Below are 57,671 nucleotides of genomic sequence, written 5' to 3' on the forward strand. Positions count from 1 at the left end.
GCCACCGGCGGCGTCTCGTACCAGGCCGCCGGCGTGGATGTCGCGGCCGGCGAGCGGGCCGTCGAGGCGATGCGCGGTCATGTGGCGCGGGCGAGCCGGCCTGAGGTGGTCGGCTCGCTCGGCGGTTTCGCCGGGCTGTTCGCCCTCGACACCAGCCGTTACCGCAAGCCGCTGCTCGCCTCGTCGACCGACGGCGTGGGCACCAAGATCGCCATCGCCCGGGCGCTGGACGTCCACGACACGGTCGGCATCGACCTGGTCGCGATGGTGGTCGACGACCTGGTGGTCTGCGGCGCCGAACCGCTGTTCCTGCTCGACTACATCGCCTGCGGCTCGCTCGACCCCCGTCGGGTGGCCCTGCTGGTCTCCGGTGTCGCGACCGGCTGCGAGCAGGCCGGTTGCGCGCTCGTCGGCGGGGAGACCGCGGAGCACCCCGGCCTGATGGGCCCGGATGACTATGACCTGGCCGCGACCGGCATCGGCGTCGTCGAGGCGGACGAGGTTCTCGGGCCCGAGCGGGTCCTGCCGGGGGACGCGCTGATCGCGATGGCGTCGTCCGGGGTGCATTCGAACGGGTTCTCGTTGGTGCGTCATCTGCTGTTCGGTCAGGCTGAGGCGGGCTTTCCCGGCGGGATCGGCCCGGACGGCCTGGCGGCGCTGCGGCGTGAGGAGCCAGCGCTCGGCACCACCCTCGGCGCCGCCCTCCTCACCCCGACCCGGATCTACGCGAAGGACTGCCTGGCACTCGCCGCCCAGACCGCGGTCCATGCGTTCGCGCACATCACCGGCGGCGGGCTGGCCGCGAACCTCGCCAGGGTGATCCCGGCGGGCCTCATGGCCACGCTCGACCGTGCCAGCTGGACACCCCCGCCGATCTTCGCGCTGCTCGCGGAGCGCGGCCCGGTGGCGCGGGAGGAGATGGAACGCACCTTCAACCAGGGCATCGGCATGGTCGCGGTCGTCGCCCCGGCGGCGGTCGACGACGCCCTGACGTTGCTCGCGGCCCGTGGCGTCCCTGCCTGGCTCGCGGGCCACGTCACCGAGGCGTCGGCCAACGGCAAGGGCACCGAAGTCGCCGAGGACCGCCTGACCGCCCGGCTCACCGCAGACCACCCGTAGACGGGCGTAGACCTACCTCGCACCGTCCAAGCGTGACGCACCCGTGCGGCGCGGAGGCGCGCCTCCGCGGAAGCCCGGCCACGAGCGAAGCGATGTGCCCCCGCGAACGTGGTCGTCTTCGGTTTGGTGACGTCACAGCGGCGGGCAACCGTGCTGGGCGCGGAGGCGCGCCTCCGCGGAGGCCTGCCTACGAGCGAAGCGACGTGGGCGGGCCGCAGCGGAGGTCGCCGTAGCGCACGTGAGCGGAGGAGGACGGCGCGCGGAGGTCCCGTGGGAGCGAAGCGAGTACGGGGCCGGAGCGCGCCGCCCGGACGGAGCGAACCAGAGACTCAGCGGTCCTGATCGTCTTCGTCCTCGTCGAGGTACGCACTGTAGTCGTAGTCGTCATCCGTGTTCGGATCGTCGTCCTCGGTGGGGTCCCGAGTGGTCGATCCAGAGCCGCCCAGATCCGCCTTGAGTCGGTCGAGATCCATCGTTGGCGAGCTGTACTTGAGCTCGCGGGCGACTTTCGTCTGCTTGGCCTTTGCTCGGCCGCGCCCCATGGCTCGACCCCCTCGAACATGACGACGGGGACCCGCCCCGGTGCTCTAACTGTCTCGTGCCTACCGAGACTACAGGGATCGCGGGCCGGTCGGCACGCCAACCCGACAGTTGACTGCGGCTGCCACGCGAAGACGCGCTGAGGGCGCCGCTCGCGCCTCGCCCGCGGCGGTCGCTAGGAGGCGCGCGGGGCGCGCCGCTCGCGCCTCGCCTGTCGGACGCTCCGCACCCGACCTGCCTGATTCCGGCTTAACGTGCTCTGCCGGGCCCGGTCTTCGCGGGGCCCGAAGTGCTGGTTGGGTGTCGCTCGCGGGTCACTTGGCGGGCCACTCGTGCCTCGTATCGGTTGGACCCCGACTGCCTGGTTTCGGCTCAATAGCGTGACTCACATAACATCGGAGCGGGCGGTCGAACGTGGCCCGACGAATATCGGACGGGCGGTTGCGGCGATCGGCCGCGCGGCTAGGGAAGCAGGATGCGCCGTAGGCGGCCAATCCCCGCGATCCGGCGCTCGGCGAGGGTCACGGCGGCGGCGCCCGGGGTCTGTCCCTCTGCGTCGGCCAGCTCAAAGACGTCCTGAGTCGTCGTGAAGATCCGGGATGCGGCCGCCTTGGCCCGATCGACCCGGTAGCCCCCGATCTCGTCGGCGACCTGGATTAGGCCGCCAGCGTTCACGACGAAGTCCGGCGCATAGAGGATGCCGGCCTCGGCGAGCAGCTTGTCGATGCCAGGGTGGGCCAGCTGGTTGTTGGCCCCGCCACAGACCACCCGGGCACGTAGCCACCCGACGGCCGCCTCGGTGAGCACGCCGCCGAGCGCGCACGGCGAGTAGATATCGGCTGGCGCCCCGATCAGCGCATCCGGATCGCCCACGATCTCGACCTCGGGATGCACATCGTGCAGGTGCACCAGCGCGGCCGGGTTGACGTCGGCCACGAGCACCTTCGCCCCGTCCTCCAGTAGATGCCCGACGAGCCGGGCGCCTACCTTGCCGACGCCGCTGACCGCGACCGTCCGGCCCTCGAGGCTGGGGCTGCCCCACAGACGCGCGGCACAGGCCCGCATTCCCTCGAAGACGCCGTAGGCCGTCATCACTCCAGAGTCCCCGGACCCGCCGTGCGCCGGCGAGCGGCCGACGACCCACCTGGCCTCACGGGCCACGATGTCCATGTCGGTCGGGTAGGTGCCGACGTCGCAGGCGGTGATGTACCGGCCGCCTAGCGAGGCGACGAACCGTCCGTAGGCGCGCAGCAGCGCCTCGGAGGAGTCTCTGGCCGGGTCGCCGATGATGACCGCCTTGCCGCCGCCGAGGTCGAGGCCGGCACAGGCGGCCTTGTAGGCCATCGCCCTGGACAGCGCCAGGGCGTCGGCGAGCGCCGCGGACTCGTCCGGATAGGTGTGGAACCTGGTGCCGCCGAGTGCGGGGCCCAGCGCGGTCGAGTAGATGGCGATGATGGCGCGCAGCCCGGAGGTGGGGTCGGAGCAGAAGACCACCTGCTCGTGCTCGGCGCCGGCGTCGAAGACCGAGGAGGTGACCCCCGTCCCCTTGACCAGGTTCGACCCGGACGCAGACACCTGTGTCATGGCCGAACCCTACGGCGCGCCCCAACCGTCGGCGCCGTGACGCGGGATCGACCTCCCCAGCCCTCGCCGATCGCCGATCGCAGGAATCGGCCGTCTACTGCATGTCCTCATGGTGTAACCATTAGCAACTGGCAATCTGCGCAAACTGGACAGGGGCCGCGCGACTAGCAAGCGCACCCTGGCTGCGGCAAGCGACAGCGTCTTTAGCGCAATATCGACACAACCAGGTCCCCCGGGTCGGCCCCACGCCAGCCACGGCTATACGCCTGTAGCCGGCCCCACCCTCGGAGGGCGCGAAGCGTCCGACCCGGGGCGAGCGCGTTCAGCGCCTCGCCGCCTTCGCGCCCTCGTCTGACGGGATAGCCTCGCCTCGGCGGATTGGCCGGGAGGGGGGTTGGAGCGGTGCCTATCGTCTCTCCAGCGGCATACCTGCGCGTCTATGAGCCGCTCGCCGCTTTCTCGCCGGCCGAGCGGCTGCGCTGGCAGCGGTACGCGGCCACGGCTCCGCCGTCGCGCCGCGCGGGTGCCCGCAGGGAGCGCATGGTCGCTCTGGTCGCGATCGTGCGCCCGACGTTGGACGTCGCCGGCGAGTCCGCGTTCGTGCAGATGGTCGACGGTCTGATGTTCGTCTGCCCGTGGTCGACGCAGCTGCGGGTGTGGCAGGCGGCGATGGAGTTCCGTGGCGGGATGCCCGAGCGGATCGCCGAGGTCTTCCTGCCGCGCCGGATCGTCGACCCGGCGGAGATCGAGCTGGACCGCTGGCGCGCCCGCCGCCCGGAGCTGAAGGTCCATATCCAGACCTCGACCTGGTCGGTGCCCACGTCCTGGTTTCTGCTCTTCGACTCGGCCGAGCGAATGCTGGTCACCGGCGACACGGCCGAGCGCTCCATGGTCTACCGGACCGAGATCGGGCTCGCCCGGCGGCGGATCGCCGAGGCGGTCGAGACGCTGGCGGCGATGCGCGACACCATGCCGGATGCTTCCGCCGTCGAGGGCGTGACGGAGCTGGCCCGATGGCTGGAGATCTTCCACCCGCGCAGCAGGGTCGAGCTGGACTACGACGGCCTGGTCGAATTGCTCGATGACGAGGTGCTGCGCGGCGACAACTCCGTCGAAGACCTCACCGAGGCGGTCCGGGCGTTACGCCAAGGGCGAACAGACCGCGCGGCAGAGGCGTACGAGCGCGTGCTGGTCAGGTGGCGGCCCTTGCAGACAAGGGAATCCGCGAGCTGATCGACGCGGTTGCTAACGCTGAGTCGCCACTCGCTTCGGACGAGCTGTGACTAGTCAGCAGATGGTCCCGACGTGCCATGTCCGAAATGCCCCCGAAGGATGCACGATCTGTATGGGACGGAGCGACGCTCTGTGACGGGAGGCCAACGCAATGACGACGAGAACGCCGGACGCCGAGCCCCTGCTGACTCCGGCCGAGGTGGCGACGATGTTTCGGGTTGATCCGAAGACTGTCACCCGGTGGGCCAAGGCTGGGAAGCTGACGTCGATCCGCACCCTTGGTGGCCACAGGCGCTACCGGGAGGCGGAGGTTCGGGCCTTGCTGAAGGGGGTCCCCAGTATGGGTGGTGACCTCTAGGCATCGACCAGTTCGGTACATGGTTTCCTGTTTGCCATCTTTCGGGTGGCTTCCCGCTAGCCCGCGTGACAACGGGCGCGCCATGTACCGACGGGGTGGGTGTCCGGTACGGCACGCCGACCTGCCAGCACCGACGACCCCGGTCGAAGGGCGGGGCCGTCGGGCTATCCGGCGTGCTTTACCGGCAATGTGCTCGCCCGTCCCACCGATTCGCCAGACCTCGCCAGGGTTGTCCGGCCAGGTCGACGCTGCCGCTCCAGGCAGACGGATCGGCGGGACCCCGGGGCGCCTGGCAGGCGCCCCGGTGGCCTGCGAATCTCCAGGCGTTCGAGGGGTGCCCGGCCCGGCCTTGACCGGCTGCCGGGCACCCAGCTCCCCCGCTCCTGTCCCTGCTTCTGATCGAAGCGGTCTGACCCACGCGACCCGCCGGGCCGATCATCGGCCCAGTACGGCGGGCGCGTGCCGGTCAGCTGTTCAGCAAGGCACCACATGGACGACGGGCGGCGCGCCCCAGGCGCGCCGCCCGATCTCGTCTCCGGGCCGTTCTCGGCAGCTGCCCCCGCGGCTATGCGAGTGCTATGGCTCTGGGTTGGTGACCTGACGCCGCGGGTGACCGTGCGGCGCGGAGGCGCGCCTCCGCGGAGGCCCGGCCACGAGCGAAGCGACGTGGTTGGGCCGCAGCGGAGGTCGCCGTAGCGCCCGTGAGCGGAGGAGGACGGCGCGCGGAGGTCCCGTGGGAGCGAAGCGAGTACGGGGCCGTAGCGCGCCGCCCGCACGGAGCGAACCAAAGACAGAGAGGTGGCCAACCCGGGCATCGGGGGAATGCTGCTTTGGGGGTGAGCCGTGCCCAGGGAGCGGAGCTGGACGTTCGGGCCGATTCTCGATGTCCCGGTGCCAGACCGCACCATCGCCGACCTGCTGGAGGCAGTCCGGCTCCGGCTGCGGATGGACGTCGCCTGGCTCGCTCGTGCCGAGGAGGACCTGCTGGTCATCGAGGCGCTCGACGGCGACGGCGAGTCGTTCGGCATCATCCCCGGGGCGACCCTCCGCGGCGCCGCCAGCTACTTCGCGTTGGTGCTGGCGGGCGAATGCCCCGACATCATCCGCGACGCCCACGCGCATATGCCCGCCGAGACGCTGCCGGCCAGCGGCGAGCTGAGGGCCGGCGCGTACGCGGCGGTGCCCGTGTTCGAGCGTGACGGGTCGATCTACGGCGTGCTCGCGGCGCTGTCCCATACCCCGCGCCCCGACCTTCAGGTACGCGACGGGCGGTTCCTCCGCCTGGTCGCGGAGGTGGTCACCGACTCCGTCTCGGATCTGCACCGAGTCTGGGAGCGGCGCACCGCGTTCTGGGACCGGGTCAGCGAGCTCATCGACAGTGGCGGCCCCACCATGGTCTTCCAGCCGATCGCGGACCTTGGGGCCGGCGGCCGGATCGTGGGCGTGGAGGCGCTGGCGCGCTTCCCGTCCGACGTGACAGAGACCGCCGGCACTGACGAGGCCGGCGCGCGGGCCGACGCGTCCGCCCGCAAGGGCTCCCGGGCGGACGCGGAGGTGCCGGCGGACGTCTTGGCAGCGGCGCGAGCGACCGCCGCGACGGTCTGGGACTGCTCGACCGGCCGGCACGAACCCGGTGAGGTCGGCGCCAGTGAGCCGGAGCAGTGGTTCGCCGGCGCGGCGGCGGTCGGGCTCGGTACTGAGCTGGAACTGGCCGCCGTGCGTGCCGCGCTCGCCAACCTGCCGCGCCTGCCGCCGGACGTGTTCATGTCGGTCAACGTCTCTCCAAGCACGGTTGGACCGGAGCTGGTCGAGCTGATCCGGGACGTCGAGCCGCGCCGGTTGCTGCTGGAAATCACCGAGCACACCCGGATCAAGGAGGATTCAGAGGTGTTCCGCACGCTCGCGGAGCTGCGCGCGCGTGGGGTGAGGATCGGTGCAGACGATGTCGGCTCCGGCTATGCGGGCCTTTCCCGGTTCCTGGCGTTACGCCCCGATCTGGTGAAGATGGACCACTACCTCACCCACGGGATCGACGCCGATCCGGCGCGCCGAGCCGTCGCCAGCGCTCTCATTCAGGTCGCGGACGAGATCGGCGCCAGCGTGCTCGCGGAGGGCATCGAGACCGAGGCGGAGCTGGCCACCCTGCGCGCGACCCGCGTCCAGCTCGGTCAGGGCAACCACATCGCGCGGCCGGCGGCGCTGCCCATGGACCTGCGGCGGGCGCCAAGGCACCCCTGACCTCCCAGCAGACCTCCCAGATCGCTGACCTCCCAGATCGGCTCCGCCGATCCGGCAGGGACCCTGTCGCCGATCCGGCAGGGACCCCGGCTCCGAGATCCGGCAGGGACCCGGTCGGGCGCTGAGCCCGCCGATCCGGCAGCGACCCTGCTCCGCACGTGGTTCCGGGCCCGAGGCAGAGGTCGGTGTCGCTCAGACGCCTATCGGCTGGTAGTCGGCCACCCGGACGGTGCTCAGGGCGAGGCCGCCCACCCCCAGGTGAATGCCGTCCAGGGCGATCCAGCCGCCGTCCGTCTCGGCGAACGCCGCCCAGGCCGGGCCGTGCTGGCGGACCCGGAACGGCAGCTCCACGTCATCGACCGGGAGGGAGACCGTGATCCAGTCTTCGGCGTCCAGGTTGCCCGACAACCAGCCAGCCAGCTCCAGTTGGTAACGCCACCATTCCTGCCGGTCCGGTGAGTCGGCAGGGAAGTCCGGGGCCACCGCGTGCAGCATGCTCTGCTGCGCCCAGCCGATAGCGTCATCGGCCACCGTCGGAGCATGGCGAACCTCGCCGAACCGCATCGCGGGCAGCCGGGGCACCGTTGTCACGATCACCCGCGGCCCCAGGTGGGTCGCGTCACCATGGCCGAGGCAGACCCGCCACACCTGCTCCGAGTGAGGCCGTCGGGTATCCCACAGCTCCAACCAACGTGGCTCGAGAAGACCGGGCAGTAGACCGAAAACGGGGAAACCGGCGGATAGGGGCAGCAGCAGTCCCGGCATCGCAACAGTGTGCAGCCTGGCAGCCCCACGCCGGGAGCCTGTCCCGACCACATTCAGGCCAATCCGTCCCTGGATGTCCATCCCGTCCTCGGTGTATGCGCGCCGACGCGTGCGTTACTGGCCCCAGGCCAGGACGGCGGGACCGACGCCGGCCAGGTTGCGGGCGGCGAGAGTGATGCGGAAGTAAGGGTCGGCTGGGCCGGGCGCGGTCCGGGTGTAGCTGTGCCCGGTCACGCTGACCGTCTCCGAGGTGACACCGGACGGGCCGGTCCGGTAGATCGTCAGGTCGTAGGTCAGCGAGATCTGGTTCCCACCCACGTTGGCCGGCGTATCCCAGTTGATGATGAGATGGCCGTGGCCGTCCGGGATGGACAGCAGTCCCCGAGGCTCGCTGGGCGGCACACAGCCACGGGCCTTCATCGGCGACGACGTCGGGGAGGAACCGCCCGGGCCGACCGCCTGCACGGTCACGCTGACCTCGGAACATCCGTCGACCGAGATCTGGAAAATACCCGGCTTGGTCAGGCTGCGCACTCCGCCGGGGCTCGACGTCACCCGGTAGGACGTCACCGAGCCGCCGTCGAACGGTGCGATGACCGTGACGGTCACACCGGCGGGCACCGACTGCAGCCACAGCCCCGGCACCCCCGGCCGTGCCTTCGCGTCGGGGGGCGCCGCTCCGGCCGGGCTGGTGGCGGCTGCCGGCGGCTGTCCGGCGGAGGCCGCCGGCGACGGAGAGGGGGTGCCGGCGGCGACTGTGCCGCTCGCGCCCGGCGCGCCGACAGCCGGCGCCGCGGAGGAGGCGGGTGATGCCGGTGCCGCGTCGGCGGTGTCGACAGTCGCGGCGCCACCGGTCGAACGCAGGGCAAGCGGCACCAGCGTGGCCAGCAGCGCGACGACGGCGGCGACGACGATCGTGGTGATCCGCCGCCGGCGGGCGCCGCGACGAGCGGCCCGCGCGCGTGCCCGCGCGCCGGGAGACCGGGCGGGTGCGTCGGCCGTCTCCGTGGTGTCGACCTTCGCGTCGTCCATCTCGTCCGGCGCCGTATCGGCCGACGAACCAGCGGCGATGGCCAGCGGAGCCGGCTCGAACGTCCCGCGATTGGGAGCGGCTGTCGCGGCGGCCAAGGGGGCCAGCGCCGTCGAGGACTCCGGCACGGCCGGCACCGCCGGCGAGGACGCCGTCAGTCCGCCAGCCGGCTTCCGGACCTGCTCGATCAGCTTCGCCGATCGAGCAGGAACCCCGGACCCGGAGGCGATCCCGGGGCCGACCAGGGAGGTGCCCGGCCTCACGGCCAGGGCGGTCTCGGTGGTCTCGTTGGGTTCGTCCGCCGGGTCGAGATCGACCTCGCCGTCCCAGAGCGTGTGCAGCTCGGCGATCCTGATGGGCTGGAGCGCCGCTTCGGACCGGCCGCCGGTCTCCTGTATCCAGCCCGGCCCCACGTCGATCACGCCGTCGCCGTCGATCTCCGTCGCCGCGGCGCGGGCGGCGAGGACGTCGGGAGGCAGCAGCTCCGTGATGGCCGCCACCGGGTCGAAGCGCGGCGCGAGCACCAGTTCGGCTCCCGTGGCGGCGGGGCTGCCGAGGTCGGGGGCGGCCGCCTCCGTCTGGGCCTCGAGCTCCTCGTCGTCGGCGAGCGCCGCCTCGTCAACGACCGGGTCGTTCGCGAACGGGCCGTCGTCCGGCGCGTCGTCCTCGACCGCCGCCGGCTGAGCGGTGGGATCGGTGATCTCGGCGACGGTGATCTCGGCCGCTGTGACCTCGGCGACGGTGATCTCAGCCGCTGTGACCTCAGCGACGGTGATCTCAGCGACGCCCGGGACGTCATCGAGGTCCTCGATGGCGATGTCGACGTCCGCGAGCGGCTCGGCGATGACGAACACGTCCCGCGCCGGTGGAGCCGTCGGCACCACGTCCACCAGATCGTCCGCGGCCGGCCTGGTCACCTCGGTCACGGCCGGGAGCGGTTCCGCCACGTCGCCGGGCCCCAGCGGGTCCGTCGGTGACGAGGTCAGCGCGTCGTCCGTGGGCCGCCCGGCGGACGGAACATCCCTGGCGGTGACCGTGGTCCTCGGCATGGGGATGTCGAGGACGGCTGGCGCGACCAGGTCCTCCATGGCCGGCTCGGCGGCCGGCGGCACGTCCGGGAGGGGTTCCGCGCGGTCCCCGAGTCCCAGCGGGTTCATCGGCGAAAGGTCTGGGAGGTCCTCGGGACCGGGACCTGGACCGGCAGGCGGCAGGTCGAGGACGGAGTAACTGGCCGCCGCCGACGCGGGGATGTCGAGGACGGCCGGCGCGACCAGGTCGTCCATGGCCGGCTCGGCGGCCGGCGGCGCGTCCGAGGAGATCTCAAGGAGTTCCCCAAGTCCCAACGGGTCCGTCGGCGAGATATCCAGCGGGTCGTCGACATCCGGCCCGATGGGCGCTATGTCGACGACCGGGTACTCGGCCGCCGGCATGGGGATGTCGAGGACCGCGGGCACCACGAGGCCGTCCGCGGGCGGTTCCGCCGTGGTGTGGAGGCTCGGCGGGACAGCCCGCGCCGTGTCGACCGCATCGCCCGGGGCCGGTTCAGCGACCGGTTCAGCGGCCGGCGCCGCCTCGACGACGGCGGCCAGGACGGCGTCAGGACCCGGCGGAGTCGCCGGTGCGGCGTCCGCCTGACCCGGCGGAGTCGCCGGTGCGGCGTCCGCCTGGTCGTCTGTCGCCGGCCCGGCCGGTGTGAGCACGTCGAGCGCTGGCTCCGCGGTGACACCCGGCCCGTGCGCGGGCGCGCCGGGTGCGGTGTCGACGACCGACTCCACCGAGATCGGTCCGACCTCGGCCGGTGCGATGGAACTCGATGCCACGACGGACGTCGCGTCCGCGGAAACCACCTGAACCAGGTCGGGCGTCGCCGGCGGATCCACCGCCGACCGATCCACCGCCGACGGGTCCACCGGGTCTGCCGGCGGTACCGGAGCACCGGCCAGCGCTTCCGCGGCCACGAGTCCGGTCGGCTCGGACATCCAGGCGGGGACATCCGGCGCCGAGACCAGGAACCCCGGACCGGAGATCGACGGGGCCGGCAGGTTCGCGGGTGCCCCCGGGAGCGAAGGCGTCATGGGCGTTTCGAGGTCGGCGACCGGGATTTCCACCGCGGGCGGGACCGCCACGGCGTCCTCGGGACCGGCGGCGGCCGCGCCGTCCGTCACGGAGATCGGCCCTCGGGCCGCCGGATCCGGGTGCCTGTCCGACGAGTCGCCCGCGGCCGGCAGCGCGAGTGGTATCTCCGCGAGCGGTGGCAGAGCTAGCGGTGGCAGAGCTAGCGGTGGCAGAGCTAGCGGCGGCAGAGGAAGCGGCGGCAGAGGAAGCGGCGGCAAGGGGAGCGAAGGCGGGACCGGCCGAGCGCGCGCGGGTGGTGGCGTTACCGCGGCAGGCGGCGCGCTCGAAGCGCGCGCCGCGGGTGCGGAGGCTGACGGGCCAGCCGGGCCAGCCGGGCCGATGGCCTTGCGCCGCTCGGCGGCCCGGGGGGCGGGCGAGCGCTGCTCCGCCGACTTCTCTCCCATCAACGTGAGGAGAAGATCGGCGGCAGAGGGGCGGTCCTGGGGGTCCTTGCTGAACGCCTTGCGTACCAGCGGGACCAGGTCAGAAGGCAGCGAGCTCAGGTCCGGGTTGTCACGGGCGACCCGGCGCAGCAACTCCTCCGGTGCACCGTCGCCGAACGGCGGCGCCCCGCTCGCGGCGAAGGTCATGACGGCTGCCCAGGCGAACACATCCGCCGCGGGTCCGACCTCCTCGCCCTGCGCCTGCTCCGGCGCCATATAACCGGGGGTACCGATCTGGGCCGCGTCGTGGGCATGCCCGCGCCCCCGGCCGCGCCCCCGGCCGCGGCCGGGGGCGCGGCCGTTGTGGCCGGCTGCCGGGCCGGCGAAGCCGTTGGCGATGCCGAAGTCGATGACCCTTGGACCAGACGGCCCGAGCAGGACATTGCCCGGCTTGAGGTCATGGTGGGCGATCCCGGCGGCGTGGATGGCTGTCAGCGCGGCGGCCATCCCGACTGCCAGGCGTGCGAGGTCGTCGGCCTCCAGCGGGCCTCCGGCCGTTACGGCGGCGCGCAGCGTCGGCCCGGGGACGAACTCCGTGACCAGGTACGGCAACGCGGCGTCCGGGTCGGCGTCGAGCACCTCGGCCGTGTAGAACTCCGAGACCTGGCGAGCATGCGCGGTCTCGGCGCGGAACCGTTCGCGGAACTCGGGGTCCCGGGCGTACTCGGACTGGATGACCTTCACCGCTACTCGCCGGCCGTCGACCGCCTCGCCCAGGTAGACGGTTCCCATGCCGCCCTCACCGAGCAGGCGAAGGATTCGGTAGGAGCCGACGAAGGCGGGGTCGCGGGGGCGCAGCGGCAGGCCAGGCTGCGGCTCGACGATCGCGATCGTCGAGCCCTCGTCCGGCATGGTGCCTCGGGTGGCGGGCCGCGAGGAGCCGAGCCGGGTCAGCAGACCCACGAGGCCATCCGGTAGTTGGCCTGCGACACCCAGCCGCGGGCGGAGCCGGTGCGGTCGGCAAGAACGCCGATGTCGCGATCCCGACGTCGCATAGGTTCCTCCCCAACAAGGCGCGGAACCGGCGGTCGCACTCGACCGCGCCGCCGGTCCACCCCGCAAGTCGGAGTGGACGCCGCACGCCTCGAATGACCCGATTTTGCAGCAGAGCGATGCGGACCCGGATAGCCCGCCTCGCTATCGTGGCAGCAGCACCCGGCAATGCCAGCAATGTTGTGATGGTGGAGTTTCGTTCACCTTGATGGACGTGCTGGTGATGTGTGTCAGGTGGGATGTCGGCGTCAGGTGGGAACCCAGGTATCCGAATCCCCCACGCGCAGGGCGGAACACCGACCGCCGTGGTGCTGCCCGCTGATCTCGGCGGCCCCCACCGGATCGGGCGGTCTGGGACCGCGAACCCGGCCGGCTGGCGCCGAGGAACCCGGCCTACGCCGCCTGGCGCCAGGCTTCGGCCAGCGCGGTGAAGCTGGCCCGGCGACGGGCCCGGTCCAGGCTCGGGGTGACCACGACGATCTCGTCGACCTGAGCTTCCTGCTTCATTTCCAGCAGTCGTTCGGCGACGGCCTTCGGCGCGCCGGTCACCATCCGGCTGTCGTCGCGACGGGCGGCGCGGAACTGCTCCGACCGGGCGAATCCGTGGATGTCCTCCGGCCGCAGCGGCTCGCGTATCCCGCGGCTGATGTTCTGGATCGTCAGGGTCCACGCCGCTTCGAAGTCGAGAGTCGACTCCTCGTCATCGCTGGCGAAGGCCAACACGGACATCGCGGAGTACGGCGTCGCGCCCTCGGCCCGGGGGGTGAACTCGCGCCTGTAGGCCCGCAGCGCGCTGATCGCCAGATCTGGGCTCATGTGATGCGCGAACACCGCGCTCAGGCCGTTGACGGCGGCGAATCGGGGCCCGTACGGACTCGACCCCAGGACGAACAGCTCGGGCCGCTCGTCGAGCACCGGCGCGGCCACCAGCCGTGCATAGGGATGGTCGGCCGGGAACCCGTCGCCGAGGAACGCCAACAGCTCGCCGACCTGCCCGGGGAACTCCGCGCCCGCGTCGGCGGACAACCCTCGGCGCAGCACGTGCGCGGTCAACGGATCGGTCCCCGGCGCCCGACCGAGCGCGAGGTCGATCCGTCCGGGGTACATCGCCAGCAGCGTCCGGAACGTCTCGGCGACCTTGAGCGACGTGTGGTTGGGCAGCATGATCCCGGCCGCGCCGACCCGGATCCGGGACGTGTGCGCGCCGACGTGCGCGGTCAGCAGCTCCGGAGCGCTGCACGCCAAGCTGGTCATGTTGTGGTGCTCGGAGACCCAGTACCGCCGGTACCCGGCTGCTTCGACGGCCTGGGCGATGGTCACGGCGCCGGCGATCGCCGCGCTTGGACTCTCGCCGTGCTCGACCCCGACGAAGTCAAGCACTGCCAGCGGAAGCGCACCCTCGACGTCACTCACGTGCAGGTCAATGCCACCCAGGCCGGGCTCATTCCCCGTACCTTGTCGCCCGCCGCGGGAGCGGGCACATTGCCCGTTGATCAGACTGGCCCGGCGGTCTGGGGTCTCGGGGCGAAGCCCGCTGCGGGCATGGCGTTGGGGCGATGACCGCCAACTCGGGCGGGTCGTCCGCACATGACCTTGGTCGGACACACAACTCGACATCAACAAGGGTGTAAAGTCGGCTTTCGATCATGTCTGGCCGAATCGCGAGAAATCCGAGTCGGCGACGGATTGGCCTTCGTAACCGGCGCCATGCCCATCCTGTTCGAGCACCACCTTCGCCGTGGGAATATCGAGCGCCGTGACGATGGTGTCAATCCTCAGTCGGATCTCGGGGGGCGGCCCGGCGTAGCCGGTGCTCACGCTGCCGGGGTCGGCGTCGGTGCTGGGTGTGGTGAGACTTCCGACAAGAACTCCGCGCGTCTCCCGCTGCCCGCCGTGGTTGGCGTAGTAACGCAGGTCCTCGACGGCGGCGGCGAGCACGTGGCCGTTCTGTTCGGCCAGCGAGCGGGTCAGCTTGTCCAGTGTGTGTGCCACAGAGGGGAGAGCTGGGTCGACCTGTTCCCACGCTTGCTCGGGCAGCGACCAGTTGGCCGCGGAACGAAGAATGAGGACTGCCGCCACGCGCGCGGCCAAGAATGTCTGGTCGGCCGCGGATTCGCCGCCCGTCATCTTTCCTCCTCGCTCCTTGTCGAATCGTTCATCGCCGCAGGCCCGCCGGCCAGACAGTGGTCACTTGTTTTCCCCGGATATTGGCGTAACTGACGACGTCTGCCGTGCCGCCCAACCCGCGAGCCGGCAGGCTGTCCCAGACGACGAGAATTTCGTCGGCCTCCTCGACGACCGCGCGACCGGCCGCAAAGAACGCTTCCTCGGAAGGCGAATCGAAGTCCAGCACCCGCGTTTCCGAGGACTGGCGCAGAAGCTCGTGGAAGCCGGCAAGGTCAGCGTTGCTCTGGAAGGTGGTCATATAGTGATCACTGGGAATCACGACGCGTAGCGAACCTCCCAGTCTGAGCACGAGTCGGGCGAAAAGCTGGTCGGCTCCCGCGGCGAGCGAGGCCAGCCCGACCAGCGGCGTCGGCACGGCGCGGAGGTGGTTGGTCAGCTCGCTGGTGATGTAGTCGATACCTGCGATTGGCAGGTTCTGGTGCCCGGAGAATCCGACGGTGGTCATAGCCGGTCGTTTTCGACTAGCTGCCAGTAGTGCTGGCCGATCTTGGTGAGTCTGCAGGCCTTCGAGTTGATCGCCGCGTAGTACATGTGCAGTTCACCGACTGGTTCGACGAGCTTCACCGCTCGGGCCGCCTGCAGAATCCCGAAGTCCTCCTCGTGTCTCTGGTTATGGGGCTCCACGTCGGGTTCATAGGACGGGCCGAGCGGCAGCTCGTAGGTCGGCGTCGGGAACAATGTGACGAGCGCTCGCAGCTGTTTTGGCGTGAAGTCTGGGCTGGTCTGGCGGAGCTCGTGCGGCCGGTCGATGTTCGCCTTGAACGTGGGTCGCTGGTCCCACGGACCGAACATGTCGGAGAGATAGGCGTAGACGCCCGCGACGGTGACTTTTCCCAGCAGGTCCGCCGCGCCGCCTCGCAAGGCGTCCTCCAGGTATGTCGCGAACAAGCCACGTCCGGCGGCCTCCACCGCCATCTGGTCCGCCCGCGCCGCTGTGATGATGGACAGCCCAGACCGGATGGTCGCGGCTGAGGATCCGAGTTGGGGAACGCCGCCGGCAGCTCCGGAGAAACAGCAGTCCAGGAGGACGATGACCTCGGGAACGGGCGATTGCTCAACCATCGAGAGAACCATGGAAAGCGACACGCCCGGAGAGGTGGTGGTGCCGTCGGCGGTGCACAGCACGACATCGTTCGGCACTGGTTGCCCGTGGCCGGCGAAGTACAGCAACGCCATGTCCGTGGCCGGAGCGAACAACCGCTCGAGGTCACGCAGTAGCGCGTCTCGAGTTATGAACGAAAGATCGCTCGTTCTGGTCTCGCAGTAGAAGTTTCGGTTCTCGTCTTCGTTTCGCCTCAACAGGGGGGCGATAGCCTTCACGTCGTTGCAGCAGCCAGCCAGCGGGCGGAAGTTGTGGTAGCTGTCCATGCCTACCAGCAGGGCTCGCTTCACCGGAGCCGACCCAAATGATCTGCACGCAAGGTTATACCCCCGTAGTCACCTGCGCTGTTGGTTCGATCATACCCTGTCGGAGAAGGTGTCGGCGGGATCGACGACGGTCACTTCTTCGTGGCTACTCGGCTGGTGAGGTGATCTCTGGCGCGCGGTGGTCCTTCCCCGAGGAACCCGCGGGTTGTTCGGCACGCCGTAGCGTGACGCAAGGTCCAGGAGCTGGCCGTTGTGGCAGTAGTCCGTCAAAGCGGCGCTCAGCAGGTCGCGGAAGGGGGATGCCAGGATCCCGCTCTCCAGTTCCCTGAAGACCTCGCCCCACCAGGTGCGGGGATTGAGTCCGCTTGCGACCGGCAGACGCCCGCGGGGCACCTCTAGGCCCTCGACGAGGTGATAGGCCTTGAGTGGGTCGGCGTATAGCTCGGAGAGCTCGTCGAGGAATGCTAGTCGGTCCTCGCCCGCGATCGTCGGGTCGCCGATCGGCGCGCCGACTTCCGCGGCCAGGCCTGCCTGCTCGGTTGCGTGCACCGCTGCCCGCGCCCGGGCGCCTGCTGACGCCAGGAACGCGCCACCGTCGCCGAGCAGATCCAACAGGTGTCGCGCGCACCGCTGGTCTTCCTCAAACGGGTCGGCCAACCCGGTCGGGATCACCGTTGACATGGTCAACGCCTGCATGTTCGCCGCGGCTATCCGAACATTGCGTTCGACGTCGAGGAGGGACGTGCGGGCTGAAATCTCATGGAAGACATCGGACCTGACCTGGGCCAGTCGCTCCGCCAACGCCGCGACCGACACCGCCGTGGACGCCTCCGCGCCGGCACCGAGCAAGCCCGCCTCGGCGAGGCCGCCGCCGAGCCGCCGGGCGCCCTCGTCGAGCCTGTGGCGCAGTTGCTCCACCGCCGGCGCGCCCGCGGTCCAGACCCGGCCCTGCAGGCGCATCTTCGCGGCTTCCGCGAGGTACAGCTGCAACGGTGGCGGGGCCGCGCCGCCGGATGACCAGGTCCACGCGCCCAGCGCCGCCTCCCGCGCCGCCGTCGTGGTGATCATAAGTCGACGTAGCGGCCGGTAGTCGCCACCGGCCGCGGGCTCCCAGATGGCGAACCCGGCGATGGTCGTGACGCCACGGCGCTCCCATCCAGCGACCCGGTCGAAGTCCGGCAGTTCCGCGGCGCATCCCCCGGCCAGCTCGGCGGTGGCCGAGTGTGGATAGTGCGCGAAGACGTCGAAGCTGGGAAGCAGCCCCTGGTAGATGCGGGCCTGGTCGATGAGTTCTGACCGCGACGCGCTGCTCACGTCGTCCCACTTGGCGTCGAGTTCCGGCCAGCCGATCCCATCTGCGGGGAAGGGCGCGAGTATCGCGGAAAGGCACAGCAAACCCCGCTGGCGGCGCAGCACAGTCTGGAAGACCCCCGAGCCGGGGGGTGCCTGCTGGCTGGCGATGATTCCATCACCCGTCCGCTGACCGAGCCCAGCCAGGTCCGCGGGAGACTCGGGCAGGTCGGCCGGAACGCCGAGGCCAGGAGCCTCCGACGTGACGCCCAGGACCTCGCGGCTGGCATACCAGACTCGACGCACCTGTCCGTAGCCGCGCTCGGCCACCCGGTTGTCACCGGCGGGGGCGAACAGATGGACCACGAGCTCGGCCGCCAGCAAGAGACCTCCCCTGGACCTGACCGGCTCACTGGCCGGCCATTCACGTTGGACCGCGGACCCGCCCCGGGACAGGGATCGTCCCGGGCACGTCAATTGGCGTCGAGGGGCTGGGCTGGCAGCAGCGGGGTGAGGTCGAGTACCCCGGCCGGCCGGGAGATCCTGAACATCCGACCGTAGTCGGAGAAGTCGTAGGTGGCCTGGGTGGCATCGTGGCGCTCGAGCCGCAGCGGGTAGGGATCTCCGGTGCCGCTGACGTAGAGCAGGGAGCCGTTGGCGCCGGTCACGATCAGCGCGATGCGACCGCCGAGGCGCGTCGGGCGGACGCGTCCGGCCCGTAGGGCCGGATCCGCGACGGTGGACTCGGCGAATCCGGCCAGGGTCAGCTGGTCCGGGCCGGACAGGCGACTCGTCATCGTCGTTGGCAGTTTCAGCCACCTTCCCTGGACCAAGGCAAGGCTCGCCGGGTCGACCAACCCGACCCCCATCAGGTCCAGCAGTGCCCCCGCGGTCTCCCAGGCGAACGTCTCCGCGCCGACCCGGACGAGCCGAACGTCGCCGTGGGCCAGGACCAGCAGCGAGTCGCAGGCTCCCTGCCGGAACCGGATATCCACATGGGCGTGGCGGCCCCCCTCGTCTGTCGTCCCGATGACGCGTACCCCGGGCGCGTGTGCGAGAGCCGCGACCGCGGCGTCGACGACGACGGACGCAGGTTGGCCGGCCAGACCGTTGGACGGGACAGGCGCCGGTTTCCCTCCGGTGAGCAGCAGGCCGGTCACCACGCCGCCGACGATCACCACGACCGCGACGAGCGCGACCCTTGGCGACGGGCGCAGGGTCCTCCGGATGCCGGTGTCGGTCGCCGCACCGCCGTCGTGGCGTGACCGGAGTCCCCGGAGAAGGGCCACCGGCCGCCCAGCCGAGGGCCACCACGTCGGCCCCCTCATCGGCACGGCGGACGGTAGGGACGGCCGGCGAAGTACCGCTGCCACTCGTCGCGGCTGAGCGGATCGCCCACCCGTGAGCACAGTCCGCTCACCCCATGGGCGAGATCGGTATCCATGAGCCACGTTGTCGCGGCCGCGACGCCAAGCATGCGACTACCGCCTACGAAGCCGAGCCCGTTGATCATGCCAGAGGAACTAGTAAGCGTCGCCGCATGTCGTGCCCGCGAGGGGTCGGCGACGTCCCACAACCTGACAGAGCCGTCCTTGCCTCCGCTGGCGAGGGTTCGGCCATCTGGACTGAAGGTCATGGCGATCACCGAGTCGGTGTGGCCGCGTAGCGTGGCGACGAGCCGGGGTGGGGCCGCCGTGACGTCGAAGAGGTTCACTGCGTGTCCCAGGACGGCAACGGCCAGGGTCCGCCCGTTGGGGCTGAAGGCGACCGCCGCGGTCGCGTCGTCGGCCGCCGCGACCAGCTGGGGCATACCGCGCGGCTGATCGAGATTCCACAGCGCCACGACCGCGGGTCCGGCGGAGGCCAGCGTCCGCCCAGCGGGATCGAACGCCAGGGACCAGGTGGCCTCGGCGTAGCTCGGGAAGGAGAGCTGAGTCATGGTCCGCGGCCGCTCGAGGTCGGCGACATCCCACAGCGTGACCGTGCCGTAGGGATTGCCCGTCGCCAGCAGGGCATTGGCGGCGGAGCCGAACTGAGCCGAGCTCACGTCGGTCGCGGGTAGCGGTCCCCGCGGGACGGGCCGGTCCGGGTCAGAGATGTCCCATAGCCAGGCGCGCGCGCCCGCACACGCCACCAGGACGCGGCTATCGGCGCTCACGCTCAGACAGTCCGCCGGCGCGGGCAGCCCGGTAATCAGACCCCGCGGCCTTGGCGGATCGGTGCCGTCCACCAACCGGACTGTCCGGTCGACGCCGGCGAGCGCGAGGAGGCGGCCGCCGGGTCCGACAGCGAGCGCGGTGGTGTTCCCGCCCTGATTGTCGAGCACCCTGCCGTGGACGGGCCAGAGCCGCACCACACCGTCGACGGCTCCCGTGGCGACAGTGGTGCCGTCCGGGCTGAACGCCACCGAGCTCACAAACCCTGGGTGTGGTTTGGACTTCACGGGCATTCGCCGAGTTATGTCCCAGAGCACCATCGTGTGGTCCGCGGAGCTCCCAGCCAGGGTCTGGCTGTCGGGGCTGAAGGCCAGCCCGGTGAGATCGGCCGACTGAACCACCGGCAGGAGCTGGGGCCGTGGGGTCCGTCCCTCGCTGAGGTCCCACACGGTGGGACCGTCGCCATCGTCGCCGGCGGCGGCCAGTAGCCGGCCGTTCGGGGCGAACGCGAGGGGAGCGGGGCCAGAACGTGACCCCTCTCCGGTGGGCAAGCGGGTCGAGACAGTCAGACGGCCGGTGTCGGCGAGGTCGCACAGTACGACCGTCCCGTCTTCGCCAAGGGCGACGCCGCGTCCGTCTGGGCTGAAAACCAGGGACGACGGTCGGCCGCCGTAGGAGAAGACCGCCCCGGTCACGGGGCGGCGCGAGTCCGTCACCTGCCACAGGTGGACCTCACCCGCTTTGTCCAGGGCGGCGAGCAGGCCGCCCGTCGGGCGAAAGGCGATCGCCGCGATCGGATTCGACCTGGTGGGCAGCGCGGCCTCCCGCGTCGGGTGGCGCGGATCGGTAAGGTCCCAAACCGCGGCGCCGATCCCCCCGACCGCCAGGGTGTGGCTGTCGGGTGAGAACGCGAGGGCGTATACACCGGTCAGGCCGGCTCGGATCACGCTCAACCGAGGGGTCACGCGACCGCGGTCGCGCACGTCCCACAGCCACACCGTGTCGTCCGCGCCGTAGCCCGCCGCCAGCAGCCGGCCGTCCGGGCTGAAGGCCACCGACGTCACCGACGTGGCTGGGCCGGTCAACCGTTGGTCGAGGGAACCGGAGAGGCTGCTGAGCAGGCTGTCGCGAGCCTCCTGCGTCGGAGAGACCTGGTAGGCGGCGAGGCTGAGCTGCGCCGCCAGGGAGGGGTCGGTCTGCCGCAGGGCCGCGGCCTGGACGGCGACCCGCTGGGAGATGGCGGCCGCGGTCTGCCGGCGTGCCTCGTCCCGCTGGGCGAGCGCGAGGTCCGCCAGCCCCGCGGACGTGACAGTCAGCAGCAGGAGCACGAGGATCGTGGCACCGACCAGCCATCGGGTTCGGCGGCGTTGCCGGACGTCCTCGCCGACAAGCTGTTCCTTGGTCACTCCGTGCAGCGGCGCCGCGATCTCCGCTACGGCGTCACGAAACCGGGTGTCGTGCGAGGACTGTGCGCGGTGGGCGGCCCAGCTCAGATCGACCCAGCGAGGCTCGTTGTCATACGCGACCTGTAGCGATGGTGGCAGCGCGTTCCCGACGAAACGGTTCGCGGCCGCGTCCCAGGCCAGCGTGCCTCCGGTGCGGCAGATGATGACCGACTCGAAGGATCGAGACTTCAACCAGTAGCTGACCTCACGTTCCACCCACTTCGACGCCGCCGCCTGCTCGTTGACGAATACGACCAGGAAGCGGGACCGGTCCAGGGCCGCGGTGACGGAGCGCGGGAGATCGGGCTCCGCCGCCATGTCACGGCTGTCGAGGAACACCCACAGCGCCCGCAGCCGGTACCACGGCCGCGCCAGCCGGTGGAGCGTCGTCCTGACGGACGGGGCCAGCTGTCGGTCGGCGGCCTGGTTGTAGGACAGGAAGGCGTCGTACAGGTAGCGCTGGGCCGGCCGAGTAGCGCCGATGTCTCCCTTCGGACCTTTGTCTCCAGCGTCGACCAGCAGAAGCGGTGCCGGTTCGTCCTCGCTCTCGCTACCGGCCGGATTGGCGTCCGACAGCCTCGTCACGCGGCAACCCGCGAATGAACAGACCTGTGCCGGGACGAATGGCTCCCCTGCCCGGTGCCGCCCTGTCGGACAGTGGTTCCGTCCCCGGGCAGCGGGCCTGAATCAGGTAGACGTTCGGACTTTCTCCTAGCAAGAAAGCGGCGCGCGAACATTTCACGTCCCCCGATGAGAAGATCTTCGCTTTCCTGTCGGTCGACGGGCTTCCCGTCCGCCATCCCAACGTCTAGCATCGCCTCTGCCATCACTATGGTACGTCGGTACGGGCCCTGGACGGACGGGGCCGTCAGGAAATCAGCCGCCGGCCCCGCCGAGAGGGTGCCCGCGACGCGCACGCATGGATATCTCGTCGGGGGGCGGGCGGCTCGTGAGATTAGTTTCCGGTTGTTCGCGTCAGCTTCCCGCGCTGCTTGTGGCGGCTCTGGCTGTCGGCGGCGTGGTGTGCATCGCTGTCCTCGGTAGGAGCGACGGACGCCCCGCTCCGATGCCCGTCGCGGACACGGCGTGGCTGGCCAACGCGACAGTTGGCACCGTATCGCGGGTGAATGGTCTTTCCGCGCGTCCAGATGCCCTGGTCGCCGCCATTGGCGGCGCGGGCCGCTCGTTCTCCGTCGTACAGGACGACCAGCAGGTCTACCTCGTCGACTCGGCAAGCGGCTCTGTCGGTCGGGTGGACCCCGTTCTTCTCGATCTCGGTGGCCCCGTGGAGCTGGGCCCGGCTGGCACCTATGTGGTGACGGGCGCTGACACCTACGCGGTGGATCCCGCCAACGGGGTTGTCACCAGGCTGCGTTCGACGACGCTAAAACCTCTTGGCCGCCCCGTGCTCGTGCAGTCCGCGGTCAGCGGCGCCGTGATGTCCGCCGATGGGACTCTCTGGCTCGCGCTGCCAGATCTCGGCGAGGTGCTTCCGGTGCGGGGCGGCGTGGCCGGTGCCGGGGTGGAGGTAGCAAGGCCCGGTGACCACCTGGCCGTCGCCGTGTACGGCGAGGGGATCGTCGCCGTCGATTCGACGGATGGCCTTCTCATACCTGTCTCGGGTGGCCGGGCGCAGCCGTCCCTGCGCCTGCCGACGCTCGCCGGAGACGACATCGGCCTCCTGGTGGGCCAAGCCGCGACCGGGCAGGTGCTGGCCCTCGTGGCACCGACGGCGCGGGCACTTCTGCTCGCCGACCTGCGCAGCGGCCATGTCCGCCGCGTCGATCTGCGCTCCGAGACCCGCACAGGCAGTCTCACGGCACCTGTGGAGCTGGGGACCCGGGTCTATCTCGCCGATCGAGGGTCGGGGGTGCTGATCGAGTACGACGTGGACACCGGGCGTTTCAGCCCGTCGACCGCGGTGACGCCAGGCCCAGCCGACCTGGAGGTCTTCAGCCGGGGTGATCTCGTATGGGCCAACGATCCTGCCGGCCCGGCGGCGGTCGTCGTCGACGACGGCGTCGTCCGTCGCATCGTGAAGTACAAGCCGGCAACCGCCGGCGCTCAGCTAGCCGCAGCCATCCTCCCTTCGGCCGGCACATCGGAGCCCACCCCCGCGATCCGCACCGCGCCACCGCCTGGAACCGCGCTGACACCGACCCTGGCGGCCCAGCAGCCAACCCGGCCACCCACGACGCCGGCGGCCAGCCCGACGGTGTCACCGGGACCCACGCACGTCACCGCCGCACCGGCGCGGCCTACGGGCTCGCCCCCGGTCTCTCCGCCACGCTCGGATAGGTCGCCGGCCGTACAGCCGCCCGAGACGAGAGCCGCGTCGCCGCGGGCCGCCGCCACGCCGGGAGCCGTGCCCGGTCCCGTGGGTGGGTCGCCAGCGCCCACGTCGGGTGAAACAGATGTCTCCCTGGGCGCTTCGCCGCCGGCCGATCAGGCCACGCGGCCAGAGACCGGCGGTCAGTCCAGCTCCGCCCCACCGGCAACCCAGCCGGAGGCACCCGTCGTCGAGAGTCAACCGGCGTCAGGGCCGACCCAGTTCGAACCCCCAACTTCGTCCAGCCAGACGGGGACGCCGGTGCCATCTCCGTCAGCCAGTCCGGCGCCGCCGGTGGTGGTTCCTTCGGCCAGTCCGGCGCCGCCGGTGGTGGTTCCTTCGGCCAGTCCGGCGCCGCCGGTGGTGGTTCCCTCGGCCAGTGAGACGCCACCCGCCTCGGAGACCCCGACGCCGCCTTCCTCGACACCCTCGGCCGCGCCCGACGGACCACCCGGCCCGGTGCAGTCGCTGCGCGCGACCGCGGCCGGCGGTGTCATCACCGTCTCCTGGGCGCCGCCGGCAGATGATTCCGGTCCTCTTGTGTACGTCGTAGCCTGGATCTTCCCAAGCGGTACGGGATACGCCCAGGAAAGCGCCATAGTCACGGTCACCAGCTACCAGGTGACCGGCATCCCGCCCGAAACTGAGGTTCTGATCGGCGTGATCGCTGTGAATGCCGCCGGCGAGGACCTCAGCACCCTACAGACCGTCGAGGTCACCGTTCCAGCGGCTCCATCGGCGCCGAACACCACGCCCGCGACGACGACTCCGGTGGCACCGGGAACCCCGTCCGCGCCTGTCAATCCGGCTAGCCCGGCCGCACTCACCACCCCGACCGCGCCGAGTAGCCCGGCCGACCCCTGACGTTGCCGCCCCATCAAGGCGAGCGGGTCGCGCCGAGTAGCCCGGCCGACCCCTGACGTTGCCGCCCCATCAAGGCGAGCGGGTCGCGGCGGGTCGACGGCGACCGACGAGTTTCCGGACGACACCAATCGGAGTTCTGTGGCACCCACGGGGGAGAAAATGGAGATGAACACTGCGTTCGAGCCACCGCCGGACGCGGCCGAATTCGCAGCCGAATTCGGCGCCCTGGTCGCGAATGTGGAGAAGGTCCTCCGGGGTAAACGGGATGTGGTCACCCTTGCTCTCATCTGCCTGTTCGCCGAGGGCCACCTTCTCCTGGAGGATGTCCCCGGTGTAGGCAAGACCTCGCTCGCTCGCTGCCTAGCCGCCTCGTTGGATCTTTCCTGTCAGCGGATTCAGTTCACGCCCGACCTACTGCCCTCCGACGTCACGGGGGTGACGGTCTACAACCAGCGGACCGGCGAGTTCATCTTTAACGAAGGGCCGGTCTTCACCAACGTCCTCATCGCCGACGAGATAAACCGCGCGTCACCGAGGACGCAGTCGGCCCTGCTGGAGGTCATGGCGGAGAAGCAGGTCACGGTCGACGGCGCACCCCGGCCGGTGCCCCGGCCCTTCTTGGTGGTGGCCACTCAGAATCCACTCGACATGGACGGCACGTACTCCCTCCCCGAGGCACAGCTCGACCGGTTCCTGATCCGGACGCGGGTTGGCTATCCGCCGTACGACGACGAGGTCCAGGTGCTCTTCGACCAGAGCACCGGACATACGGCCGCCGACCTCAGACCTGCCATCTCGGCGGCGAGGTTCCGGGTGCTCGTCAAGTTCGCCCGCTGTGTCCACGTCTCCGCCGAGCTTGCCGGATACCTCGTCCGGCTCGTCGCCGCGAGTCGCGAGTCACCCGATCTCCTGCTGGGGGCGAGCCCTCGGGCCAGCGTGGCGCTGCTGCGCGCGGCCCAGGTACGCGCCGCGGCCCAGAGCCGGGACTATGTCACGCCAGACGACGTGAAGGCGCTCGCCGGCCCGGTCCTCGCCCACCGCCTCCTACTGACCGACGAAGCCGAGATGAACCAAACGACCGCGGAGGCCGTCGTCGCTCGACTGACCGGCACCGTGGCCGTTCCCCGGATGCGTCTGCCCACGCCCCGGCCTGGATCGAAGCCGACATACACCCTGCCTCCCGAGCCGGCCGTCGGCCGCCACGAGAACTGAAACGATGCCTACTACGACAGGCTGGGGGATCAGCGTCGGCGCGCTCGTCCTTGCCACTGCGGGATACCTGCTCGGATACCCGGAACTCGTCGTCCTCGCCGTGGGCTGCCTGCTCGCCGTCGCCGCCGGACTGCTGGTGGTGGCACGCCCGGCCCATGTCTCGGTGTCGCTTGACCTGGCTCCGTCCCGGGTCGCGCGCGGTGGCGACGCCTGGCTCATCGTCTCGCTGCGCAATCGCGGCGCGCGGCCGACGCCGCGACTCGCGCTCGAGGTCACGCTGGACTGGGCGACCGGCACCAACAGCATCGCGAGGTCGATCGGTGCGCTGGCGTCCGGAGACGACTGGACGGTGACCTTCGCCCTACCCACCGCGCGGCGCGGCTTCCTGCGAGCCGGTCCGGCCACCATTCGGGTTCAGGACCCGTTCGGCCTCGCCGAACGCCGCCGGAGCGTGAGCCACGGCGGCGTGACGCTATCGGTCCACCCCGTCACCGTGGCGCTGCCGGCGCCCACCTCCTCCGGCAACCGCGGTCCGGACGGCGCCACCAGCGACGCCGCCCCAGACGGCGCGGTCACCTTCCGGGCGCTGCGCGACTACCGGCCCGGCGACGACCTTCGGCGTGTCCATTGGCGGAGTAGCGCGAAGCTCGGCAACCTACTGGTGAGGGAACATGTCGAGCCCGCGCTGCCGCTCTCGACTGTCCTGCTTGACTGCCGACGCTCGGCATACCGGCAAACCGGCGAGCCAGCCGGCGCCGAGGACGACCTGTTCGAGCTGGCGGGGGACGTCGCCGGGTCGGTGGCGCTCGCGTCGTCCTCACGGCGGTACCCACTTCGCCTGCGAACCAGCGACGGACTGCGGCTGGACACGCACGAGTGGGATGCCGGGGCGGCGCCGGTCCTCGATTTCCTCACGCGGGCGGGCCTGAACGATACGCCGACTCTGAACGTGGCCCTCGCGAGAATCGGCCGGACGGGGCCTTCGGCGGGACGCGGCATGTTGACGCTGGTCACCGGCGAGCGGGCGGCCGGTGAGCTGACTGCGACGAGCCGGGCCGCACGGTTGTTCGACCGGGTCACCGTCATCCAGGTTGTCGGGCGCACCCCACCGCCCGGGACTAGTACCGGGCCGAACGGGTCCGACGGCGGACCTGTGGTGGATCAGAAAGGACGGGTGACGGTGTGCGCGGTATCGGCCCTGGCGGACCTTCCCCAGGTCTGGAACCGGGCGACGTCCACCAGAGGACGGCCCCGATGAATGGGTCGGGTGTTCGGCCAGACGTGGCCGCCAGGTCGTCCACGCGGGTGAAGACGTCCGCCGGGGCCGGCGGTTCGGCCAATCCGGTGCGTGCTCCGTTATCGGTGACACCGGTCCGGCGCCGGCCGGCGCCGAACCGCGGGCGGGTGGCCGGTGAACTGCTTGCGGTCGCGATCGCCGCGGCCGCCGGCGGCGCGGCCTTCCACCGCTCCCTTCCCACGCGGGAGCTGGTCGCTCCCGTACTGCTCGCGGCATTCCTACCGGTCGGCCTGGCCGGGGCGGTCAGGCTGACACGGCCGTCCCGAGGCGTCCCGATGCTGATGTCGAGCATGATTCTGGCGGGAGGCTGGTTGCTGCTGGTATCGGCAACCCTGTTTCACGGGGCAGGGCATGGACTGCCTACGCCGTCCGCCCTTGCTCGGGCCGGATCAGCCCTGACGTCCGGCTGGGCCCATCTGTTGGAGTACGCGCCGCCTGCTCCCCCCAACCCCGACCTGTTGGCGCTGCCTTCCGCCGCGACCTGGTTGGCGGCGGGCGCCGGGGCCGAGCTGGCCCTGCGCACCCGGGCCACGCCCGTACCCCTGTTGCCGGCTGTCGCCATGTTCTGTGCGGGAGTCGTGATGTCCGGGGCGGGACCGGGATCGAACGTGTGGCCGGCCGCGTCGCTGCTAGGCGCTGGGCTTCTCCTCGCGGTACTGCGACATCGCGGACCAGACCCGACCGGTCACATGGAGCCGGCCGTCGGCCGGCATGCATCTGCTCCGTCTCGCCGCGGTTCAGCGCGGCGTCGTTCGACCACGGCGACGGCCGCGCTACTCGCCCTGAGCCTCGTCGCCGCCGCCCTTGCTGGACCCCGGCTACCCGGAGTGGCTGGTCGACATCCCTACGATCTACGGCAACATCGAGAGGTCCCGTACGCGTCGATCGCCACCTACGACCCGCTCAATGCCGTGCCCGCCTGGCTGACGCAACCGGCGGTCCCGCTCTTCAAGGTCCGCTCGCCCGGATCGCCGAACCTCCGCCTGGTAACCCTCGACAGCTTCGACGGGCAGAACTGGACGTCGTCCGGGCGGTTCATGCGGATTGGCACCGTGATCCCGGCCGTGTCCCGGTCTCAGGCACCTCGGATCCGGCAGGACATCGACATCGACCACCTGCCAGGACCGTTCGTGCCCGCGGCGGACCGTCCCGTCCAGGTCGATTCCCCGGGCCTCGCGGCGGACCCGGACAGCGCCACGCTGATGGCAGTGGGCCCGACCGGGACCGAGCCGCACTACACGGTGTTCTCGGCGTCGCCCCTCCAACTGTCCGGACAGGAACTGGCCTCGGTGGTGCCTGCCACCGGGTCTGCCTACGCCCCGGCGCTGTCGCTGCCTGGCGCGTTGCCCCAGCCTCTGGCTAACCTCGCCCACCTGGTCGGCGGCCTCGCAGCCACTCCATTCACGCGTGCCGCCCTCCTCGAACAACTGCTCCGAAGCGGCTACCGGTACAACCCACAGGCCGATTCCGGACACACCTACGGGCACCTCATCAGCTTTCTGACGGTGTCCCGCCAAGGAACGTCGGAGCAGTTCGCCGCGACGTTCGCACTGGTCGCCCGTGCGCTCGGACTCCCTACCCGGCTGGTCGTCGGCTTCGAGCCCGGCCAGCGCGAGGCTGGATCGGATGTCCGCGTCGTGCACGGCCGCGACGCGCTCGTCTGGCCCGAGGTGGCGTTTCGCGGCGCCGGCTGGCTCGCCTTCTACCCAACTCCCAGCGCCACCGACGAACCAGGCCGCGCTGGGGGGACGGCGCTTGGCGAGACCGCCCAGCGGGCAGCCGCCGTCCGCGCCGCCGAGGCGGCCGCCGCTTCGGCGCGGCCCGCCGGCCGGCCGGCCTTGCTCGCGCCGGCCCCATCTCCCTGGCCCGCCGACCGAGAGACCACTCGTCGCGGCGCATCCCACTGGTGGCTGGTCGTCACCATCCTCCTGCTGGTGGGCGTGGCAGCCTGGGCAGGAGTCATCCTTGCCGTCCCGTGGGCGCGTCGGCGACGCAGCCAGACGGTCGGCTCGCCCGGCGACCGGGTCAGCAGTGCTTGGCGGGATACCGTCGGCCTACTTCGCGCGGCCCACCATCCGGTGCCGGCGGCGGCGACCGGGGCGGAGATCGCTCACTCGGCGCAGGCATGGCTGGCCACACCAGCGGTCACACAGCTGCGAGAACTAGGCAAGGAGACCGACCGCGCCCTGTTCACGGCCGAAGCCGTGACGGATCAGGACGCGAACCTGGCGTGGCGGCGTCACGCGGCCGTGCGCGACGCGTTGCGGCGGGCGACTCCTCGACGACGACGGTGGCTCCAACTGCTGGCCCCGGCCAACCTCTACCGGGAACCCGACCGGTCCAGGCTTTCGCGGCGAAGAAGTGTCGACGTGGAGGGGCGGGCTGCCATGCTCGCCAGGCGCATTGGCGTCGAGAGGTCGCAATCCTGAGGGCCGGGACACACGGGTGCGAGGGTGGCCCCAGGTCGGGTTGTCCGGGCGAGACGGTCACCAGCGTTCGCAGCTCCTGGTCGATCGAGGGGCGGCACGACCGTCGGAACTCCCGCCGAGCCCGGCAACCTGCGCCGCGGCTGGAAGCCGCGGAGAGGTCTCTCACCTCCACTCGAACCACAGCACCTCACGGCGCACCCACGGCCTTCGGCACGCCTCCGTCTCGCTGCTGCTCGACCTCGGCGTGCCGCCGCACATCGTCCGGGACATCGCGGGCCACTCGGCGATCGAACTCACGATGACGATCTACGCGCACGCCGCGTTGGAGGAGAAGCGGAACGCGCTGCGGAAGCTCGACGACCAACTCCGCTGAGGGACGTTGCCGTCAGGCTTGCCGTCAAATGAAAGAAAACCCCCGGTCGAGCGAAGCTCGACATCGGGGGTCCCGGGGGACACCCCCCGGGCGTGGGGTCCGGGGCTCGACCCCGGGGCAATATCGCGGCTGGCGGGAAGCTGCCCAAAGGGCAGCGAACAGGATCAGCCAGCTCGTGGGCAGGGGCGGGGTCGAACCGCCGACCTTCCGCTTTTCAGGCCGAACCGACCGTCATGTCAGTGTCCGTGGACGTGTGTTTTCGGCCGTCGAAGGCCGCCAATGTTCGTGGTTGGCCGCCACCGTTGCTACACCCGTTGCTACACCTCCACTCGATCGTTGCGGTGCCCCGGAACGTCGTCGGACGGGGCGCGCGAGGTCGAACGTGTCGCTGTCATCGATCTGTGGTGGTACCCGGTGGAGCAGTGCGGGGAAACCTCGAAGATCGGCCCAGCAACCGGATCGTTGGGCGCCGCGGGGCGAGGCAAGACAGGGAACCTGGTGACGATCATGATCGGGGTCGTCGTCGGGCTGACTTTCGCGTTCGGGTTCGGCAACTCGTGGGCGCTGGGTCTGCGTCTGGGTGTGACGGCATTCGTGGCTCCCCTGAATCCCCGGCAGTCGACCTGTCCGTTGTCGGGCTGCTTCTCGGAACGCGGCACCTGGCGGTGCACGGCGGGCCTACTGAGGTGCAGCGATCGGCCCGCCGTCTGCTGCTGTTTGCCAGCGTCGTCACCCTCGCTCTGAACGTCGCGGAGCCGTTGATCGCCGGCCGATACGGCAAAGCCGCGTTCGATGCTGTCGGCCCTTTGCTGCTGATCGGCTGGGGTGAAGTCGGGCCCGGCCTGATCGAAGCCATGCACGCGGCTGATAGGCAGGCGCTTGCATCGGCCCCGCGGGTCGTACCTCAGTCGCTTTTTATGGGCGCGTCTCGATGGCCCGCGCGGGCTCGCCAGAATCAGGTAGCAGAAGCGGCCGCCGCGGCATGTGGGCTCGACGGTGCGGCGCGCGAGCAGGATCTGATGCACCGGGCTCGCGCAGAAGACGTTCTCCACTGGCAGCATTACCACCGACCGATCTCCGCAGAAACACTTCGCAAACGCCTCCGGATCGGGTCGCCCACAGCTCGCCGCCTCGTCGCACAGCTACGGAGTGACATGCATATCCAGGGCGACGTGAACCCGGCTACGACCGAGGATCAGGTTAGCGCAGGAGACTGACGCAAGGAATCGAAAAAGCCCGCGTCCGCCGCCAATACCGGCGGACGCGGGCTCCTTCTCAAGCTTCATTCTGCCGCACAGTCGATCTGTTTACGCAGTTCCGCCGGAACGCGTCGACCCTGATGCGCCGCGAGACCGATTTCGGCCGGAGCACCCGTCGGGCGACGTTCCGGCCGAGAGCAGTTATCTGGGCAGACTCACGGCATAGCAGACGACCCAGATCGAAGGCGCGGCAGGCGCTGCGGCGGTGACGACCACCTTCAGGGTTGAAGATACGCTACGCGTTCTCGCGGTTCAGCAGGTGGCGGCCGGTGACGAAGGGCAGGTCGGCGTGGTTGACGATGCCGGGGGCCGCGGCGACGACGTGGGGGATCGCGTTGACCGCGGGCATGGCGGTCGGCCCGGCCGACGCGAAGTGGGCGCTGCCGATCGGCGCCAGCCGCACCTGGACGCCCGGGTCGCCCTCGATCTCCAGCACGTAGCCGTCCTCGACCGGCCAGTTCGGCTCCATCTGGTCGCCGACCTTCCACACGAACCGGCACTCGATCACGGGCCGGCCGCCGGAGATCCCGGCGATCACACCCTTGAAGCCCGAGATCTGGCCCTTCTCCAGCTTCATGAATCCGAAGTCGATGTCGTCCGTCGCGGCGGCGAACTCGGCGGTGAACCGGACGTCGTCGAGCTCGATCGCCAGGGCGTGTGCCAGGACGCGGATCTGCTCCTTGAACGACCCGCAGTTCACCTCGATCATCCCGGGCGCGGCCGGGTCGTCCGGCTGCAGGCCGATGCTCATCGCGCGGAACATCCGCTCGTTGGCGTAGCCGCTCATGTCCAGCGACTCCAGCATCGAGATCCGGTCGATCCGGGTGCACATCGCGCTCGCCGCGAGCACGGTCATGCCCATGTGCCCGGGGTAGACGCCGGACGTGTAGAGCGACGACCCGCCGCGTTCGCAGGCGGCCGCGAGCCGGTCGCGGACGTCCTCGCCGTAGCCCGCGCCCGCGAGCATGTACATCGTGGACACGATGTTCACCCCGGCCGACAGAATTCGGTCGAGCTGGTCGAAGTCCGGCCGGTAGGCCATGTAGGCGACGCAGTCCGGCTTCAGCGCCAGCAGCGCGTCGACGTCGTCGGTCGCCGTGACGCCGATCGGCGCGATCCCGGCGAGCTCGCCGACGTCCTTACCGACCTTCTCCGGCGAATAGGCGTAACAGCCGACCACCTCCAGTGCCGGATGCCCGACCAGCCCACGGACAGCGGCGGTTCCCGTCTTTCCCGTCGTCCACTGAACGACACGCAGCTTGCTCATCGATGTCTCGTCTCCGTGGGTCCGGTCCTACCGGGCCTGCCGCTCGGGCGGGCGGGTCGAGGTCTCCATGAGCGCACGCCAGGTCAGGGTGACCTCGTCGCGCGGCATGGCCAGTGACCGGGTAGTGATCCACTCGTCGAGGGGCTTGGACCAGGTCACCGGGCCGTTCGGCAGCCCGTCGTACAGCGAGGTGGCGACCGTCTCCGGTTCGGTCGGGTTGACCAGGCCGTTGCGCATCCGGTCGAGCAGGTCCTCGGAGTTGGCCTTGTTGCACAGTTCCGGGTCGAGGGTGTCCTTGAAGGCGTTGAAGTTCGGCGACGCGGTCGCGCCGACGAGCATCGCGGTGACATCCACGCCCTGGTCGCCCAGCTCGCTCCACAGCGACTCGGCGAGGATCCACTCGAACGCCTTGCCCGCGTTGTAGGTAGCGCTCGTCACCGCACCCTGGGTGCCACCGGTGGAGCTGACCAGTGAGATCCCGCCCCGGCCCCGCGCCACCATCTTCGGCGCGAACTGGTTCAACAGGATGAGCGGCGTCGCGCAGTTCGCCTGCACCGACTGCAGCTGCAGCTCCAGCGAATGGGTCAGGAACAGCCCGATCGGCGCCACCGTCGCGTTGTACACGAATAACCCGATCTCCAGGTCATCCGTCGCGCCGGCCACGATCTCGCCGATCATCGGATCGGTCAGGTCCGCGGCCAACTCGCGCACCTCCACGCCATGGGTCGCCCGCACCTCCGCGGCGGTCGCGGCGAGCGTTTCGGCACCGCGGGCGTTCATCACGACGTTCAGCCCACGGGCCGCCGCCTCCAGCGACAGCGCCCGGCCGATACCCATGGACGCGCCGGCGATGAAGGCCCACGGCCCGTACTTGTCCTTGAACATGCTTCTCCTACCCGTCAGTCGATGCCGGCGAGCGGCGCGCTGGTGCGGTCCGCGCTGGGGCTTGCAGGCTGGAACGAGGGGACGCGGCGGGGTCAGGACCGCACGACGGTGGCCGGCCCGGGCCGGACGAGGCCTGCCGGGCGCACGAGCGGAAGGTCCAGGTGGGTGTGGATGCCGGGCGGTGCGGCGCAGACGGCCGGGATCGCGTTGACGGCGTTCATCGCCGTCCAGACCCGGCCCCAGTAGCCCTCGTCGCCGGTCGGGTGCTTGCGCGCGGGTTCGAGGGTGAGGGTTGTCGACGGCTCGCCCTCGATGCTCACCGAGTACTTGACGGTGCCGTAGCCCCAGTTCGGCTCCAGGTCGTCGGACATCTTCCAGAAGCTGCGGAAGACGATGACGGGCCGGCCGCCGGCCAGGGCGATCCACTCGTGGCGCATGCCCCCGACGGTGCCGGCGGGAATCTCGCCCGACCGCACGGTCAGGTCGGTCTTCGCGACGGCGACGTCGAAGTCCGTCGTGTATTCGTCGATGGTCACGCCCAGGCCCGCGGCGAGCAGCGCCATCGACTCGCGGAAGATGTTCTCCATCGTGTGGATCAACGGGCTGGGGTTCTTGCGCGCGTCGTCGGGGTCGCGGCCGAAGCCCAGCCCGTCGAAGTTCATCGCGTGCGACGGGTGCGGCGCGAGGTCGGCGACCTCCTGCACGGTGACCCGGTCGATGCGGGTGCACAGCCGGGCGACGGTCAGTGGCAGCAGGTCACCGGAGAAACCGGGGTGGATGCCCGCGCCGAAAAGGGAGGTACCGCCGTCGCGGCAGGCCGCGGCGAGCCGCGCGACCGGCTCCTGGTTCGCGAGCCCGGCCGGGAACACCCAGCCCGTCGGCGTGACGATGCTCTTTCCGGACCGCAGGATCTGGCACATCTCGTCGACATCCGCGTACAGCGGCGCGTAGTTCACGCAGTCCGCCTCCAACGCGAGGACGTCGTCGACGGAGCCGGTCGCCGCCACGCCGACGGGGTCGATCCCCGCGAGCGTCCCCGCGTCGACCCCTACCTTCTCCGCGCTGGTGACGTAGACCCCGACCAACTCGTAGCCCGGGGTGTCGACGAAGTGCCGGATCGCGATCCGGCCGATCGAGCCCGTCGCCCACTGGATGACCCGGTAGGTGCGCCCGGGTAAGCCGGTTTCGGTTGAGGTGCTCATGACAGCCACTGACCTCCGTTGACCGCGAGGTGCTGGCCAGTGATGACACTGGCCAGGTCGGACGCGAGGAAGAGCACTGCTCCGGCGCACTGGTCGGGCGACGGGACGATGCCCAGCGGCATCTCGGTAGCCTTGGTCTCCAGCCACTCGTCCACGCTCGTGCCCGCGGCCGCCGCCGCGCCGGCCCCGAGGCGCTCCAGGTTCTCCCCCTGGACCGGGCCGAGGAAGACGCCGTTCACCCGGACACCGAAGCCGCCGACCTCCAGCGCCAGGGTGCGCGCCAGCGCCGCCAGCGCCGCCTTCGACGTCGAGTAGGCGCCCATCGTGGCCGGCGTCCGCACCGCGGCGCCCGAGTTGACGAGGATGACCGAGCCGCCGCCGCGTTCTCTCATGATCGGCACCGCCGCTTGCACCAGGTGCAGCGCGCTGAACAGGTTGACGTCGAAGATGCCCCGCCATACATCCGGATCGGCGGTCAGGACGGGCTGCCAGTCGCCCTCGTGGTGGCCGTTCTGCACCAGGATGTCGACGCCGCCGAACCGCTCGGCCGCCGCGTCGACGAGGCGCTGGCAGGCGCTCGCGTCGGTGATGTCCGTCGGGATGGCCAACGGCTCCCGGCCCAACGCTCGGATCTCGGCGGCTACCGCCTCCAGCCGGTCAGCCCGCCGCGCCGCGAGCACGACGTCGACGCCGGCCCGGGCGAACCCCAGCGCGATGCTGCGTCCCATGCCCGGCCCGATCCCGGTGACCACCGCGACCTTCCCGGCTTCGAAAAGGGACGGACCCGGCCCGCCCGCTAAGCCGTCAGCACCGGTCATCTCGCGGTCCTCCATGGTGTCCATACGTCGGGTAGTGCGGTCCGCCGCCGCCTGGCGGTCGCGTCACGGGAGGTCGGTGGCGAGGAAGGTCGCGGGCATGCCGAAGACGGCGGCGTGCCGCGACTCGCGCAGCGAGAATCCCGGCGTGCTGCGGTCCTGGCTGTACTCGACCCGGCTGCCATGCCGCTCGGCGACGGCCGTGGCGGCGTCGATGTCCGGGACCTTCACGACGACCGAGTAGACGCCCTCGCCGTGCTCCGCCAGGAACCGCTCCACGTCCGCGGCCTCGGACCCTCCGGCCGCGGTCGGCGCGATCACCTCGATGCCGCCGTCCCAGTCGAGCAGGACCCGCAGGCCCACGTCGGCCAGGTCGATCTCGGTGAAGGTGAACCCGAGGTCGCTCCACAGGGCCGCGGCCGCGTCCTGGTTCTCGCGGCGGACGCAGAAGACGACGTGATGTAAGCCCGGTTTTGACATCTGGCTGCTCCTCGCAGTGGGCCCGCGGCGCGGGAGGACGGTTTCTAAAGGCTCGTCGCGACGGCCGTCACCAGGGGCAGCGTCGCGACGGTGGCGATTCCCGGCGGCGCGGCGCAGACCGCGGGGATGGCATTGACGGCGGGCATCGCCGTCATGATCATGCCCAGGCCCATGTAGTTCGGTTCCGACCAGTCCGGGGGCGGGAGAATCTGGAACTGGGACCGGACCGCGGGCAGCCCGTCGATCTCGACGAAGTAGCCGTGGCCGACCTTCCACGGCGGTTCCCGGTGCGGGCCCATGACCCACAGGACGCGGCACTCGACGAACGGTTTTGCGCCGCGCGTTCCCGTCCAGGCGGCGCGTACGCCCGAGACGGTGCCTTTCGGAATCGCCATGAATCCCAGGTCCGCGTCGTCGGTCGCGACGGCGAACTGCGCGTCGAAGACGATGTCGTCGAGCTCGGCGCCCAGCGCGTCGGCCATCAGCGCCACCGCGTCGGCGAACACCGTCGTCGCCCGCCGGGCACGCGTCAGCAAGTCGGGAGTGTCGATGGGGAGCCCGAAGCCGATGGCCCCCTGGGTCTCGGCCGACTCGTACCCGCTCGCGTCCACGGACTCCGTCACGCGGATGCGGTCGACCCGCTGGCAGATCCCGGCGCTGACCAGCCCGAAGAGGTTTGCGAAGCCAGGATTAACGCCGGAGCCAAACAAGGTGGCGCCACCGTCGAACGCCGCCCGCTCCAGCCTGGCGCGCCGCTGCGCGCCGAGGTAGTCACCGGTGATGAACTCGGCGGTCGTCGAGACGTTGACGCCGACCGTGAGGAGACGACTGACCTGGTCGTCGTCGAAGTGCATCGGGGAGTAGCTGACGCAGTCGGGGTGGGTGGCCAACAGGGCGTCGATGTCGTCTGTCGCCAGTACCCCGACCGGTTCTCCCCCGGCCAGCACGCCGGCGTCGACGCCGACCTTGTCCGGGCTGTGCGCGAAGCAGCCGACGAGCTCCAGGCGCGGATCGGCCGCGATGGCGCGCAACGCCCTCCGACCTACGTTCCCGGTCGTCCATTGGACCACGCGAAGGCGTCCGTGCGTCATGAGGCATCTCCTGTCAGGTGAGCATCCGCACGGGCCGCGCTCGCGGGCTCCAGGTGCGCGACCAGCAGGTCGACCAGCGCGGCTCGCTCACGGGAGGTGTCGAGCGGCTCGCGGGTGGCCAGCTGGGCGAAGACCAGCCCGCGCAGCGCCGCCCAGAGCAGGTGGCCGACGGCTCTCGCGTCACCGTGGCGCTGCCGCTCGGCGATCAGCTCCTCGCCGAGGCGCGCCAGCTCGGCCGCGATCAAGGCGAAATGCTCGCCCGTCGCCGTGTCACGTTGGCTGCGCGTCGCGACGGCGATCTCCAGGCTCGCTCGCGACGCCGGAGTGCAGAACGCGGCCCAGGCGGCCTCGACGAGCGCGCCGACCTGCTCGCGGGTGGAGCCAGCCCCGACCCCGACGGCGGCCATGCGCCGGCGCAGCTCGTCGAAGCTCGCGTCGACGACGGCCGTCAGCAGGCCATCACGGTCTCCGAAGTGATACTGGATCACACCCCAGGTGACGCCCGCCCGCTCGGCAATGTGCTTGGCGCTGGCGGCGGCGAAGCCTTCCTCAACCACGCAGCGCACGGTCTCTTCCATGATCAGGGCGCGGGTCCGCTCGGCGCGCTCCTGCGTGCCGCTCGCCGGCCGGGTCGGCGCGATCGACCCGACGCGACGCGTGCCGCGCGACGTCACGACATGAGGCCGTGGGCCTGGGCGACCGGCAGGTCGGACAGGTGCGTGGGCCCAGGAGGCGCCGCGCAGACCGCGGGGATCGCGTTCACGGCCTTGGCCGCCGTCGCGATGACGCCAGCCTCGTTGTGATCGGTGCGCTCGTCGCCGACATGGGTGTTGATCTCGACGCCCGGCACACCCTTGATCACGACCCGGTGCACGCCCGGTCGCCCGTCGGGCGGGAACGGCCACTCGGGCGCGGCCTGGGGGGTCAGCCGGTTCACGTGCTCCATGACGATCGCGGGGCGTCCGCGCATGATGCCCTCGACGGCGAAGCGGACGGCGGCGACCTGGCCCGGCTCGACGGTCATCATCGTGCAGGTGATGGTCTCGGTGGCGGTCCAGGTCTCGTCGGGGCTGCTGGCATGCACCCCCACCAGTTCCAGCCCGGGACGGTTGATGATCGAGCGCAAGGAGCGACGCCCGACGTTCCCGGTGGAGAACTGAATCACGCGCAGCGACATGGACGCTCCCGACTGTGCGAGCCGGCGACCTCCGGCCTGGGGCATCATAAACGACTTAATGGTTTCGCTGTCCAGCGATCGCCGGAGGATCCCCGCGTCACGGCGAGAGCAGGGTGGGGCTGGCGCGCAGCCGTGCGTCCGTGAGCTCGGCGGGACCGTCGAGCTCGACCAGGATGACGAACTCGCAGCCCTATATGGGCGTGTCTGACATGGAGTGCAAGCCCACCGCCCGCCAGGCCGCACCGCGGCCGCACGGGCTTGGCCCGCCTGCTTGGAGGCGGCCGCACGCCGCTGCCGCTGCCTGCACCGGGCGGTTTCTCTGGGCCGACGAGGCGTGTCAACACCAAAAAACTGCGATCGGGGACCGTCCGCCCCATAAGCGGACGGTCGGCCAGACCGCTCCGTGCGTATGGGCAGGTCAGCCGGCTGTGTTGGAGGGCGCCGCCGAGCTCTGCGGCTCACTTGTAGCAACCCGTGTAGCAATGGCTGGTGACCGAACGCAGAGGAATGTGACTCGCTGGATCGCGATGCTGTCGTCGCAGATCGGGGGGCTCCAGCGGCCCGATCGCGTGGAGTGTGGCCAGATGTGGCGTCTCGAAGCGGACGCTCAGCCAAGGTGTTTGTTCTGGTCAGCGGGGTGCTTGGGGACCATCCGCCGTTCTAGCAAAACGGTCAGTTGCTACATCCGTTGCTACATAACGATCTTCAAAAGCCTCTAAACGATCTCATCTGTGAGGCAAACCCGCTGGTCAGAGGTGGTGGGCAGGGGCGGGGTCGAACCGCCGACCTTCCGCTTTTCAGGCGGACGCTCGTACCGACTGAGCTACCTGCCCCCAGACGACACGTCCGGGGCGCTCGAATACTCGACCACCACGGACGTTGTGCGCGGTCCCGACGGGATTCGAACCCGCGACCTCCGCCTTGACAGGGCGGCGTGAACTCCAGACTTCACCACGGGACCAAGCAACGATCTTCAATTTTCGATCTTACCGCCGCGACTCACGTTGCAAGCCCCGTCCAGCACTTCGAGCAGAAGCATACAGGATGGCGAGAGGGTCGATGAGGGGGTGCTCGCCCATCCGTTGAACCACGCCAGGCCGATGCCCGGCGGTGGCGGGGACGGGGCCACCGCGCAGGGAAGCGGATGAGGGCTGAGCAAGTGCCGGTGCCGCCGGGGCACCGGAGCTCAGAACCTCAGGCGACGCCGAAGAGGTGCTCGAGGGCCAGCTGGTCGAGGTGTTCGATGTTGACGGCGCGGGCGCCGGCGGCGTCGGCGTCGTAGTCCTCGTAGGCGCCGCGGTCGGCGACGAAGTCCGTGAGGGTCTCGCCGGGGGCGAGGGTCGGGGTGGAGAGGGCGCCCACGCCGGCAGCCTTCAGGGCCTCGATCACGCGCGGGTCCTGGCGGAACGCGGCCGCCTTCTCCTTGAGGATCAGGTAGGTCCGCATGCAGGCGGCGGCCGAGACCCAGGCGCCGTCGACGTTTTCGGCACGCGGCGGCTTGAAGTCGAAGTGCCGCGGGCCGTCGTAGCCGGCGCTCTCCAGCAGGTCGACGAGGAAGAACGCGCTCTTCACGTCGGCGGCGCCGAAGCGCAGGTCCTGGTCGTACTTGAGGCCGTGCTGGCCGTTGAGGTCGATGTGGAACAGCTTGCCGGACCACAGCGCCTGTGCGTAGCCGTGCACCACGTTGAGCCCGGCCATGGTCTCGTGGCCGACCTCCGGGTTCAGGCCGACCATGTCCGGATACTCGAGCTGGTTGATGAACGCCAACGCGTGGCCGATCGTCGGCAGCAGGATGTCGCCGCGTGGCTCGTTCGGCTTCGGCTCCAGCGCGAACCGGATGTCATAGCCGCGCTCCCGGACGTACTCGCACAGGACGTCGACGGCCTCCTTGAGGCGGTCGAGCGCCGCGCGCGGGTCCTTGGCCGCGTCGCTTTCCGCGCCTTCCCGGCCACCCCAGGCGACATAGATCTTCGCGCCGAACTCGGCGGCGAGGTCGATGTTGCGCATTGTCTTGCGCAACGCGAACCGGCGTACGCCGCGGTCGTTCGCGGTGAACGCGCCTTCCTTGAACGCCGGGTGGAAGAACAGGTTCGTGGTCATCATCGGGACGACCAGACCAGTCTCGTCCAGCGCGGCCCGGAACCGCTTGATGTACCGGTCCCGCTCGGCGTCGTCCGCCCCGAACGGGATCAGGTCGTCGTCGTGGAAGGTCACGCCGTAGGCACCCAGCTCGGCGAGGCGGTGGACGGTGTCCACCGGGTCCAGCGCCGGCCGGGTCACCTCGCCGAAGGGGTCGCGGCCCTGCCAGCCAACGGTCCACAGACCGAAGCTGAACCGGTCGGCCCGGGTCGGAGTCAGATCGCTGGCCATGGCGTCACCTCAAGGTTAGTTTGGTGGTGGCTACAACAAATAGGCCAGGTGGAGCCGCCATGCAACCCCTTGTCTCTGCTTGTGAACATCCAGTAGCAATAGGAAACCGTGCCGAAACGGGTAAAATACCGGCGCTCTGCGAGACGTGGCCCTCGCCGCCCGAGCGGGCCTGCTCAACATTCCCACCGGCCGCTCAACCAAAGCGGCGCACGGCTTGGCGGGCGGGGATCGGCGGTCGCTCGTGACGCTGGTCGCCGGAGTCGACTCCTCGACCCAGTCGACGAAGATCGTGGTGTGTGACGCGGCCGACGGCACGGTCGTCCGGTCGGCGGCGGCTCCCCATCCCGAGGGCACCGAGGTCGATCCCGAGGCCTGGTGGTCCGCGCTGCGCGTGGCGGCTGGAGGCGGGCTGCTCGACGGGGTGGCCGCGCTCTCGGTCGCCGGCCAGCAGCACGGCATGGTCGCGCTCGACGACGTGGGCCGCACGGTGCGCCCGGCGTTGCTGTGGAATGACGTGCGCTCCGCCGACGACGCCGACGACCTGGTCGCCGAGCTCGGCGCCGAGAAGTGGGCGACGGCCACCGGAAGCGTGCCGACGGCGAGTTTCACCGTCACCAAGCTGCGCTGGCTCGCCCGTCGCGAGCCGGCGAACGCCGCCAGGACCAGCTCGGTCCTGCTCCCGCACGACTGGCTCACCTGGCGCCTCGCGGGCGGCGGCGGAGGCAACGGCCAGGAGGCCGGCGTGGTGAACGCGCCGAGGACCACCGACCGAGGTGACGCCTCCGGCACCGGCTACTGGTCGCCGTCGACCGGCGGCTACCTCCCCGAGTTCGTCGACCGCGCCCTCGGACACCCGCTGGAGCTCCCCAGGGCCGCCGCCCCCCACGAGGTCGTCGCCCAGGCCGTTCGGGTCGCCGCCCCCGGCACGCTGCTCGCCCCGGGCACCGGCGACAACATGGCCGCTGCTCTCGGCATCTGCCCGCTGCCCGGTGACGTGATCGTCTCGGTCGGTACCAGCGGCACGATCTTCGCGACGTCGGAGGTGCCCACGCGGGACCCGGAGGGGCTGGTCGCCGGCTTCGCCGACGCGACCGGGCGCTTCCTGCCGCTGGTCTGCACGCTCAACGCCGCCCGGGTGCTCACCACCGTCGCGGAACTGCTCGGCGTGAGCTTCGAGGGGTTCGACGCACTGGCGCTGGCCGCCGAGCCCGGGGCCGGCGGGCTCACGCTGCTGCCGTTCCTTGACGGCGAGCGCACGCCGAACCTGCCTCGCTCGCGCGGCCTGCTGGCCGGGCTGTCCCGCGGGAACCTCTCCCGGGAGAACCTCGCCAGGTCGGCGGTGGAGGGGGTGCTGTGCGGCCTGGCCGTCGGTGTCGACGCGCTGCGCCGGCACGGTGTGCGGGTGCGCCGGGCGGTGCTGGTCGGTGGCGGGGCCCGGTCGCGCGCCGTGCGCCAGATCGCGCCTGCGGTACTGGGGCTCCCCGTCGTGCTGCCCGACCCCGGTATTGAGTGGGTCGCCAGGGGCGCGGCCAGGCAGGCGGCCTGGGCGCTGTCGGGTGCGGCCGAGCCGCCCGACTGGGCGGTCGCGGCGGACCTGGTCGCCGCCGAGCCGGACCCGCTGACCAGGTCCGCCTTCGCCGGCGTCCTCGACGGGGTCCTGCCGCTGCTGCGCCGAGAACACCCCGTGAACTGACGTCCGCCAGGCGTCGGCCGGAGCCGGACGGACGGGTCCGCCGGCCGCCGGTCCGCCGGCCCGCCGGCGCGGACCAGCAGGTCAGCGTGCAAACAGGTCAGCGTGCAAGCAGGTCGGCGCGCCAGTAGGTCAGCGCGCCAGTAGGTCAGCGGGCCGGCGGAGCCGGCATCAGCCGCCCATGGCGGCCAGGCTCGTGGCCACGCCGAGAGGGTCGTCGAGGAGGCGGGCGAAGGCGAGCTCGGCCGCGCCGAACAACGCGGAGTCGCCACCGAGCGCGGACGGGACCAGCGCGACGTGCTCGCGGGACACGGTCAGGCCGCCGGCGCCCATCCGGCTGACGATGTCGTGCTCCATCAAGGCGAGCAGGTCGCGCAGCTCGCCGCCGAAGATCACCAGCTCGGGGTTGAACAGGTTGACGAGGTTGCCGACGCCGACGGCGAGCCAGCGGCTGACCTCGTCGAGCGCCCAGCGGGCGCGCGGGCTGCCGGCCTGCGCGCTGGCGACGATGTCCTGGACGGTGGTGCCGTCGCCCGGCTCGTGCCCAGCGGCGCGCAGGACGGCGTCCGTGCCGACCTCGGTCTCCCAGCAGCCACGCGCGCCGCAGCGGCAGCGTTGGCCGGCCGGGTTGACGACCATGTGCCCGGCCTCGCCGGCGTAGCCACCGTGGCCGCGCAGCGGCCGGCCACCACAGATGATCCCCGCGCCCACGCCGACGTTGCCGGACAGGTAGACGATGTCGTCGTGGCCACGGGCGACGCCCCTGGCCTGCTCGGCCAGAGCGCCGAGATCGGCGTCGTTGGCGACGAGGACACCCGCATCGTCGAGCATGCTGCCGGGCAGCACGTCGGCGAGCGCGACGCCGAGCGCCTCACCGAACGGCCGCTCCTCCCAGCCGAGGTTGGGCGCGAACCGGACGAATCCGTCCGAACCGCGCACCACCGCCGGGGTGGCGATCCCGACCCCCACGCAGCGGGCCTGTGGGCCGAGCGCGTCCACCAGCCGGCGCGCGGTGGTCGCGGTCAGCTTCACGACCTCGTCGAAGTCCCGGCAGTCCGGCAGCAGCGGGACGACGTCCCTGGAGAGCACCGTGCCGCCGAGGCCGACCCTGGCGCCGACGATCCGATCCACCCTCAGGTCGAACGCGAGCACCTGGTAGCGCTCGGTTTCCGGCACGACGACGAACGAGGGCCGGCCCGCGCCCGAGCGCACCTCGGGCGACTCCTCCCGGACGAGCCCGGCGGTGCTCGCGAGGTCCGCGGCCAGCGCGCCGATCGTGCTGCGGTTGAGCCCGGTCTGCGCGGTCAGGGTGGCGCGCTGTGTCGGCCCGGCCAGATGGACGTAGCGCAGCAGCAGGCTGAGGTTGTGGCGGCGTAGCTCCTCCTGCTTGATCCCTGAGATGTTTGGGTGTGGCCGCGGGAAGCGCATCACATGCCCAGTCTGGCGGAGCGGGCAGATGTCGATAAGTGGCTATGTATGTACACAGGGTCACCATTTCCGGTTGATGGCGACATTCGCTTGCGTGAGGCTGATCACACGAATATGTTCTGCCGCACAACTTAGCATCCGCATCCTGGGCTGTTTCGCCCAAGGAAGGGGCCTACGCAGATGCGCACGAAGCTCTTAAGAGTCGCGGCGGCAGGAGCCTGTCTCGCGCTCGGGATCGCTGCCTGTGGTGGTGGCGGCGACGACGACAACGGTGGCGGCGCGTCCGCCGGCGCCTCAGGCGGCGCGGTCAAGGGCAAGATCGGAGTGATCCTGCCCGACACGAAGTCGTCCGATCGCTGGGCGACGGCCGACGAGCCGCTGCTGAAGGCCGCGTTCCAGAAGGCCGGCATCGCGTACGACATCCAGAACGCTCAGGGTGACGCGACGCAGATGCAGACCATCGCCGACCAGATGATCACCAACGGTGTCACCGTGCTGATGATCACTAACCTCGACTCCGGCTCCGGCAAGGCGATCGAGGACAAGGCGAAGGGACAGGGCGTCGCGACGATCGACTACGACCGGCTGACGCTCGGCGGCTCCGCTCAGTACTACGTCAGCTTCGACAACGTCGCGGTCGGCAAGCTGCAGGGTGAGGGTCTGGTCAAGTGCCTGACCGACGCCAACGCGCAGAAGCCGATCATCGCCGAGCTGAACGGCTCGCCGACCGACAACAACGCCACGCTGTTCAAGCAGGGCTACGACTCGGTCCTCAAGCCGAAGTACGACGACGGCTCGTTCGTCAAGGGCCCGGACCAGTCCGTGCCCAAGTGGGACAACCAGCAGGCCGGCACGATCTTCGAGCAGATGCTGACCCAGCAGCCGAACATCGGTGGCGTGCTCGCCGCCAATGACGGCCTTGGCCAGGCGGCGCTCGCGATCCTCGCCAAGAACGGCCTCAACGGGAAGGTCCCGGTCACCGGCCAGGACGCCACCACCCCCGCGCTGCAGAACATCCTCGCCGGCGACCAGTGCATGTCCGTGTACAAGGCCGTCAAGAAGGAGGCGGACGCGGCCTCCGCGCTCGCCATCAGCCTGGCGAAGGGCGAGAAGGGCGACGCCCCGCAGACGATCCACGACCCCGAGGGGAACCGGGACGTCCCGTCCGTGCTGCTGCAGCCGGTGGCGATCTACAAGGACAACGTCAAGGACGTCCTCGCCGACGGTTACGTGACCAAGGCCCAGCTCTGCACCGGCAAGTTCGCGGCGCTCTGCACCACCGCCGGCATCTCCTAAGGGATCAGAGGAGTACCGGGCCAAAGGAGGCGCGAAAATGTTCTTCTTCGCGCCTCCGGCGGCCACCTCCCCGGAAGTACGGCCAAAGGAGGCGCGAAAATGTTCTTCTTCGCGCCTCCGGCGGCCACCTCCCTGGGAGTACCGGGCCAAAGGAGGCGCGAAAATGTTCTTCTTCGCGCCTCCGGCGGCCCCTCCCCGAGGTGCCGGCGGCGACGGGCTGAGCTAGTTCTCACCGGTCCGCCCGCAGGGGCTGGCCCACCCGAACCCGGGGACCCGGCGCTGGGCGGGCCGTGGGTGGACCGGTGGGGACGCTTCCGGCAGCCGGACGACGTCCGCGGGTGGCGACCTTGTCGCCGCCCGCGGACGTCGTCCCTGCCTCAGCTGGTCACGGACGCTGTTTTAGCGGTGCAGAGCCGCCCATACTGCTATCGATCTGTAATCCAGGACACATCCACCCACCGCCACCATCCGCTTCGTCCGCGTGCCAATACGACCTGCCAGATCACGGACCTGCCAGATCGCTGACCTCCCAGATCGACTCCGTCGATCCGGCAGGAACCCTGTCACCGATCCGTCAGGAACCCGTCCCCGATCCGGCAGGGACCCCGGGCCGCCGATCCGCGCATGGCGAGGAGTGAGCATGAGCGACCATCCACCGCCGGGGACGCCCGTCCTCGAACTGCGCGGCGTCCACAAGAGCTTCGGCCCGGTAGAGGTACTGAACGGCATCGACTTCGCGGCCAACGCGGGCGAGGTGACCGCGCTGGTCGGCGACAACGGCGCGGGCAAGTCGACGCTGGTCAAGTGCATCGGCGGGATCTACTCGATGGACTCCGGCGCCTACCTGTTCAAGGGCCAGCCGGTCTCGGTCCATCTGCCGAAGGACGCGGCCGCGCTCGGTATCGAGATCGTCTACCAGGACCTGGCGCTCGCGGACAACCTGGACATCGTCCAGAACATGTTCCTCGGACGGGAGAAGCGCGGCCGCTTCGCCGCCCTCGACGAGGCGTCGATGGAGAAGGAGGCCGCGAAGACGCTGGCCGGGCTCTCGGTCCGGACGGTGAAGTCGCTGCGGCAGCGGGTGGCGAGCCTGTCCGGTGGCCAGCGCCAGACGGTGGCCATCGCCAAGGCCGTGCTGTGGAACAGCACGGTCGTGATCCTGGACGAGCCGACCGCCGCCCTCGGCGTCGCGCAGACCGAGCAGGTGCTCCAGCTGGTCCGCACGCTCGCCGACCAGGGCCTCGCCGTCGTCCTGATCTCGCACAACATGCGGGACGTCATTCAGGTGTCGGACCGGATCTGCGCGCTCTACCTCGGCCGGGTCGCCGCCGACGTCCGTACGGCCGACGTCACCGTCTCGGATGTCATCCAAATGATCACGACCGGCGCGCCGCCGGACAAGAAGACAGTGGCGAACGGTGCCGAGGGCGACACCGTCGCGGCGTCCGGCGCGGTGGCGGCGACCAGCGGAGGTTCGGCATGAGCGCCACCGAAGTCGCCCCCAACCTCAGCAAGGAGCCCGCCGCGCCGGGCACGCCGGCGCCCGCCGGCACCGAGAGCACCGTGCAGGTGGAGAGCCCGAGTCTGGTCGACTACGGCCGCGAGTACATCAGCAAGGTGCGCGGCGGTGACATGGGGGCGCTGCCCGCCATCCTGGGCCTGCTCGTGCTGTGCGTCGCGTTCGCGATCCTGCGCTCGAGGTTCGTCTCGGCCATCAACTTCGCGAACCTGTTCACGCAGGGCGCGGCCGTCACCGTGATCGCGATGGGCCTGGTCTTCGTCCTGCTGCTGGGCGAGATCGACCTGTCGGCCGGCTTCGCCTCCGGCGTCTGCGCCGCCGTCATGGCCACGTTGACCGCCGAGCACGGCCAGCCGTGGTGGGTCTCGATCCTCGCGGGGCTGGGGACCGGCGTCGTGATCGGACTGGTGCTCGGGTTCCTGGTCGCGAGAGTCGGTATCCCGTCGTTCGTGGTCACACTGGCGGCATTCCTGGCCTTCCAGGGGACCGTCCTGCTGATCATCGGCAACGGCGGGAACATCTCGATCAGGGACGAGACCATCGTCGCGATCTCCAACAAGAACCTGCCGACCTATGGTGGCTGGATCCTGTTCGCGGTGGTGGTCCTCGGGTTCGGCGCGAGCCAGCTGATGCGCAGCGCCACCCGCCGCCGCGGGGGCCTGCAGGCCGACCCGTTCTCGGTCATCGCCGTCCGCACCGGCGCGTTGGCGGTGCTCGCGGGCCTGGCGGTCTACGCGCTCAACCTGCAGCGCTCGCGCACCGCGATCGTCTCGCTGAAGGGCGTGCCGATCGTCATCCCGATCATCCTGGTGCTGGTCGTCGTCGGGACATACGTCCTGAACCGGACGTCCTACGGGCGGCACATCTACGCCGTCGGCGGCAACGCGGAGGCCGCCCGGCGCGCCGGCATCAACGTCGTGCGCATCCGGATCTCCTGCTTCGTCATCTGCTCGGCGATGGCGGCGGTCGGCGGCATCATCGCCGCGTCCCGGGCGACCTCGGTCGACCCGAACGCCGGTGGCAGCAACACGCTGCTCTACGCGGTCGGCGCCGCGGTCATCGGCGGTACCAGCCTCTTCGGTGGCAAGGGCCGGATCATCGACGCCGTGCTGGGTGGCGCCGTGGTCGCGGTCATCGACAACGGCATGGGCCTCATGGGCTACAGCGCCGGCACCAAGTTCATCGTCACCGGCTGCGTGCTCGCCGTCGCCGCCAGCGTCGACGCTCTGAGCCGCAAACGCGCCGCCTCCACCGGCCGCATCTAGCGCCATCGCTGACCCATCGCCGCAGACCCCGGCCGCGCGAGGCTTCGCCCCACTCGCGGCCGGGGTCTGCGGCGTCTGGGCTCAGTCGGGCAGGCGCCGGCCGGTCTTCGTGGAGAAGACATGGAAGGCGTCGTCGCGAATGCGGAGCCGGACCTTCTCGCCTCGTCGTGGGACCCCCTTCGGGGCGAGTCGGGCGACGACGGTGACGGTGGGCGTCGCGTCGATCCGCCCGCTCACGGCGGGGGCTACGGCGGTGCCGTAGAGGTAGGCATCGGCACCGAGCTCCTCGACCAGGTCGACGGTGATGGCGAAGCCCTCGCCATCGCCGCGGAGTTCGAGTGCTTCGGGGCGGAATCCGACAGTGACAGCGGTGGCGCCCTCGTCGGCCGCGGCCCGCGCGGCGGCGCGGGAGAGCGGAATCACGGTTTCGCCGAACCGTGCGCAGCCGTCTTCGAGTGGAGCCTCGATGAGGTTCATCGCGGGCGAACCGATGAACCCGGCGACGAAGACGGTCTCGGGACGCTCGTAGAGCGCGAGCGGAGTATCGACCTGGCAGAGCTGGCCCTCGCGGAGTACGGCGACGCGGTCGCCCATGGTCATGGCCTCGACCTGGTCGTGGGTGACGTAGGCGGTGGTGACCCCGAGCCGGCGTTGCAGGGAGGCGATCTGGGTGCGGGTGGAGACCCGCAGCTTGGCGTCGAGGTTGGACAGCGGCTCGTCCATGAGGAAGACCTGGGGCTCCCGCACGATGGCTCGGCCCATCGCGACCCGCTGGCGCTGGCCGCCGGAGAGCATTCTGGGCTTGCGGTCGAGGTAGGGCTCGAGGTCGAGCAGCGCCGCGGTCGCGCGGATCCGCCGGGTGCGTTCCTCCTTCGCGACCCCGGCTGCCTTCAGCGCGAAGCCCAGGTTGCCGGCCACGCTCAGGTGCGGGTAGAGCGCGTAGTTCTGGAACACCATGGCGATGTCCCTGTTCTTGGGCGGCAGGTCGGTGACGTCGCGTTCCCCGATCCGGATCCTGCCCGCGTCGACGGGCTCCAGCCCGGCGATCATCCGCAGCGCCGTGGACTTGCCGCAGCCGGATGGGCCGACCAGGACGAGGAACTCCCCATCGGCGATCTGAAGCTCGAACGCGTCTACCGCCGGGCGGTCCGCGCCGGGATAGACCCTGGTGGCCTCGACGAATTCAACGGTTGCCATGGCGGTGCACCCTCCACCGGCTCCGAACGTGCCGGACAATCCGAACGAAATGCTCGGGACGCGTCGATGGGACGCGTCAGGCACCGAGCACGGGGATCCACACGCGCATCGTTGAAGGCCCACGCTCGGCCCATGCGTGGTATCGCACGAGCGGTACGTCGGAACGCCGGCCGGTGCGCTCGTCGACAATGCTGGCGATCACTACTCCCGCGTCCTCGCGCGGTGGCACGGCCGGGTCGATGCGCAGGTCGGCGAAGTCGGACTCCTCGATCGCCGTGCCGGCCAGGTCGACTGACTCGAGCGCGAGAACCTCGGGCCCGCGTTCGACGGCGAGACAGCCACGGACGGCGTCGACGCGGGAGTCGGCGCGGCTGAGACGCGGCGCGACGAGCAGGGTGAGCTCGACCTCGTCGCCGGCCGCGAAGCCGCGGGAAACGGTCGCCACCCCGGGGCCGACCACGGTCTCCTGGCGTGAGCCGTCGACACCTCGCACGGCAAGCCGGGAATTCGAAGCCCACGGCGGTACTCGGAGTGAGAGCGTCCACGGTTTCCCGGCATCGGTCAGCACGCGCACCCGCACGGTGCCGTCGGCCGGGTAGGCGGTCGCCACCTCGAGCGCGACCTCGCGCCCGTCGTCGAGCGTGGCCCTGATCGTGGCGGGCGCATATTGGTGCAGCTGGATGCCCGAGCCGTCCGTCGTGGCCAGGTACGCGGCGAGGCTGGCGAACGTGCGCGCGGTGTTCGGCAAGCAGCAGGAGACCTCGAACCACGGCGCGCGCAGCGAGGACTGGGCCCGCGGCGAGACGGCCTCGGCGTCGGCGTCGGCGGCGGGCGAGCGTTGGTGCAGCGTGTTCGCGTAGTAGAACGCCGTGCCCTCGGCCGAGGGGGAGGTCTCGAGCACGTTGTAGAGGCTGCGCTCGATCTGGTCGGCATAGCGGGCGTCCCCGCGCGCGAGCAGCATCCGCCAGCTGAACATGACCGACGCCACGGCGGCGCACGTCTCGGAGTAGGCGCGGTCGGGAGGCAGCTCCCAGTCCTCGCCGAATGCCTCGTCCTGATGATGCGAGCCCTGGCCGCCGGTGATGTACGTGCGGCGCTCGACCGTCCGCGTCCACTGGCGGTCCAGCGCCGCGAGCAGTTCGTCGTCACCGGTCTCGACCGCGACGTCGGTCGCCGCGGCGGCGAGGTAGTTCGCCCGGACGGAGTGACCGCGAAGCACCGCGGCGGCGCGTAGGGGACCGTCGTCCTGAAAGTACGACCGGCCCCATTCGATATCGCGCAGCGTGCCGTCCCCATGCCGGTCGACGAACAGGCGGGCCTGCTCGAGATAGCGCGGTACTCCCGTCGCCCGGCCGAGTTCGCCGAGGCCGACCTCGACCTCGGCGTGTCCGCAGATCCGCTCGATTCCGCCCTTGCCGAAAACCTCGCAGACCAGGTCGGCGGCGCGGCATGCGATCTCGAGGAGGCCGTCGCCCGCGTCGGGGCAGGTGCGGGCCCGCGCGACGGCTGCCTGGAAGAGATGCCCGAGACAGTAGAGCTCGTGTCCCCATTCCAGGTCCGACCAGCGGGGCGGCTGGCCGGGGCGGCCGAACCGGGTGTTCAGGTATCCGTCGGGCTCCTGCGCGGCCGCGACCCGGGCGACCGCGCGGCGGAAGCGCCGATCGAGCTCGTCGCCGCCGCCGCGGCGGCCGATCTCCCAGGCGACGGCCTCGAGGTACTTGTAGACCTCGGAGTCGGAGAACTCACGGCCCCGGCGCCCTTCGGGTAGTCGTCCCGCCGCGGCGAGATCGAAGTTCGGGAGCCATCCCTCGCGTTCGAGCCACGCCTCGATGTGCGGAAGCGTGTTGCGGCCGTTCACGTCCTGCCTGCGGGCCCAGAAGCCCCCGACGATGGCGACCTCGGTGAGGCCGAGCGGACGCAGGGCGCCCCTGGTCGGCGCGACGGGCACGGAGCGGGCGCCAGCGGTAATGGAATGGGTCATCGTCATCCCTTGAAAGCGCCCGACATGAAGCCGCGGACGTAATGGCGTTGGAAGATGAGGAAAAGGACGACGCAGGGCAGCGCGAGCACGACGACACCCGCCTCCGTCGCCCCGTAGTCGACCACGCCCTGCACCTGGCCGCGCAAGTTCGACACCGCGAGCGGGAGCGTCATCCGGTTGGTGTCGTTGATGAGGATGAGTGGAGCCATGAAGTCGTTCCAGGCCGTGAGGAACGCGAACAGGCCGACCGTGATGAGGCCCGGCTTCACCGCGGGCAGGAGCACCTGCCAGAGCACCTTCCAGCTGGAACAGCCGTCCACCATCGCGGCTTCGTCGAGCTCTCGCGGTACCGCCTCGAACGAGATGCGCATCATGAAGGTCGCGAACGGCAGCTGGAACATCGTGAGCACGAGCGCGACACCGACGAGCGAGTTCGCCAGGCCGACGCGGGTGAGCAGCACGTAGAGCGGGATCAGCAGGGTGGCATACGGGACCATGAGGATCGCGAGCGTCGAGAGGAAAAGCACGTTCTTACCCGGGAAATCGAACCGCGCGAACGCATACCCGCCGAGGAAGGAGATGGCGATGGTGAGGGCCACGGTGAGCAGCGACACGAACGCCGAGTTACCCAGGTACACCCAGATGCCGGCCTGGTAGCGCCCGAGCGTGGAATAGTTGCCGAAGCCCCAGCCGTCGACCTGGCCCGTGCCCGCGCGCGGCGACACGGACGAGACAGCGGTCCAGACGAGTGGGTACAGAAAAATCAGTGCGAGCGCGGTGGTGAACACCCAGTACGGGGTGCGCAGGACGACGCCGCCGACGGTGGCTCCGCGCGAGCGCGGCTTTCCTCTGGGGCGGCCGCCCCTGACGCCGCGGCCGGGCGCGGCGGCCGCGGGCGTTCCGGCGGAATCGGCGGCGCGGGTCGGTCGACCGTGGGTGGAGGTCGGGCTCATCAGTCGTCGGCCCTCCGGCTGAACGCGCGGATCTGCGCGATGTTGATGATGACGAGGGCGAGCAGCGTGATCACCGACAGCGCCGCGGCGACGCCGAGGTCGTTCTGGCCCTGGAACGCCACGTTGTAGATGAGCTGGACAATCGTGATCGTCGAGTTGTCCGGGCCGCCCTTGGTGAGGATGTAGAACTGGTCGAAGGCCAGGAGCGAGCCGGTCACGCACAGGACGGTCGTGAGGGTCAGCGTCGGGCGCAGCAGCGGAAGGGTTATCCCGACGAAGGTCTGCCACCGCGACGCGCCGTCGATGCGCGCGGCCTCGTAGACCTCGTCGGGAATGCTCTGCAGGCCGACGAGCATGAGCAGCATGTAGAAGCCGGCGTAACGCCAGACGATGAGGAAGATCGTCGACCAGAGCGCCCCTTCGGGTGTGCCGAGGAAGGTGAAGCCCCACGACCTCATGAGGTCGGCGAACGGCCCGGCGAGCGGCGAGTAGAGCACGTAGAAAAGCAACGAGGCGGAGGCGAGCCCGAGGGCGCTCGGCACGAGGAACGAGGTGCGCAGCAGCCCTTTCCAGCGCGTCGACTCCTGCACGAGCACCGCGAGCCCGAGGCTGAGAGCCAGCAGGATGACCGTGGTCAGGACCGTGTACTTCACGGTGAACACGACCGAGTCCCGGAAGAACCGGTGCGATACGGCCTCGTGGAAGTTGTCCGGGACGTTGATGCCCTGGTTGCCCGCGAGCAGCGGCCAGTCCGACCCGGACATCCGCAGCACGAGAAACAGCGGCAGCACGAAGAGAAGCAGCACGAACAACGCGGTGGGTGACGCGTAGAGCCAGCCGGTGGCGGCATGCCCCCGGCGCCGGGAACGCCGGCCAGATACCGGGAGGGATGCGCAGCGCGTGGGGGGAGTCGCGGTCATGGAGGATCCTTCGAGGACGGAACGAGCCGGCCGGTGCTCGGATGCGCTCCGGGCGCCGGCCGGTCCAGCGGACTAGTGCGACAGCACCGTCGTGATCTCGTCGTTGTCAGCGTCGAGCGAGTCGTCCTTGCCGAGCACCGCGCCCCGCACGAGCGTGAGCCAGGGGCTGTTCGGCGCGTTGAACGCCTGCTGGAAGTTGAGCGCGACCGGGGTGTCGCCGTTACCGGCCACCGTGTTGATGGTCACGAGCCGGTCGTCCTTCTCGGAGTACTCGTTGACCGCCAGGTCGGACCGGGCCACGACGTCGTGGTTCTTCGCGAGCACGCCGACCTGCGCGTCCTCCGACACCAGCCACTGGAGGAAGTTCCACGCCTGCGCGGCCTTCTTCGAGTCCTTCGAGACGCCGATGCCGTCGCCGCCGAGGAAGGTCGACGAGCCGCCGGCCGGTCCGGGGATCCCGGCGACGCCGACGTCGAACGGCGTCGATGACAGCAGCGTGGCCGGGTAGAGCATCAGGCCGACCTTGCCCTCGGTGAAGCCGGCGGTCCACGTCGGACCGGTCTCGTCCCGTGACGACGGGAGCACGGCCCCGGAGTCCACCAGGTCCTTCCAGGTCGCGTAGACCTTCTTGGCGGTGTCGTCCGCGAGCAGCGACTTCGTGCCATCCGCGGACAGCACCTCGTCGCCGTCGGCCCAGACGCTCGGGAACCAGGTGAAGACGAGGCATCCCCCACAGCTGAAGCCGGTCGCCGTCCCGTAGACACCGGGCTTGTTCAGACCCTGGATCGCCTTCGCGGCGGCCGCGTACTCCTGCAGGTTCGCCGGGGCCTTGTCGGGGTCCAGCCCGGCCTCTTTGAAGAGTTCCTTGTTCCAGAACATCATCGACAGGTCCATCACGAACGGCAGCACGTGCGCCTTGCCGTCGAGCGTGCCGGCCGCGATGTGTCCCTGGTTGAGCTTGTCCTTGAACGGCAGGCCGTTGATGTTGCCCGAGACGTCCTGGAACAGTCCCTGCTTGACCCAGTTGGGGACGTAGACGATGTCGGCCGCGAACAGGTCGGGGAGCCCGTGCGAGCCGGCTGCCGCCCCGACCTTCGCCACGTAGTCGTCGTTCGGGACGACCGTAAGCTCGACCTTGTTCTTGTGCGACGAGTTGTAGGCCTCGACGAGCAGCTTGGCCTGCTTCTCGAGGGGCGCGCGTGTCCAGAGCGTGAGGGTGGAGCCGTCGTCGATGCCCGTCGCTCCCGCGTCGGCGAGGCTGCTCCCCGAGTCCGAGCCGCCACCGCAGCCGGCCAGGCCGAGCGCGAGCACTCCGGTGGCGAGCGACGCGGCTAATCGGGTCGCGAGTCGTTTTCTACCTGTCATCTTGACCTCCTAGCTCATCCGTGAACGAGCCCGCGGGGGAGCCCAAATAGAGCCGTGAACTGGGTGGAGGGGAAGATCCGAAACTTCCGAAATGGTTTTCGGATCATGTGATAGCTTAGCAAGCTAGCGGCGGGTGTTGTTGGTGTCAAGAGCGTGGTGATGCGTCCATGTGCGGGACGTGTCAAGGCGAAGGGAGCTGAGATGGCGCGAGCGGAACCGCACCCCGGGAAGGCGGCCACGCTCGGCGACGTGGCGCGGCTCGCGGGCGTCTCGCTCGCCACCGCGTCGAAGGCCATCAACGGCCGGGACGAGGTCGCCCCGGCCACCCGCAGCCGGGTCATCCAGGCGGCAGAGCAGTTGTCGTTCACACCGAACCAGCTCGCCCGCAGCCTCCTCGCCGGCCGCAGCGGCACCGTCGGCCTGCTCACGGGCGATCTCGAGGGCCGCTTCGTGATCCCGATCCTCATGGGCGCCGAGGACGCCTTCGGCGCCGGCCAGGTCAACGTCTTCCTCTGCGACGCGCGCGGCGACGCGATCCGTGAGCAGCACCATCTCAAGGCGCTGCTCAACCGGCGGGTCGACGGCATCATCGTCGTCGGTGACCGGACCAATCCGCGGCCGTCCCTCGGCGACGGCATTCCGGTCCCGGTGGTCTATGCCTATGCGCCGTCGGACGACCCGGCCGACGTCTCCGTCGTGCCCGACAACATCAGTGGCGGGCGCATCGCCACCGAGCATCTGCTGTCGACGGGCCGGCGGCGCATCTGCCATGTCAGCGGCGACCCGACCTACGCGGCGGCCCAGGACCGAGCCGTCGGCCTGCGGGCCGCCCTGGCGACCGCGGGGCTCGAACTCGTCGGCGACGTCATGTTCTCCGACTGGTCCGAGCACTGGGGCCGCTCCGCCGCGGCGCTGCTGCTCAGCCAGCATCCCGACATCGACGGGATCATCTGCGGCTCGGACCTGATCGCGCGTGGCGTCCTCGACATCCTCCGTGACCTCGGCAAAAGGGTCCCGGAGGACGTCGCCGTCATCGGGTACGACAACTGGGAGGTGCTCGCGACCAACTCCAGGCCCGAGCTGACCAGCATCGACGCGAACCTGCAGGCGCTCGGCCGCACCGCCGCCATGCGAATCTTCGAGGCGCTGGACGGCGCCGCGCCCGCCAGCGGCGTGCAGACGATGCCGGTCCGGCTCGTGATCCGCGGGTCGACGATTCCCCGGCGCTGACCTTGGCGTCCGCACGCGGATCGAGGACTCCGAAAAGCTTTGCGGAAACTTGCGACCCAAACTCCAGGGATCGGTGAATAATGATCCATGTCGAAAGCTGCTGTAACGCGTCACCGAAATGCTGACGGCGTCGTCTTCTGCCATCGGTGGCATCCGTGGCGGGGGCGGGTTGTCGGCAACGGCATGGCTTCATGGGCCCACAGCGTCCGTCCGAGGCGCCGTTGACCGAGTCCCCGCCACGCTCATCGGCACCGGCCGTCTGATCGACGTCGTCCTCGGCGACTACGCCGTGGGTCGCGGGCATGCCACATCCACCGGGCCGTGTCTGCCCCAGCCGCGTCCCGCGGCGCCAGAGTCCCCGGCACCGCGGGACGCGGCTGTTCCGCGACACCCACACCCTCGACCCGGCTGCTGACAACCACGGGATGACGAGGTCCACGGACGAGGTCCACGCCGGTGTCGTCACGGCGGCGGCCCCGCTCCCAGCGAAGACCGACCTCGCTCGGGGTGGAGTGCGGTCGGGCGGGCCGGCCGACGGGAACCTGTTTGGCGGTTGACTAGCCAGTCCCCTATGCTAGCCAGGAGATCCTGACGGTCCGGGCCACTCGGAGCGGTCGCTCAGGGCCTTCCGCCCCCATCGTCTAGCGGCCCAGGACGTCGCCCTTTCAAGGCGGTAGCACGGGTTCGAATCCCGTTGGGGGCACACGCAGAGTTATTAAACATATACTTAGTGCTATGAAATTGACGTACTCGTGATCCTGAGTCACCAATAGGTGGCTTCCCGGTACCTAAAGTGCCCAATTGGGACGGGTGCTGATGTTGCCGGCTGCAAAGCCAGGCCTACACCTTGCACGGGTTCGTCGGATCCAGGTTGATTGACCCGCTCGTCCGCGTGATCGACCGCGATGGTGATGATGTACGTATGGGGGGTTCGTCCCGGGCGCGGGTGCGTCGTACTGGCGTCGTCGCGGTGGTGTTGTTGGTCGGGTCGGCTGTAACTGCGGTCGTTCTTGCCCGGCGGTATCACTTGGATGCAGCGGCGACACTGGTTGGGCTCGTCGGTGGGGTTACCGGGTTGACGGGACTGTGGTTGGCCTGGGCCGCCTACAGGGCTGATCGGGAAGAAGCGGCGGCCGGAGCGCAGGACCTCGCTGGGGTCGCCGATCAGTTGGCGCTCGCGGTCCGGCGCCAGTGGGAGGACGAGGCGGCGCTGCGCCGTCTCAACGATCCGTATCCGCTACCTGTTCGCTGGGTGGCAGCGGACAGCGAGCTGACCGAGCACTGGGAGTCGATCGTCCGGCTGGCGACCTCGGGGGCTGGATGGCCGCTGGCCCCACGCGCGGGGTCTTGGGTGACGGCGCCGTCCGAGCTCGCTGGCGGTGACAACGATCTTGTGGGTCTTCTGGAGCGGGTGCCGACCGGCCGGCTCGTCGTGCTCGGCGGGCCAGGCGCCGGCAAGACGATGCTTGCCGTTCGTCTGGTGCTCGATCTGCTCGCCGATGGCCGGCGTGCTGCAGGCGGTCCGGTGCCGGTGCTGGTCTCGTTGGCCTCCTGGAACCCGACCACGCAGACCCTGCATGACTGGCTCAGCCAGCGGCTCACCGCGGACTACCCCAGCCTGGCCGCGCCCGCGCCGGGCGACGTTGGCACCAGCCGGGCGCAAGCGCTGCTCGACGCTGGCCTCATCCTGGCCGTGCTCGATGGTCTCGATGAGATCGGTGAGGCTGGTCGCGCGAGGGCAATCATCCGGATCAATGATGCGCTACGCCCCGGCCAGCGGGTCGTGCTGACCTGCCGCAGGACCGCCTACCAGCAGGCGATCTCGGAGCGCCCTGGGCTCGGCGTGCATCTGGCCGGCGCGGCCGGCATCCAGCTGTGCCCGCTGGACTCGGCGACAGTCGCTTACTACTTACGTATGTCCGCCGGCAGCACGGCCGGTGCCGCCCGCTGGGACATACTGCTCACTGCCTGGCCGCCGCCCGTCGCGCAGGCCTTGAGGACTCCTCTGACCGCGACCCTCGCCCGAACCATCTACAACCCTCGCCCTGACGAGCCGTCGCTCGCGGTCGGCGATTCCCCGGATGAGCTGCTCGATCCAATCCGCTTCCCGACGCGCACCGCCGTCGAGCAGCATCTGTTCGATGGGTTCATTCCGGCTGCGTACCGACCCCACCCCAATCCCGCCCGCCGCTGTCGCTGGCAGGCCGACGATGCAGAACGCTGGCTGGTCTTCCTCGCCCGCCACCTCGAACACGCTCTCGGCGGTAGCGTCGACCTCGCCTGGTGGCAGCTCCCGGAGGCTCTGTCTCCCCGGCAGCGCGCGCTTCAGGCGTGCCTGGTCGGCCTCGCGGGCGCATTCGCGGGCTGCCTCGCGGCCTGGCTCACAATCGGCCCCCTCGGACTGACGATTGGAGTCGGGGGCGGGCTTGCGCTCTGGATCTCCGTCGGTCACGAGCCCGACCACGCGCAGTCGCCGCGGTGGGCAGTGCGATGGAACCTGCCCGAGGCCGACCTCCTCGTGGTCGGGCTAGTGCTCGGCTTGAGCATCGGGATGGAGATCGGGCTCGGGGTCGGCCTCGTGAGCGGACCCATCGTCGGGCTGGTAGTCGGTCTGGTAGTAGCGGTCACAGTTGCGCTCGCGCCCGGGTTTTACACCATGCCTCTAGATCTCGCGGCAGCCGTAAGCCCGCCGTGGGTTCTCCGCAAAGATCGAGCCGCCTTCCGGTCTATCGGGCTCGTCGGCGGCCTCATATCCGGGCTTCTGGTCGGAACCATGGCAGACATCGCGGGCGGGCTCACAAACGGGATCATCGGCGGCGTCGTGTTCGGAACGCTGGGCTGGGTCGCACTCGGCTTCGGACTCGGACTGAACGAGCGCAATGCAGTCTGGGGGAGGTTCGCGCTGACCCGCGC

Annotated in this window: 40 protein-coding genes, 3 tRNA genes and 2 pseudogenes (2 of these 45 cut by a window edge); 17 read left to right on the plus strand and 28 right to left on the minus strand. The window is 70.3% G+C overall.

The window, feature by feature from the left end; all coding sequences use genetic code 11:
* A protein-coding gene (gene purM / locus BCD48_RS04465) for a phosphoribosylformylglycinamidine cyclo-ligase (RefSeq protein ID WP_083418169.1) crosses the window boundary here: on the plus strand, positions 1 to 1,119 show its 3' portion. It extends 66 nt beyond the left edge of the window; the window shows 1,119 of its 1,185 coding nt (coding positions 67-1,185); the start codon falls outside the window, past its left edge; it ends in the stop codon at positions 1,117 to 1,119.
* A 329-nt stretch (positions 1,120 to 1,448) separates the two neighbouring features.
* Here purM and BCD48_RS04470 read toward each other — a convergent pair whose 3' ends face one another.
* Entirely contained in the window at positions 1,449 to 1,661 is a 213-nt protein-coding gene (locus BCD48_RS04470) for a DUF3073 domain-containing protein (RefSeq protein WP_071046943.1), read from the minus strand.
* Between the two features lie 460 nt (positions 1,662 to 2,121).
* A complete protein-coding gene (locus BCD48_RS04475) occupies positions 2,122 to 3,243 on the minus strand; it encodes a Glu/Leu/Phe/Val family dehydrogenase (RefSeq protein WP_071046944.1) in 1,122 nt (373 codons plus the stop codon).
* 402 nt (positions 3,244 to 3,645) lie between these two features.
* On the opposite strand from BCD48_RS04475, the gene BCD48_RS04480 reads away from it, so the two are divergent.
* From BCD48_RS04480 to BCD48_RS04490, 3 genes are all read left to right on the plus strand, one after another.
* Complete coding sequence (locus BCD48_RS04480) at positions 3,646 to 4,476, plus strand: DUF8083 family protein (RefSeq protein ID WP_071046945.1); 831 nt, start codon at positions 3,646 to 3,648, stop codon at positions 4,474 to 4,476.
* A 151-nt stretch (positions 4,477 to 4,627) separates the two neighbouring features.
* Complete coding sequence (gene bldC / locus BCD48_RS04485; protein ID WP_013428155.1) at positions 4,628 to 4,834, plus strand: developmental transcriptional regulator BldC; 207 nt, start codon at positions 4,628 to 4,630, stop codon at positions 4,832 to 4,834.
* 843 nt (positions 4,835 to 5,677) lie between these two features.
* A complete protein-coding gene (locus tag BCD48_RS04490; protein WP_071046946.1) occupies positions 5,678 to 7,072 on the plus strand; it encodes a sensor domain-containing phosphodiesterase in 1,395 nt (464 codons plus the stop codon).
* A 192-nt stretch (positions 7,073 to 7,264) separates the two neighbouring features.
* Here BCD48_RS04490 and BCD48_RS53150 read toward each other — a convergent pair whose 3' ends face one another.
* The 9 genes from BCD48_RS53150 to BCD48_RS04535 form a co-directional block, all read right to left on the minus strand.
* Positions 7,265 to 7,669, minus strand: a complete 405-nt coding sequence (locus BCD48_RS53150; RefSeq protein ID WP_241841505.1) for a hypothetical protein — start codon at positions 7,667 to 7,669, stop codon at positions 7,265 to 7,267.
* Positions 7,670 to 7,951: 282 nt separating this feature from the next.
* Complete coding sequence (locus BCD48_RS04500) at positions 7,952 to 12,328, minus strand: serine/threonine-protein kinase (RefSeq protein ID WP_071046948.1); 4,377 nt, start codon at positions 12,326 to 12,328, stop codon at positions 7,952 to 7,954.
* 483 nt (positions 12,329 to 12,811) lie between these two features.
* Positions 12,812 to 13,831 carry an LLM class flavin-dependent oxidoreductase gene (locus BCD48_RS04505; RefSeq protein ID WP_071046949.1) on the minus strand — a complete coding sequence of 340 codons (1,020 nt, stop codon included), beginning with the start codon at positions 13,829 to 13,831 and terminating at the stop codon, positions 12,812 to 12,814.
* Positions 13,832 to 14,062: 231 nt separating this feature from the next.
* A complete protein-coding gene (locus tag BCD48_RS04510) occupies positions 14,063 to 14,545 on the minus strand; it encodes a hypothetical protein (protein WP_071046950.1) in 483 nt (160 codons plus the stop codon).
* Positions 14,546 to 14,573: 28 nt separating this feature from the next.
* Positions 14,574 to 15,050 (minus strand): hypothetical protein, encoded by a 477-nt coding sequence (locus BCD48_RS04515; RefSeq protein WP_071046951.1) that lies wholly within the window; start codon positions 15,048 to 15,050, stop codon positions 14,574 to 14,576.
* Entirely contained in the window at positions 15,047 to 15,997 is a 951-nt protein-coding gene (locus tag BCD48_RS04520; protein WP_071046952.1) for a caspase family protein, read from the minus strand. The genes BCD48_RS04515 and BCD48_RS04520 overlap by 4 nt, the downstream gene beginning before the upstream one ends.
* Positions 15,998 to 16,063: 66 nt before the next feature.
* Complete coding sequence (locus BCD48_RS04525) at positions 16,064 to 17,647, minus strand: CATRA conflict system CASPASE/TPR repeat-associated protein (protein ID WP_071046953.1); 1,584 nt, start codon at positions 17,645 to 17,647, stop codon at positions 16,064 to 16,066.
* Between the two features lie 89 nt (positions 17,648 to 17,736).
* Positions 17,737 to 18,552, minus strand: a complete 816-nt coding sequence (locus BCD48_RS04530; protein ID WP_071046954.1) for a hypothetical protein — start codon at positions 18,550 to 18,552, stop codon at positions 17,737 to 17,739.
* Between the two features lie 35 nt (positions 18,553 to 18,587).
* The gene (locus BCD48_RS04535; RefSeq protein ID WP_071046955.1) at positions 18,588 to 21,449 is read right to left on the minus strand and encodes a toll/interleukin-1 receptor domain-containing protein; all 2,862 of its coding nucleotides are present in this window, start codon (positions 21,447 to 21,449) and stop codon (positions 18,588 to 18,590) included.
* 334 nt (positions 21,450 to 21,783) lie between these two features.
* Between BCD48_RS04535 and BCD48_RS50490 the strand changes: the two genes are divergently transcribed.
* From BCD48_RS50490 to BCD48_RS53155, 6 genes and pseudogenes are all read left to right on the plus strand, one after another.
* Positions 21,784 to 24,057, plus strand: a complete 2,274-nt coding sequence (locus BCD48_RS50490; protein WP_131803775.1) for a YncE family protein — start codon at positions 21,784 to 21,786, stop codon at positions 24,055 to 24,057.
* Positions 24,058 to 24,222: 165 nt separating this feature from the next.
* The gene (locus tag BCD48_RS04545) at positions 24,223 to 25,269 is read left to right on the plus strand and encodes an AAA family ATPase (protein ID WP_116271420.1); all 1,047 of its coding nucleotides are present in this window, start codon (positions 24,223 to 24,225) and stop codon (positions 25,267 to 25,269) included.
* A 4-nt stretch (positions 25,270 to 25,273) separates the two neighbouring features.
* Complete coding sequence (locus BCD48_RS04550; RefSeq protein WP_071046958.1) at positions 25,274 to 26,527, plus strand: DUF58 domain-containing protein; 1,254 nt, start codon at positions 25,274 to 25,276, stop codon at positions 26,525 to 26,527.
* Between the two features lie 146 nt (positions 26,528 to 26,673).
* Positions 26,674 to 28,995 carry a transglutaminase TgpA family protein gene (locus tag BCD48_RS04555; protein WP_131803777.1) on the plus strand — a complete coding sequence of 774 codons (2,322 nt, stop codon included), beginning with the start codon at positions 26,674 to 26,676 and terminating at the stop codon, positions 28,993 to 28,995.
* A gap of 96 nt (positions 28,996 to 29,091) precedes the next feature.
* Positions 29,092 to 29,368: pseudogene (locus BCD48_RS04560) on the plus strand (tyrosine-type recombinase/integrase); the annotation flags it as partial.
* A gap of 507 nt (positions 29,369 to 29,875) precedes the next feature.
* Positions 29,876 to 30,585: pseudogene (locus tag BCD48_RS53155) on the plus strand (hypothetical protein).
* 277 nt (positions 30,586 to 30,862) lie between these two features.
* On the opposite strand, the gene BCD48_RS04570 reads toward BCD48_RS53155, so the two are convergent.
* The 11 genes from BCD48_RS04570 to xylA all read right to left on the minus strand — a co-directional run bounded on the left by BCD48_RS04570 (position 30,863) and on the right by xylA (position 39,914).
* Positions 30,863 to 31,894 (minus strand): NAD(P)H-dependent amine dehydrogenase family protein, encoded by a 1,032-nt coding sequence (locus BCD48_RS04570; RefSeq protein WP_071046962.1) that lies wholly within the window; start codon positions 31,892 to 31,894, stop codon positions 30,863 to 30,865.
* Positions 31,895 to 31,921: 27 nt separating this feature from the next.
* On the minus strand, positions 31,922 to 32,779 hold the full coding sequence (locus tag BCD48_RS04575) for an SDR family NAD(P)-dependent oxidoreductase (protein WP_071046963.1): 858 nt from the start codon (positions 32,777 to 32,779) through the stop codon (positions 31,922 to 31,924).
* A gap of 92 nt (positions 32,780 to 32,871) precedes the next feature.
* Positions 32,872 to 33,981, minus strand: a complete 1,110-nt coding sequence (locus BCD48_RS04580) for an NAD(P)H-dependent amine dehydrogenase family protein (RefSeq protein WP_071046964.1) — start codon at positions 33,979 to 33,981, stop codon at positions 32,872 to 32,874.
* Positions 33,978 to 34,799 carry an SDR family oxidoreductase gene (locus BCD48_RS04585; RefSeq protein ID WP_071046997.1) on the minus strand — a complete coding sequence of 274 codons (822 nt, stop codon included), beginning with the start codon at positions 34,797 to 34,799 and terminating at the stop codon, positions 33,978 to 33,980. The genes BCD48_RS04580 and BCD48_RS04585 overlap by 4 nt, the downstream gene beginning before the upstream one ends.
* A 63-nt stretch (positions 34,800 to 34,862) precedes the next feature.
* Entirely contained in the window at positions 34,863 to 35,276 is a 414-nt protein-coding gene (locus tag BCD48_RS04590; protein WP_071046965.1) for a VOC family protein, read from the minus strand.
* A 44-nt stretch (positions 35,277 to 35,320) separates the two neighbouring features.
* Positions 35,321 to 36,307, minus strand: coding sequence for an NAD(P)H-dependent amine dehydrogenase family protein (locus tag BCD48_RS04595; RefSeq protein ID WP_241841507.1), 987 nt, complete (start codon positions 36,305 to 36,307; stop codon positions 35,321 to 35,323).
* Between the two features lie 56 nt (positions 36,308 to 36,363).
* Positions 36,364 to 37,041 carry a TetR/AcrR family transcriptional regulator gene (locus BCD48_RS04600; RefSeq protein WP_071046967.1) on the minus strand — a complete coding sequence of 226 codons (678 nt, stop codon included), beginning with the start codon at positions 37,039 to 37,041 and terminating at the stop codon, positions 36,364 to 36,366.
* Complete coding sequence (locus BCD48_RS04605; protein ID WP_071046968.1) at positions 37,038 to 37,544, minus strand: hypothetical protein; 507 nt, start codon at positions 37,542 to 37,544, stop codon at positions 37,038 to 37,040. The genes BCD48_RS04600 and BCD48_RS04605 overlap by 4 nt, the downstream gene beginning before the upstream one ends.
* 756 nt (positions 37,545 to 38,300) lie before the next feature.
* Positions 38,301 to 38,377: transfer RNA gene (locus tag BCD48_RS04615), tRNA-Phe, on the minus strand.
* A gap of 53 nt (positions 38,378 to 38,430) precedes the next feature.
* Positions 38,431 to 38,505 (minus strand) — tRNA-Asp (locus BCD48_RS04620).
* Positions 38,506 to 38,738: 233 nt separating this feature from the next.
* A complete protein-coding gene (xylA, locus tag BCD48_RS04625; protein WP_071046970.1) occupies positions 38,739 to 39,914 on the minus strand; it encodes a xylose isomerase in 1,176 nt (391 codons plus the stop codon).
* A 241-nt stretch (positions 39,915 to 40,155) separates the two neighbouring features.
* Here xylA and xylB point away from each other — a divergent pair, with 241 nt between their 5' ends.
* Positions 40,156 to 41,607: a xylulokinase gene (gene xylB, locus BCD48_RS04630; protein WP_071046998.1), complete on the plus strand. Its 1,452-nt coding sequence runs from the start codon at positions 40,156 to 40,158 to the stop codon at positions 41,605 to 41,607.
* 168 nt (positions 41,608 to 41,775) lie between these two features.
* Here the strand turns inward: xylB and BCD48_RS04635 are convergent, their stop codons facing one another.
* Positions 41,776 to 43,032 (minus strand): ROK family protein, encoded by a 1,257-nt coding sequence (locus tag BCD48_RS04635; RefSeq protein ID WP_071046971.1) that lies wholly within the window; start codon positions 43,030 to 43,032, stop codon positions 41,776 to 41,778.
* 180 nt (positions 43,033 to 43,212) lie between these two features.
* On the opposite strand from BCD48_RS04635, the gene BCD48_RS04640 reads away from it, so the two are divergent.
* From BCD48_RS04640 to BCD48_RS04650, 3 genes are all read left to right on the plus strand, one after another.
* The gene (locus BCD48_RS04640; RefSeq protein ID WP_071046972.1) at positions 43,213 to 44,328 is read left to right on the plus strand and encodes a sugar ABC transporter substrate-binding protein; all 1,116 of its coding nucleotides are present in this window, start codon (positions 43,213 to 43,215) and stop codon (positions 44,326 to 44,328) included.
* 640 nt (positions 44,329 to 44,968) lie between these two features.
* A complete protein-coding gene (locus tag BCD48_RS04645) occupies positions 44,969 to 45,811 on the plus strand; it encodes an ATP-binding cassette domain-containing protein (RefSeq protein WP_071046973.1) in 843 nt (280 codons plus the stop codon).
* Positions 45,808 to 47,112 (plus strand): sugar ABC transporter permease, encoded by a 1,305-nt coding sequence (locus BCD48_RS04650; protein ID WP_198543073.1) that lies wholly within the window; start codon positions 45,808 to 45,810, stop codon positions 47,110 to 47,112. Before BCD48_RS04645 ends, BCD48_RS04650 begins: the two co-directional genes overlap by 4 nt.
* 81 nt (positions 47,113 to 47,193) lie before the next feature.
* On the opposite strand, the gene BCD48_RS04655 is transcribed toward BCD48_RS04650, so the two are convergent.
* From BCD48_RS04655 to BCD48_RS04675, 5 genes are all read right to left on the minus strand, one after another.
* Positions 47,194 to 48,309, minus strand: a complete 1,116-nt coding sequence (locus BCD48_RS04655; protein ID WP_071046974.1) for an ABC transporter ATP-binding protein — start codon at positions 48,307 to 48,309, stop codon at positions 47,194 to 47,196.
* 76 nt (positions 48,310 to 48,385) lie between these two features.
* Complete coding sequence (locus BCD48_RS04660; RefSeq protein ID WP_071046975.1) at positions 48,386 to 50,290, minus strand: glycoside hydrolase family 127 protein; 1,905 nt, start codon at positions 50,288 to 50,290, stop codon at positions 48,386 to 48,388.
* Between the two features lie 2 nt (positions 50,291 to 50,292).
* On the minus strand, positions 50,293 to 51,243 hold the full coding sequence (locus tag BCD48_RS04665) for a carbohydrate ABC transporter permease (protein WP_198543075.1): 951 nt from the start codon (positions 51,241 to 51,243) through the stop codon (positions 50,293 to 50,295).
* Positions 51,243 to 52,163 (minus strand): carbohydrate ABC transporter permease, encoded by a 921-nt coding sequence (locus tag BCD48_RS04670; RefSeq protein ID WP_071046976.1) that lies wholly within the window; start codon positions 52,161 to 52,163, stop codon positions 51,243 to 51,245. The genes BCD48_RS04665 and BCD48_RS04670 overlap by 1 nt, the downstream gene beginning before the upstream one ends.
* A gap of 72 nt (positions 52,164 to 52,235) precedes the next feature.
* Complete coding sequence (locus BCD48_RS04675) at positions 52,236 to 53,528, minus strand: ABC transporter substrate-binding protein (protein ID WP_071046977.1); 1,293 nt, start codon at positions 53,526 to 53,528, stop codon at positions 52,236 to 52,238.
* A gap of 201 nt (positions 53,529 to 53,729) precedes the next feature.
* Here BCD48_RS04675 and BCD48_RS04680 point away from each other — a divergent pair, with 201 nt between their 5' ends.
* The 3 genes from BCD48_RS04680 to BCD48_RS53160 form a co-directional block, all read left to right on the plus strand.
* A complete protein-coding gene (locus tag BCD48_RS04680) occupies positions 53,730 to 54,758 on the plus strand; it encodes a LacI family DNA-binding transcriptional regulator (RefSeq protein ID WP_071046978.1) in 1,029 nt (342 codons plus the stop codon).
* Positions 54,759 to 55,388: 630 nt separating this feature from the next.
* Positions 55,389 to 55,461 (plus strand) — tRNA-Glu (locus BCD48_RS04685).
* A 168-nt stretch (positions 55,462 to 55,629) separates the two neighbouring features.
* Positions 55,630 to 57,671, plus strand: partial view of an NACHT domain-containing protein gene (locus BCD48_RS53160; RefSeq protein ID WP_241841508.1) — the 5' portion only. 145 nt of this gene lie beyond the right edge of the window; only the first 2,042 of its 2,187 coding nucleotides appear in the window; it begins with the start codon at positions 55,630 to 55,632; the stop codon falls past the right edge of the window.

It is taken from the genome of Pseudofrankia coriaricola (genome assembly GCF_001854805.1).
Lineage (GTDB): Bacteria > Actinomycetota > Actinomycetes > Frankiales > Frankiaceae > Pseudofrankia.

What these genes read in the sequence shown, in the direction of transcription:
- BCD48_RS04470 (WP_071046943.1), bottom strand. Translation starts at nt 1,661, where the DNA reads ATGGGGCGCGGCCGAGCAAAGGCCAAGCAGACGAAAGTCGCCCGCGAG.
- BCD48_RS04475 (WP_071046944.1), bottom strand. Translation starts at nt 3,243, where the DNA reads ATGACACAGGTGTCTGCGTCCGGGTCGAACCTGGTCAAGGGGACGGGG.
- bldC (WP_013428155.1), top strand. Translation starts at nt 4,628, where the DNA reads ATGACGACGAGAACGCCGGACGCCGAGCCCCTGCTGACTCCGGCCGAG.
- BCD48_RS04510 (WP_071046950.1), bottom strand. Translation starts at nt 14,545, where the DNA reads ATGACGGGCGGCGAATCCGCGGCCGACCAGACATTCTTGGCCGCGCGC.
- BCD48_RS04515 (WP_071046951.1), bottom strand. Translation starts at nt 15,050, where the DNA reads ATGACCACCGTCGGATTCTCCGGGCACCAGAACCTGCCAATCGCAGGT.
- BCD48_RS50490 (WP_131803775.1), top strand. Translation starts at nt 21,784, where the DNA reads ATGGATATCTCGTCGGGGGGCGGGCGGCTCGTGAGATTAGTTTCCGGT.
- BCD48_RS04545 (WP_116271420.1), top strand. Translation starts at nt 24,223, where the DNA reads ATGAACACTGCGTTCGAGCCACCGCCGGACGCGGCCGAATTCGCAGCC.
- BCD48_RS04550 (WP_071046958.1), top strand. Translation starts at nt 25,274, where the DNA reads ATGCCTACTACGACAGGCTGGGGGATCAGCGTCGGCGCGCTCGTCCTT.
- BCD48_RS04570 (WP_071046962.1), bottom strand. Translation starts at nt 31,894, where the DNA reads ATGAGCAAGCTGCGTGTCGTTCAGTGGACGACGGGAAAGACGGGAACC.
- BCD48_RS04575 (WP_071046963.1), bottom strand. Translation starts at nt 32,779, where the DNA reads ATGTTCAAGGACAAGTACGGGCCGTGGGCCTTCATCGCCGGCGCGTCC.
- BCD48_RS04580 (WP_071046964.1), bottom strand. Translation starts at nt 33,981, where the DNA reads ATGAGCACCTCAACCGAAACCGGCTTACCCGGGCGCACCTACCGGGTC.
- BCD48_RS04585 (WP_071046997.1), bottom strand. Translation starts at nt 34,799, where the DNA reads ATGACCGGTGCTGACGGCTTAGCGGGCGGGCCGGGTCCGTCCCTTTTC.
- BCD48_RS04590 (WP_071046965.1), bottom strand. Translation starts at nt 35,276, where the DNA reads ATGTCAAAACCGGGCTTACATCACGTCGTCTTCTGCGTCCGCCGCGAG.
- BCD48_RS04605 (WP_071046968.1), bottom strand. Translation starts at nt 37,544, where the DNA reads ATGTCGCTGCGCGTGATTCAGTTCTCCACCGGGAACGTCGGGCGTCGC.
- xylA (WP_071046970.1), bottom strand. Translation starts at nt 39,914, where the DNA reads ATGGCCAGCGATCTGACTCCGACCCGGGCCGACCGGTTCAGCTTCGGT.
- BCD48_RS04635 (WP_071046971.1), bottom strand. Translation starts at nt 43,032, where the DNA reads ATGCGCTTCCCGCGGCCACACCCAAACATCTCAGGGATCAAGCAGGAG.
- BCD48_RS04640 (WP_071046972.1), top strand. Translation starts at nt 43,213, where the DNA reads ATGCGCACGAAGCTCTTAAGAGTCGCGGCGGCAGGAGCCTGTCTCGCG.
- BCD48_RS04645 (WP_071046973.1), top strand. Translation starts at nt 44,969, where the DNA reads ATGAGCGACCATCCACCGCCGGGGACGCCCGTCCTCGAACTGCGCGGC.
- BCD48_RS04650 (WP_198543073.1), top strand. Translation starts at nt 45,808, where the DNA reads ATGAGCGCCACCGAAGTCGCCCCCAACCTCAGCAAGGAGCCCGCCGCG.
- BCD48_RS04655 (WP_071046974.1), bottom strand. Translation starts at nt 48,309, where the DNA reads ATGGCAACCGTTGAATTCGTCGAGGCCACCAGGGTCTATCCCGGCGCG.
- BCD48_RS04660 (WP_071046975.1), bottom strand. Translation starts at nt 50,290, where the DNA reads ATGACCCATTCCATTACCGCTGGCGCCCGCTCCGTGCCCGTCGCGCCG.
- BCD48_RS04665 (WP_198543075.1), bottom strand. Translation starts at nt 51,243, where the DNA reads ATGAGCCCGACCTCCACCCACGGTCGACCGACCCGCGCCGCCGATTCC.
- BCD48_RS04670 (WP_071046976.1), bottom strand. Translation starts at nt 52,163, where the DNA reads ATGACCGCGACTCCCCCCACGCGCTGCGCATCCCTCCCGGTATCTGGC.
- BCD48_RS04675 (WP_071046977.1), bottom strand. Translation starts at nt 53,528, where the DNA reads ATGACAGGTAGAAAACGACTCGCGACCCGATTAGCCGCGTCGCTCGCC.
- BCD48_RS04680 (WP_071046978.1), top strand. Translation starts at nt 53,730, where the DNA reads ATGGCGCGAGCGGAACCGCACCCCGGGAAGGCGGCCACGCTCGGCGAC.